This is a genomic window from Thermosynechococcus sp. GLH187, assembly GCF_031583395.1.
Taxonomy (GTDB): Bacteria; Cyanobacteriota; Cyanobacteriia; order Thermosynechococcales; family Thermosynechococcaceae; genus Thermosynechococcus.
On sequence record NZ_CP134175.1, the window covers coordinates 2,459,447 to 2,516,731 of the forward strand.

Below are 57,285 nucleotides of genomic sequence, written 5' to 3' on the forward strand. Positions count from 1 at the left end.
GGGGGGAAGGGATTCGCCAACTCCAACAGGCGGTGGTGCGGGCAGGGGCTGCCATGAATCAACGCCGTCAACAGCGGGGCATGCAAGTAAGAGCCGTACGGGCTGTGGTTCTGGGGTTTCCCAATGTGGGCAAGTCAGCACTGATTAATCGCCTTTTGCAGCAGCGGGTGGTCGAGAGTGCCGCTCGGCCGGGGGTAACCCGGCAACTGCGCTGGGTACGTTTGTCTCCCACCTTGGAACTTTTGGATGCGCCGGGGGTGTTGCCTATGAACTTCAAGAATCAAGAGGCGGCGGTGAAACTGGCCATTTGCGATGACATTGGCCAAGCTGCCTATGATCCTTGTCGGGTGGCGCCGATTCTTGTTGAGCTACTGCACCAGTTGGGACAGGCCGATCGCCTCAGCGATCGCTATGGTCTAGCCGTCACCGACACGGGTGAAACCTATCTTCATGATCTCGCCAGTCGCCGCTACCATGGGGACTTAGAACGGGCGGCTCGTCAACTTTTGCAAGACTATCGCCGAGGGTACTTGGGGGCGATCGCCCTTGAGCGTCCCCCTTTGCAAGATAATATGTAAGTATTTCTGCAATTTTAATTGCTGTGCCATGAAAACACTGATGATTACTGTGGGCAACCGACAGGTGGGCTGGCGGTGCAAAGACGGTATTGTGCGCAATTTTGGAGCTGATGGTGATCCTGCCCGTAAGGGGAATGCGCCACCTCACCTGAGTGAGTTGTACGAGGAATTTGGCATCCAACGGGGTTTTCATGATCCTGAGGCAAAGCACCGCCACAACGTGCGCTATTTAAGTGAAATCGTTTATCGGCATTGTCAAGCTAAGAATGACTTTTCACCCGTGGTTTTGCTGCTGGATGAGCAAATCTTGGCAGCACACTATGCCACGCCAACGGAACCTGCGGAGGTGATTCTCTGGGGAACAGATCAGCCAGAGTCGGTCGGCTGGCAATTTTACGCCATGGATACTTGCTGGTTGGCGCAGTTGATGGCAGGGGCGATTCGGCAGCGCTATCCCCACCTCAACGTCACGGTTTGGAACTGTCCGGTTGATGTGAATCAGAGGCAAGCCCTGTGGGACTTCACGGAAAAGCAGTTAGAGCAATATATTAAGCGTCTGCCAGAGAACGCGGCTGGCAATTGGCAGTTGCAAATTCAAACAAAGGGGTCTGTCCCTCAAATGGCAGATGCTTTGAACATGATTGCGGCAGTTCTCATGCGTCAGTATCCCGTTAGGAAAATTATCCCGACAGAGCCAAAACCGTTCTTTGATCCAAGCAATCAGTCTGCTCGCAGTGCTGAATCTCTTGAAGAGGTGTCTTTAGGTGAGGTCTTTTGGCCACTGGAACGCCAGCGGATTGCCACAGCATGGAAACGGGGCGACTTTGCTGCCGCAAAGGTACTCCTTGAAGCCCATCGCGATCGCCATAAAGCGCTCTATCAGTTGGCCGATCGCCTTGCCTTAGCAACAAACTGGAGTATTCAAGATTTTCTCAAGGGAATTCAGGGGGAACGCTGGCTGGATCAAAAGCCTACGAAAGCAGTGACTCACAAAGCTCAACGGCAGCAGTGGCGCGAGGCGACGGTCAATCGTTGTCCCAATAGTGAAACGGCCACCAGCAAGTTCTTGAAAATTTGGGAATTTGAGCTATTGATTGATCTGAGCTTGCAGCAGGCGAACTATACCCTCGCCTTTATGCAATTTGCCCAGATGCTTGAACGGCTCCTGTTTTGGCGATGCGAACAGGAAGATTGGCGCACTCAGGGGCACTTAGGTGAGGAATTTTTGCAGGAGGGCAACTATCGTGATCCGACATTGGGGGTGCTGTGGCGAGCCTGGGCAAAAGCGGAGCAGCGATCGCCCGCTGATGACCTTGTTAAAAAGCTGGGGACGGTCAATGAATATCGCAATGGCGTTGTTCACCGCAATCGAGCGATCGGCCGTAAAGAGTTGACTCAGTTGGCCGGTGTTTCCCCAGAGACATCCCCAGCAGAAATTCATCAAGGGCTGTTAAATGTCCTTTGCCAAGTTCTCAATCAAGAACAAATGCCAGAAAAAGGGGTGGCGCGATCGCTCTACGAGTGGGGACTAGAGCAACTGAAGTAATCCCAATCCCAGCCTAAGCAGCAATCTCCACGCCAAAGACCTCTTGGAAGACTTTGCCCACCTTGTAGCCGGAGTCAATTGACTCAAGGGGATCCTTGCGCAGACGGTGCCGCAGACACAGGACAATCACTCGTGAAATATCCTCGACGGTAACATCCGTGCGTCCCTCAAAGGCGGCCAAGGCCTTGGCAGCGCGGTTGGTGACAATGTCTCCCCGCAGGCCATCCACATCTAGCTCGGCACAGACTTGGGAAATTTTCACCCGCAGTTCGTAGTCAATTGTGACACTCGGCAAGAGGGCTTGGGCAGCAACCAGCTTGGCTTGCAGCGCTTCCTGTTGAGCTTGGTATTTGGCCAAAAAGGCTTCGGGGTTTTGATCAAATTGCGATCGCTGCTCAACAATTTCTACCCGCAGGGTGGCATCCTTAACGGTGCGAATCTCGGCGTGCATGCCAAAGCGATCCAGCAGTTGCGGTCGCAGTTCCCCTTCTTCGGGGTTACCAGAGCCAACTAAGACAAACCGTGCTGGGTGACGAATTGAAATACCTTCGCGCTCAACGGTATTCCAGCCGGAGGCAGCGGCATCCAGCAGCACATCCACCAAATGGTCGTCGAGCAGGTTCACCTCATCCACATAGAGAATGCCGCGGTTAGCCCTCGCCAAAAGACCCGGTTCAAACGCTTTCACCCCCTCCGCAAGGGCTTTTTCAATATCAATGGTGCCGCAAACCCGATCCTCAGTTGCCCCCAAGGGCAGATCCACCATCGGCACTTTTTTCTTAATGGTGTGAAGGGGTTCACCCGCCGCCACCGCCACCTTCACTGCGTCGCTCATGAGATCGGGATCGTTAGGATGACTGTTGAAGGGGTCATCGGCCACCACCTCAATTTCCGGCAGCAGATCCGCTAGGGCGCGAATGGTGGTTGATTTGCCCGTGCCGCGATCGCCCATAATCATCACCCCACCAATTTTGGGGTCAATGACATTGAGCAACAATGACAGTTTCATTTCGTCCTGACCGACAATTGCCGTAAAGGGAAAAACAGGCCGACGAGGGACAGCAGTCGCAGTCACAGGCATCACATCGCAAAAACAGCATTGATTATTGTGCCACATTGCGCTTGCGCTGCCACAGCAAAATTTTTCCGCAAAATCCTAGCCCTAGGTGGAGGAACTGTGATACCCTAAGTAGGAACAATTAAGGAGCTAGGCGCTCTCATTGCTTTTGCTCCATTACGTCCATGCAGGTTCTCAATTAGCAACAATCGCTGTGAACCCATCCAGTTATTTTACACCACTAATCAAGGCAGGGGCTTTGCGTACCCTTGGGGGACGTAGACCTCAGTTGCGAGCGGTTTCTCACGCCCGACTGTCCATTTTTGAATCGTGTTGTTTTTAAGCTGCCGAAGGGAGGTTTCTTTATGTCCGTGCGTTTATATGTGGGCAATCTGCCGCGTGAACTGAGCCGCGAAGAGCTAGAAGCCCTATTTAACCAAGAAGTGGGCGAAGTGGGCACCACCAAACTAATTACCGATCGCAAGACTGGTAAGTGCCGCGGTTTCGGCTTTGTCACCGTTGAATCCGAGGAAGTGGCGGATCAGGTGATTGAGAAACTCAACGGCTACACCTTTAAGGACAATCCCCTCAAGATTGAGAAAGCCAACGAGAAGCCCAAATCTGAAGCTAAGGAAAATAAGGAAAAAGAAGAAACAGTGGCCGAAAAACCCACTCCCAGCAACCGCAATAATCGCAAAAATAATAAAAACAATGGGCGGCGTACCCCAGCCAATTCGGCGCCGGCTGAATATAGCTCCATGGATACCGAGGCGGCTCAACCGGATCCCCGCTGGGCAGATGCCTTAGCACAGCTTAAGGAACGGCTCCTCGCCCAAAGCAGCAACGCTTAAAGGTTTTAGGCAGTTTCTATGACGGTGGATCCCTGGCCATTTGTGACCCCGGGTATCCCCGATGATCTCTTTGAGCGCTTACCAGGTATTCCCCTCACCCAACGGGAAACGCGATTATTGATGCTTTCCTATTTGCGGCTTGAGCCGGACTCTTGTCTTTGGGATGTGGGCGCGGGCACGGGTACGATCGCTGTTGAGGCAGCACGCTTGGCGAAGCGGGGACAGGTGATTGCCATTGAACGGGATGAGGAAGTCGTTGATCTGATCCAACGCAATTGCGATCGCTTTGGCGTCAAAAATGTGCAAATTGTTGCTGGTTCGGCTCCAGATTGCTTTCCCCAGTTACGTCGCACCCCGCAGCGCATTTGTCTCGAGGGGGGGCGCCCGATTAAGGAAGTTTTGCTGCAAGCGTGGGAGTATCTTGCGCCCGGTGGTCGCTTGGTGGCGATCGCCAGCAGTTTAGAAAATCTCTATGCCCTCTCTGAAGGGTTCGCGACAGTCCAAGCCCGCAGCCTAGAGGTGGTGCAATCGGTCATCAATCGCCTAGAAACGCGGGGCGGCCACCAAATTTTTGCAGCAGTGGAACCGATCTTTATTCTCAGTGGCGAGAAAATTTCCTAATGGGCAGCGGGCAACTGTGGGTGGTGGGTACCCCCATTGGCAATCTTGAGGATATAAGCGCTCGTGCCCTGCGCATTCTCAAGGCAGTGGATCTCATTGCTGCGGAGGATACACGCCACACCGGCCGCCTGTTACAGCATTTTGGCATTACCACACCCCAAATCAGTCTCCATGAGCACAATACCCAACAGCGCGTGCCCCAACTGCTTCAGCGCCTAGAGGCGGGTCAACAGATTGCCTTGGTTAGCGATGCAGGGTTACCGGGGGTGTCGGATCCCGGTTATGAACTGATCACGGCCTGTATTGCCGCAGCCATTCCGGTCACACCGATTCCCGGCGCGAATGCTGCCTTAACAGCCTTAATGGCCGCAGGATTACCGATGAATCGCTTTTGTTTTGAAGGGTTTTTGCCGACTAAGGGGCGCGATCGCCAGCAGCGATTAGCAGCACTGAAACAGGAAACGCGCACAATTCTTCTCTACGAAGCCCCCCATCGCTTGCTGCAAACGGTAACAGAGTTACGTCAAATCTTGGGGAGCGATCGCCCCCTCGTCCTCGCCCGCGAACTCACGAAGCGCCACGAAGAATTTTGGCGGGGAACCCTCGGCACTGCCTGCACTTATCTACAGGAGCATCCCCCCCGTGGCGAATACACACTGGTTTTAGGCGGTGCCCCTGAACACTCTGTGGCCGTGAATCCCCATCATCTCGCGGACGAATTAGCGACACTTCTTAGCCAAGGCCTTTCCCTTACCCAAGCCAGCCGTCAACTGGCAGATCTCACAGGGCTTTCGCGGCGCGACATCTATCAACTGGGACTCCAGCTCAAACAGGCATCCCCTTGACTTTCCCCCTCAATGGCGGCGGCAACCCATCCACAAACTGGGGATAGACGGGGAGTCGTGGCACTAATTCCCATCCCCACGCCTGTAATTGTTCCCTTAGGGCTGTCACATCGGTATGGGGATAGTCGGGATTGACATGATCCAAGGGAACGATGCCCCCCAAATCGCGAGCGCCCGCGTTTAGGCACGCCCGAAAGACCTCTGGATCTGTGACGAGATTCGCAGGAATTTGAATCGTGATGTCTTCAGGCAAGAGCGATCGCGCCCAGTGTACCACGTTCGGTAATTGCCTCAGATCAAAGGGGGGCAACGCTGCTTCCTGTTGCTGGCCGGGACTGTGGGGCTGCAAAATCACCTCCTGAATATGTCCCCACCGCCGATGACACTCAGCAATGGCCGTGAGCGTTTCTGCCCAATCCTGCGGCTCTTCACCAATGCCCAAGAGCAAGCCCGTAGTGAAGGGAATACCCAGTTCCCCGCCCTGTTCCAGTTGGTGTAAACGCAGTTGCGGATCCTTGCTAGGGGCATGGCGATGGACGCTTTGCAACAACTTCGGTGTTAATTGCTCTAGCATCAGTCCCATCGAGACATTCACCGCCTTGAGAGCGGCCATTTCTGCTCGATTGAGGGGACCCGCATTGGTATGGGGCAGAAATCCCTGATCCAAGGCTAAGGCGGCTAGATCATAGAGACGCTCTAACCATTGGGAACGCTGGGGACTGTTGGGGGCAACTTCGCCACTGAGAATCAAAATTTCTCGCACCTGTTGGGGGTCAAGCCCTGCCAACTGTTGAGCCGCCGCCTCTAAACTCAACCAACCACTCGTGCCAATATCCTGACGGAAGTTGCAGTAGGTACAGCGATTAAAACACTCGTACGTCGGTACAAGAGTAAAAGCTGGACTATAGGTGATGGTGCGATCGCTCATGGAGACTCACGAAAAAGTGCTCTTATCTCAGCACCACTGCGTTCAAGGAGATAATTTCTCAATAACGGGCGATCGCGAACACGTAGAGGGCATGGCCTGCCAATAACGTTAACCACACCAGCGTTACCGTTGGCATAAAGGGTACTGCCGTGGGTTGCACCTGATGCCAAAACCAGCCACCAGAGTTAAAAGCAGCAAAAAGGGCAACATGAACCGCAAAATTCATGCGATCGTCCAAACGGCGATAGCTCGGATCACGGCGATCGGGCTTACGGGGCCAACGGGGAGGCATATAGAGCGTACCTAAATCACTTCCAGCTCGTCGGGGTGCAAATGAGCAATGAACTTGGGACTAAACCGCACCTGAATCGGGTAGTTGGGACTAATGGGACGGCCCTGCCAGTCGCTGAGAATGGCGAAAATCTCCCCTTCCATGCCCTGAATGTCAAAGGGTTCGTTACGGTGATCGGGATGGTGATAGACGATGGTAGGGGTCTTAACGCGTACCCGCAGGCCTACACTTAGGGTTGGTTGCTCTACAACGCTCATTTGCTTGTTGTTCTCCTGGACCGGCAAGGGTTTTATTTTTATCGTCGCATACGGATCGGCAAGGGCGATCGCCCTAGGACAATTGAACATCAATTGTTACCATTGCCGCCCGACCTCTGTCAGTTGGCAGAGGAGATCATCGGATGACCGAGGGAGTTGCCATTGGCGCTTATTGTCATTGGTGGCATGAGGAGTAGAGAGCGCACTTGATGGCGTTTTTCGGGGCTGAGGTATTCCTGCTGGACGGAGCGCCAAGTTTGCCACTGGCGTGTTTGCTCAAGGGCAATCATTTCTGCGAGGCAAGGAGAGGCTTGGCGAAGATTGAGTCCAAGTTGGGTACGGAAAAAGTCATGGAGGACAACGCCATCGTGAAGTGTGCCTAGGAGTTCTTGCAACTGAGCAAAGGCATCTACCTGTTCAGTGAAGGTGTCTCCATAGACACTGCTAAAGAGTTCCATTTGGTAGCGTACCCGCTTGGTTTGCTTGCGTAGATCGTGGAGATCTTCACCCGCTGTTTGCAGCCACTGGGGCGGGTTACTCACCGCAAGGAAAAGGGGGCGATCGCCCTGCCATTCAATGGCCACTTGCCACCCCGGATGCAGTAGCAGTTGACACACCAAGGGCAACAAAATATCTGGGGCAATCAGTTCTGTGGGTAAGTTAGCAATCTCACGATATTGAGGGGCAGCTAGCCATTCTTCTAGCCCCTGTTGCAATTTGCGATAGCGATCGCTGCGCAGCAATTGAAGGGCTTTTTGTAGCAGTTCTGTCCGTTGCTTTTCGAGTTTTTTGATCAGTTTTGCCAGTTGTTGTTGCTCAGGGCGAGGTAGGTGAGGGTAATACTGCTCCTTGAGCGCCAGCATCATCACATCCAAATCCCGTACGGGACTGAGACTGCCGGCGATCGCCCGCACCCGTTGAATGGAGACTCCCTTGGGCAAACGTACGGTATTACAAAACACTTCCAGAGCCGTTCGCAGGCGGCGCAAACCTACCCGCATCTGGTGAATTGCCTCAACATCGCGATCGCGAATCACCCCCGGCTCGTGTTTGCTAATTTTGCGGTAGTACTTTTCAAAAGCGGCGTACGCGATATGCCCTAGGGTTTCCATAAGACCCCCTCCCTGCTCAACGCCTAAAGGAATACCACTATTAAATTAACGTTTATTAACCAAGGTTACTTTTATCTTAATTTTAACTTAACCATAGTTGTGGCCGAATCATGGCTCAGCAAAAAAAGCCCCGCTCGATCAGAACGGGGATCAGTGAAATCAGTGAAGTAGTTCAGTAAGAGCGGAACAAAAAATTGGGAAACTTAGGCAGCCGCTAGATTTTTAGCAACAAAGTCCCAGTTCACCAGTTGGTTGAGGAAGTTATCAATGAAGTCTGGACGGCGGTTTTGGTAGTCGAGATAGTAGGCGTGCTCCCAAACATCAATCGTCAGGAGGGGCACTTGACCGTGAACCAAGGGGTTTTCGGCATTGGGGGTTTTGGTCACTTTCAGCGTACCCGCTTCGAGCACCAACCATGCCCAGCCGCTACCAAATTGGGTCGCCGCTGCATTTTTGAACTGGGACTTGAACTCATCGTAGCTACCAAAGGCACTGTTGATCCGGGCGGCCACATCACCCGTAGGAGCGCCACCGCCACCGGGCTTGAGGCTATTCCAGAAGAAGGTGTGATTCCACACTTGAGCCGCATTGTTGAAGATGCCCACCTTGGCAGCATCGCCATAGGTCATGCGAATGACATCTTCAAGGGATTTGTCAGCGAGTTCCGTATCTTGAGTCAGTTTATTGAGGTTGTCCACGTAGGCTTTATGGTGCTTGCCATAGTGAAATTCAAAGGTTTTCGCAGACATCCCATAGGGTTCAAGGGCACCCGGATCAAAGGGAAGGGGTTCTTGTACAAATGCCATAGTGCTCAATACCTCTCTAAAGGTGATGCAGGTTTAGGCTACTAGAGATCAGTCATCGCCAAAAGGCACCTAGCAGCAGTGCCCATCGCCTAATTAACAATTCGCAATAATTATATCATCCTCCTTTCCGCTTCAGAAAAGAGCTGTCTCGCAGCATGATATGTTCAGAGGGGTTCTTGGGTCTTGGGTTCTATGGTTGCTTCTGTCCTTCGCCTCGATCAGGTTTTGATTCCTGAGGATGCCCCGATTCGCTTTGGTACCGATGGCTGGCGCGGCATCATTGGCGCTGAGTTTACTTTTAACCGTTTGCTGCGGGCAGCCAAGGCAGCAGCGGCAGTGCTCCATCAAACCTATGGCAAGGGCACAACGCCTCGGATCATTGTGGGCTACGATCGCCGGTTTTTAGCGGAACAGTTTGCCGCAGCCGTTGCCCAATTACTGGCGAGCCAAGGCTATGAGGTGTGGCTTTCAAATTGTGCGGCGCCAACCCCCGCCTTTAGTTGGGCTGTCAAAGCCGAGGGAGCCATTGGCGGCTTGGTAATGACGGCAAGTCACAATCCCGCCATCTATGCAGGACTCAAGGTGAAGGGCGCCTTTGGTGGCTCCGTACCCACGACCGTCACCCAAGCCATTGAAGCGCAGTTAGCTCAGGGAGAGCCGCCACCCGTGGGTGAGGCCAAAACAGACTATCAAGCCTTTGATCCGTGGCCCAGCTATTGTGCGGCCTTGCGCACTCATGTTGATCCAAGACCCATTCGTGAGGCGATCGCCAGCGGTAAGCTGCGGATCTGTGCCGATGTTATGCATGGGGTGGCCGCAGGAGGGCTAGAGCGCTTGTTGGATTTAGCGATACCAGAGTTTCGGCGCGATCGCGATCCCCTCTTTGGGGGAGGTGCTCCTGAACCCATTGGCCGTTATTTAACCGCAACCCAAGAGTACCTGCGGCAACAACACAGTGCCACCCCAACAGTGTGTTTCGTCTTTGATGGTGATGCCGATCGCCTAGCAGTCATTGATGGCGAGGGGGTGCTGTACACTGCCCAAGAAATTATTCCCATCTTGATTGATCATCTGGCACAACACAGTAGCTACCGAGGGGCTGTGATCAAATCCATTAGCAGTTCTGATCTGGTGGCGCGAGTGGCCGCCCACCATGGTTTAGCGGTGATTGAAACGCCCATTGGCTTTAAGTACATTGGCGATCGCATGCTGGCAGGGGAAGCTGTCCTCTTAGGTGGTGAAGAATCGGGGGGAATCGGCTATGGCCATCATCTTCCTGAGCGAGATGCCTTACTCTCAGCACTGTACCTACTACAAGCCCTAGTGACATCTGGCTTGAGCGTAGGGGAATACTATCAACAGTTGCAGGCAACCACGAACTTTTACAGTGCCTACGATCGCGTTGATCTCACCCTCGCGTCCTTAGCGCAGCGACAACAACTAGAAGCAATCCTAGCAGCGCATCCCTTCACCCAGATTTTGGATAGCCCCGTGAGCCACTGGGAGAGCATTGACGGCTACAAGTTTCATCTAGCTGATGGCGGTTGGTTACTGATTCGCTTTAGCGGCACCGAACCCCTGCTGCGCCTCTACTGCCAAGGGAAAACGCCTGAAGAAGTGCAGCGCATTTTAGAATGGGCAAGTCAATGGGCAGTTGCAGTGGCTAGCTAATCGTTAAAAAAAACAATCGTAATGGACAACGCATCATGCCACTAGACCCATCCAGCCCAAATTCCGCTGCCACCAGTGCCCGTTCGCCCCTTTCCCTATGGACAAAACTTGCCTTTGGCGCCGGTGATCTCGGAACCGCCATCACGGCCAATTTACAGGTGTTTTTCCTGATGGTGTTCTTGACCAATGTGGCTGGCCTCAATGCGGGCTTGGCAGGCAGTGTGTTGATGATTGGCAAAATCTGGGATGCCATCAATGATCCGATCATCGGCTACCTCAGCGATCGCACCCCTGTGGGCAAGTGGGGACGCCGCCACATCTGGATGATCCTAGCAGCCCTTCCCTTTGGCATTTGCTTTTTCTTGAACTGGTGGGTACCAACGACGGATCAAGGGTTGCTCTTTGGCTACTACGTTCTCATGGGTCTCCTCTTTAACACGTTTTACACCGCAGTCAACCTACCCTACAGCGCCCTAACACCAGAACTGACAGAAGACTACAACGAACGTACTAGTCTGAATAGTTTTCGCTTTGCCTTTTCCATTGGCGGCAGTATTGGCTCGCTGCTGTTGGCGCAAATTCTCTTCCAAGTCATTCAGGAACCCAAAACTCAGTACATTGTCCTGGGGGGCATTGCCGCTGTATTATCTGTGCTGCCCATCTATTGGTGTGTCTGGGGGACACGGGGACGGGTACGGGAGTTTGAACAGCATACCCCCAGCAGTGGCCAAAGCCCTTTACCCTTGAAGACGCAACTGCGGTTGGTCTTTAGCAATCGGCCCTTCCTATTCGTGATGGGCATTTACCTCTGTTCTTGGCTGGCGGTGCAAATTACTGCCTCACTGATTCCCTTTTTTATTGGCGATTGGTTGCAAATGTCCCCCGCTGAATATACGCAAGTGGCGCTGGCGGTGCAATCGACGGCGATGATCATGCTTTTTGTTTGGAGTGCCGTGAGTCGGCGTATTGGCAAGAAGGCGGTCTATTACATGGGCATGGCACTGTGGATGATTGCCCAAGCTGGCTTGTTTTTATTGCAGCCGGGACAAACAACGCTGGTCTATATCTGCGCGATTCTGGCGGGGTTTGGGGTTTCAACGGCCTACCTTGTCCCTTGGTCAATGATTCCCGATGTGATTGATCTCGATGAACTCAACAGTGGCCAGCGGCGGGAGGGGATCTTCTATGCCTTTATGGTGCTACTGCAAAAAATTGGTCTTGCCTTGGGGCTATTTCTCGTCGGTCAGGCCTTGCAGTGGGCAGGCTACCTCTCCAGCGTTGCCGGTGAACCGCGCCCCGTTCAGCCCCCCTCGGCACTGTTGGCAATCCGCATTGCCATTGGACCGCTACCGACTTTTTTTCTCATTATTGGCATTGTTTTGGCCTACCTCTATCCGATTACGCAAGCGGTACACCAAGAGATTCTCTTAAAGCTGCACGCTAAACGGCAAGGAGAGGCTAGTGCATGAAGGGCTGGTACGTGGGCGATCGCGCTTTTGTTTGGGGGGAGCGCACCTACATCATGGGGATCTTAAATATCACCCCTGACAGTTTTAGCGATGGCGGTGACTTTTTTAATCCCGCCAGTGCCGTTGCCCATGCCTTTGAGATGGTGGCGGCAGGGGTTGATGTCATTGATATCGGCGGTGAGTCCACCCGTCCGGGCGCCAGTGAAGTGCCCATTAGTGCTGAGTTAGCGCGGGTGTTGCCCGTGATTGAGGGCATCCGTCAGCAGTCGCAGATTCCCATTTCCATTGATACCACCCATGCGGTGGTGGCGCGCGCAGCGGTTGAGGCAGGGGCGAATATTGTCAACGATGTCTCCGGCGGGCAGGCGGATCCGGAAATGTTTGCCACGGTAGCGGCATTGGGGGTGCCCTATATCCTCATGCATCGGCGGGGAACGCCAGCCACCATGCAGCAATTAACAGACTACGGGGATTTGATTGGTGATTTGCTTCGCTATTTTCAGGAACAAACGCAGCGGGCAGTTGCCAGCGGCATTCCCCCCGAGCATCTGATGATTGATCCCGGTATTGGCTTTGCCAAAACCACGCCCCAGAATCTCACCCTTTTACGAGAACTGCGACAATTTCACAGCCTTGGCTATCCTCTCCTGCTGGGGCCATCGCGCAAACGCTTTATTGGTGACGTGCTGAACCTGCCCAATCCTAAAGACCGGGTTTGGGGTACTGCAGCGGTCTGCTGTCATGCCATTGCCCAAGGGGTCGAGATGGTGCGTGTCCATGATGTGGCGGCCATGGTGCAGGTGTGTCGGATGGCCGATGTGCTCTGGCGATCGCCCTAGGGAGACTCAAGCCACTTGAGGACACCCACCGCTATGAGAAAAAGACTCGCCAAGCCCTCTAAATAAGGGCCAAAGCGCAAGGGGGTTTGTTCGCGGAGTTGCTGCCCCAACCAAAAGCCACTGCCAATGCAGACCCAACTGGTTACTGTACTCGCTATCACAGCACTAGCGATCGGTAACTGTGCCAAACCCGCAGCTACCCCTGTAGCAAAGTTCGTCAGGGTCAATGCTAAACCCAACAGCAGCGACTGGTAGAGCGTGAAGTCATAGGCATAGTCAAGAATTGGTAATAAGTTCGGCTTTGTGGTTTTAGAGGGATGATTCAAGTTGAGCCAGACTCCTCCCAGTGCCGATGCCCCCATGACTATTAGTAAGCCACTGCCAAGCCGCTGTGTCCAAATCAACGGCACATACTGCTGCACCCACCCACCCAACCCCATGGCCAAAAAGGTACTGCTACCCGAAAGAGCCGCAATCAGAGCATTCCCCAGCCAACTCATACGATAGCGGCGCAGACCATAGCTAACGGCCACGCTAAAGTTATCCATATTGGTGGCAAAACCAAAGAGTAGGGAGGCGATCGCGACTGGGAGCATTGGAACCTCTCAAGAATTCACCCTGAGCATAAGCGATTTCTAAGGACAAAGGCACCTGTTAATTAGGATGGTCTGGCGGGGCGATCGCAAATTTTCTGGGTGGATGCATATCCCTAACAACAGCAATGGATAACCAGATGTATACCCTTGCGAGGTGATCCCATGAATCTTCTCCAAGAACTCCTACAAACCGTTGAAATTGGCACCCCCCAAACCTTTGGTGGCATGATGCTGTTTCCCCTGCTGCGCCCGATTGTGGCAGAACCCGACTATTGGACGCTAACGGAAGCAATGAACCAAAACCTGCTGAAGATTACCGAGGTGTCTGAAGGGGGGCATGTGCCTGAACTCCTGTGCCATAACTGGAGCGATCGCTCGGTACTGCTTGTGGATGGGGAAGAACTCGTCGGTGCCAAGCAAAACCGTATTCTTAACCTCACAGTACTGGTGCCCGCCCACACTGATCTGAAAATTCCCGTTTCCTGTGTTGAACGGGGTCGCTGGCACTACCGCTGCCGTGAGTTTGCCGCTGCTGATCGCGCCTACCATGCCACAGGGCGCGCCAAGAAACTCCGCTATGTTACAGAGTCGTTGAAACGCAGGGGAAGCCGCCTTGCTGATCAGGGGGAAATCTGGGCGGATGTCGATGACCATCTGCTTTTCTTTGCTTGCAAGTCCGCCACCGATGCCCTCGCTGATGTTTATGAAAAAGAAGCCCACTCCCTCGATGAGTACGTCCAAGCATTTCGGGCGATCGCCCAGCAGATTGGTGCGCTTTTCGTCGTGCACGGTCAAATTTTGGGCTTGGAACTCTTTGACTTCCCTGCTACCTTTGGCAAACTGCTCCCCAAATTCAGCCGCAGCTACGGCCTTGAAGCCCTGAAACCCTCTCTTTCTCACGGTTCAGAAGTCACCACTGCCGATGCCAAGGCTTTTTTGAACACAGTGGCTGCCGCAACAACTGAAACCTTTGAGGCCTTGGCCGAAGGCACGGATGTGCGGCTTACCCATCCCGAAGTCATTGGTAGTGCCCTTGTGGCCAAGGAGCGGGTGGTGCACTTGAGCGCCTTTCCCACCGAGATCACCCAGTCCAAACGCCGGCGGTCAGGTTGGGAAATTTAAGTCCTAGGGACAATTGCTGCGCCCCGGTGCCGGCACACACAACTCCCATTCCGCATTGAAGGGTTCGTAGCCGAGAGCCACCCCCGCCCGTTCTGCTTGGTAGCGCACCTCCTCAAAGCAGTCAAAGCCATCGGGGCGCACGGCAATAATAATGTACTCGCGATCGCGCTGACGGCGGAGATTGGCCAACAAAATGGCCAGTGGCGAGGTCGGTTTGGCCAGATCTGCTGCCCGCACAAGCACCTTTCGCGGATGAATGATCACCCCCTCGCGACGGCACTCTAGATAGCGGGGGGTACGCCCGTCATTTTGGGCATTTTCCCGTGCCAAAATTTGCACATTGGTACGTTCTCGCCCAAGGCTGCTGGCACTGATGACCACCACTAACAGGATCAGCGTGCCAATGGTGCAGGCCAAGATCGACAGGAAGGGAAATAAGTCCAGTTGTAAATGGTGGGATTGACGCCGTCGCACAGCCTGATGCCTTACATAATTTTGGGCACACGGAAAAAGTCATCCTCGCGATCCGGGGCGATCGCCAGCAAGTCCTCCCGATTTGGCCAAGGCTCCAACACGTCGGGACGGGTTACATTACTGACTTCAATCGCACGGGTCGTCGGTGGAATATCCGTGACATCCAGTTCCCTGAGTTGATTCACATAGTCGAGAATGCGATCCAATTGCTGGGTGAGGGCTTCAATTTCGCTTTCCTCAAGGGCGAGGCGAGCCAAGTGAGCCACCTTGCGCACATCCTCTGTGGTAATAACTTTTGTTGCCATGGGTAATCCCTTAGAAATAAACATCCATGCTGGAGCGACCCGTGGTCTTCAGCCAGTTTTGCGCCTCGATATAGTTATTGGGCGCCAGTTGAATCGCCCGTTTCCAGTAGTCTGCGGCGCGATCGAAGAGTTGTTCAGCCTCCTCGGAGCGCTGTTGCTCCTCTGCCTGTGTGCCCAAGTAGTGGTAGATCACCGCAATATTATTGAGGGCTTGGGGCATGCGGGGATTGAGTTCAAGGGCTTGGTGATAATACTCTAGGGCTTTTTCATGATCGCCGTTACTGGCGTGGATCAGGCCAATGTTGTAGAGAATGTAGCTGCGATCGTTGGGGTCTTCCTCTAGTTCTAGGGCTGCTTGGTAGTTCTCCAGTGCCTCAGCATATTCCCCGTCCGCTTGGGCAGACATGCCATCGCGATAATAGGCAAAGGCGGTTTTTGACTGCGAACTGGTGGGCAAGACCTTGAGAATGAGGTCAGCCATGACCGTAAAGGTTTTGTCAATAAAATTGTCGTTCCGTTGCGATCGCGGCATAGGGCTTCCTTGAACGGCCTCTTGCCTAGTGTATCAAAAGCACCCCCAGCGATCGCACCCCTAGCCAATGCCTAAGATTTGTAGCGTTCCACCAAGAAGCCCCTAACCCAGACCTAAGATCGTCATACAGCCCTTTTCTTGAGATGTGGCGTGTACGAATGAGGAGAGCATCCTATCCTCCAGCAGTTTTGACTGTTTTCAGCGTGTGCCATCCTTGGGAAAAGGGCTGTAGTGGCCATCCGTGCCTTGATGCTCACCAGATGTTGGGAGTTTAAGATTTATGATTGAAAATATTCTATTGGCAGACTCAGGAACTGGACAATCCGAACAAATGCTCAAGTCGCTGATGGAGTTGCCAGCGATTCAACGGGCTGCCGTCACTGTTTTGCACGTGATTCCACCGAAAATTACTGCCGAGGAGATGGCCGAACAACGTCAAGCGGGTGCCAAACTCCTAGCGGAAGCCGTTGCCCGACTGCATCTTGACCCCGTCATTAGTGTCAATACCATGCTGCGGGAGGGGGATCCCAAAGATACCGTGTTGCACGTGGCCGATGAAATCAATGCCGACTTAATCATCATGGGATCGCGGGGACTCAAGCGCCTGCAATCCATTCTCGAAAACTCCGTCAGCCAGTATGTGTTTCAACTCTCTTCCCGACCGATGTTGCTGGTGCGCGATGACCTCTTTGTGAAGAAAATCAACCGCATCATGGTAGCGCTCAATAATTCTGCCGCAGCCAAGGCCTCCTTGGACTTAGCCGTACGCCTGATGGAGGGGGTCAAGGGCGGTAAATTGATTCTTGCCCACGTCAATCCCGACCTCAAGGGTCATGCTGATACCCCTAGCACGGCTGCTGAAAGAGATCCGATTCTCTCGGAAGCCGCAACGGTGGCCAAACAGCGGGGTGTCGAGTACCAGTGTGTGCTAACCACTGGCAAGCCCGGTGAAGAAATCTGCCGCATTGCTGCTGACACCAATGCCGATCTCCTCGTTCTGGGTTCCCCGGATCGGCGTCCGTCCATCGCTCGCAGTTTACCCGACTTGGATCGCCTTTTGGGCACCTCCCTTTCTGACTATGTGCGGGTCTATGCCGAGTGCCCCGTGCTCTTTGTGCGACAATCGGAGGCGTAGTCTGGTCTGGCGACGGTGACCTTTTTCGATGATCTGCGCTGGCAGGGCGATCGCCAGTGGCGACAATTGGGTGAAGCCCTTGAGTACAGCTTTCTCCAACTCTTTCGCCAGCAAACGGAGCCATTTTGGCAGGACTCCCCCTCCTTAGAGGCATGGCTACGCTGGTTCTTTCAAGGGGTCTTGCTCGTTGGCCTTGGACTCGCCCTCTATTTCCTAGGGCGCAGCCTGTGGCGATGGTGGCAGCGGCGATCGCGATCCTCCTCAGCAACACTGGCTTCTACCCTTGAGGAGCGCCCCAGACCCGTACGGGAATGGTTAGAACTCGCCCAAAGCCTACAATTGGCGAGAGACTACCGAGGGGCCTGCCGTGCCCTCTACATGGCCTTGCTCTATCGGTTGCAGGAAGCGGGCTGGCTACGGCTACAGCCCCACTGCACCAATGGCGACTATCTACGGGAATTGGAGCGACTCTTTCAACTGGGGGAGCGATCGCCAGCCGTGCGGCGGAGTATTCAGCACCTCTTTCAGGTTCACAGTCGCAGTTACTATGGCGCCGAAGCGGTGGATGCCCAAACCCTAGCCACCTGTCAAGCCGCCTATTTTGAGGTGGAACCCTTCCTGCGGGAGCGCCAGCAATGATCGCGATCAACCGTCGCCAGTGGTTTTTCCTCGGCTTCGCTGTCCTTGTGCTGTTGGTGGTTGGTCTCCTGATTTTGGCGGTGGCGCCCAGTAGCCGCGCTGGCTCCTCCTTTGATCCCTCCCCTTGGGGCACGCAGAAATTTTATGCCTATCTGGAGCAGCAGGGGTTCCAAGTGGCGCGTTGGCAGCGGGACTATGCCAACCTCAAGGGTGAGGGGCACGTTTTCATTCAAATAAGTAGTCGTCCCATTGGCTGGTCACCGCCTCTTTTGGAGTGGCTGGCTCAGGGCAATACGCTGGTGCGCTTTTACTGGCATGGGGAACCCACCGCAGCCCCCTTTGTACAGCGCCTCTCCACTCCTCAGGGCAAGGTGTTGATTGAAACGCGCCGCCGCGTCCCCCGTCAGCGGGGCGATCGCCCCCTGCTCAAGGATGATCATGGTTCAATTGTCTATCTCAGGCAAGCCACTAGTCCCCAGAACCATGGACAACGAATCCTTGGGGTCTATCCTTGGCTGGTGGCCAATGTCTATGGCGGTGACCCCCCCCTTGCGAACTTTGCCGTTGTGGCCGAGATTTTGCAGAACGTGGTTACGCCGGGGGCAACGATTTACTTTGATGAATGGCTCCACGGCTATCGCCAACGCTCCCCAGAGGATGTGGTCAGGGAGACAGTGCCTCAAACCCTCTTCGACTACTTCAGTCGTACCCCTTGGTTGGCGGTGGGGTTGCAACTTGCCCTCTTGGTTCTCTTTTTGCTATGGCAGCAAAGTCAACGTTTTGGCCCACCCTTATTGGAGAAAGAACCCGTCTCCAGTAATAGTGCCGCCTACATTGAAGCACTAGCGGGCGTTTTGCAACGGGCACAGCAGCGGACGTTTGTTCTAAAACAGCTTCAGGATCGTCTCCGCTATGATCTGGCAAACCAATTAGGCCTTGCAACCACTGCTGCCGATCTGCCCAAGGATGCTGAACTCCTACAAGCTTGGCAACGCACCACCGGGCGATCGCCCGAACTCCTGCAAGATCTCTTCAGTGTGACCAACAGCCTCGACGATTCTCAGTTACTCAGGTGGCTAGAGCAGGCCACCAGTGTTGTGCAGGCTCTGCAAACGGTTGACTAGTCTAATTGACCCCATCAGCAAGCCTCACCTAGCTTTTGGGCTTCGTCTTCACACCCACCGGCCCATAGACAAGGGTTTGGCAAGCCAAGCGATAATTCTCTGGCTTACGGCGGAGCTTGCGTTCTTCCACTGGTGTGCGGGGGGAGAGGTTTTCCATACCCTCGACGATCTCAACAATACAGGTGCCACACTGGCCATAGCCCCCACAATTAAAGAGCTTGCCCTTGAGGGTATAGAGGTCAACCCCCGCTTCCATTGCTTTTAAGCGCAGATTCGCGCCGTCGGCAGCAATCACTTCTTTGTTTTCGTTAACAAACTTAATATTTGTGCCCACAAATTCAGCTTTGCTTGCCATAGGAACCGACGCTAGTTACCATTCTTAATACATTCTCATTTTGGCAGAAAAACTGCCCAACCGTAGCTGAAGTTACGGGTAAATTGGCCGTTAAACTCTTAGTAGGGAAGCGGTTGTTACCGTGATCCGGCTGCTTAATAAAATTTGTTCATGCAAACGCTAAATTTTTGTATAGGAGGAGCGTAGTCAATGGGACTACCCTGGTACCGAGTCCACACTGTCCTGATCAACGATCCAGGACGGTTGATTGCCGCCCACCTGATGCACACGGCATTGGTCGCCGGTTGGGCAGGGTCGATGGCTCTTTATGAGCTAGCTATTTTTGATCCCAGTGATCCCGTTCTCAACCCAATGTGGCGGCAGGGAATGTTTGTCTTGCCCTTCATGGCACGGTTGGGGGTCACGGGGTCTTGGAGCGGTTGGAGTATTACTGGCGAAACAGGGATTGACCCTGGTTTTTGGAGCTTTGAGGGGGTTGCCCTCGCTCACATCGTCCTGTCAGGTCTGTTGTTCTTGGCGGCCTGCTGGCACTGGGTCTATTGGGATTTGGAACTCTTCCGCGATCCTCGCACCGGTGAGCCTGCCCTCGACTTGCCGAAAATGTTTGGCATTCACCTGTTCCTTGCCGGTTTACTCTGCTTTAGCTTTGGTGCTTTTCACCTGACCGGTCTCTTTGGTCCTGGGATGTGGGTCTCTGACCCCTATGGCTTGACGGGCAGTGTCCAGCCTGTGGCACCCGAATGGGGACCCGATGGCTTTAATCCCTACAACCCCGGTGGTGTGGTTGCTCACCATATCGCCGCAGGCATTGTCGGTATTATTGCTGGTTTATTCCACCTGCTGGTACGTCCACCCCAACGGCTGTACAAAGCTCTGCGCATGGGGAATATTGAAACGGTACTCTCCAGCAGTATTGCTGCCGTCTTCTTTGCTGCCTTTGTTGTTGCCGGCACGATGTGGTATGGCAGTGCCACCACGCCCATTGAACTCTTTGGGCCGACGCGCTATCAGTGGGACAGTGGCTACTTCCAACAGGAAATTAACCGCCGTGTGCAGGCCTCCCTCGCCAGTGGCGCCACCCTTGAAGAGGCTTGGTCAGCCATTCCAGAGAAACTGGCCTTCTACGATTACATTGGCAACAACCCCGCCAAAGGTGGTCTCTTCCGTACTGGCCCGATGAACAAAGGGGATGGCATTGCCCAAGCTTGGAAAGGCCATGCCGTCTTCCGCAACAAAGAGGGTGAAGAACTCTTTGTCCGTCGCATGCCTGCCTTCTTTGAAAGCTTCCCCGTCATCCTCACCGATAAGAATGGCGTTGTCAAAGCCGACATTCCCTTCCGGCGTGCCGAGTCGAAGTATAGCTTTGAGCAACAAGGCGTGACCGTCAGCTTCTACGGTGGTGAATTGAACGGCCAAACCTTCACCGATCCACCCACCGTCAAGAGCTATGCCCGTAAAGCTATCTTCGGTGAGATCTTTGAATTCGATAAGGAAACCCTCAACTCCGACGGGATTTTCCGCACCAGTCCCCGTGGCTGGTTTACCTTCGGCCATGCGGTGTTTGCCTTGCTCTTCTTCTTTGGTCACATTTGGCATGGTGCCCGCACGCTGTTCCGCGATGTCTTCTCTGGGATTGATCCAGACCTGTCGCCGGAGCAAGTGGAATGGGGCTTCTACCAAAAGGTGGGCGATGTCACCACTCGTCGCAAAGAAGCTGTCTAGTCATTCCTAGGGGACTACTATGGAAACCATCACCTACGTTTTCATCTTTGCCTGCATTATCGCGCTGTTCTTCTTTGCTATCTTCTTCCGTGAGCCTCCTCGGATCACTAAGAAGTAGTCTCTGATTCATGAGCGAATAGGTCTTCAATACTTGCCGATCGCCCCTGCGGTCGGTTTTTTGATTTTTATGTGATGCTCAAGAGATGATGCCCGCCAATTCTCGAATCTATCGCTCCTGAAGCCACAGTTTCTGCTAAAGTCTGTATGGCAAGGTGGGATGGCCAAGTTTGTTGTCTGTGAATTGTTAAGGAGAAACCTCTGAGTACCCGAGTCATCATTGTCCGCCACGGTGAAAGCACGTTTAATGTCCAAGAGCGGGTGCAAGGTCACAGTGATGCCTCTTCACTGACGGAGCGCGGTCACTGGATGGCAGCCCAAGTGGGTCTGGCCCTGCGGGGCATTCCCATCCGCAAGATTTACACCAGTCCCCTGAAACGGGCAAAGGAAACCGCAGAGGGCATCCATGCTCAGCTCCAAGACCCGCAACTCAAGCCACCCCATTCCCTTGATTTACTCAAAGAGATTGCGCTGCCCGCTTGGGAAGATCTGCCCTTTGCCGAAGTGAAGGCACGGTTTCCCGAGGACTATCGCCGCTGGCAGGAAGCCCCAGAAACCTTGATGATGAAAATCACCACGGAGAGTGGCCAAACCCAGGAGTTTTTTCCGCTATTGGATCTCTACGATCGCGCGGGCATGGTTTTGGAAGCGCTGCTGACGGCTCACGAAAATGAAACGATTGTCATTGTCGGCCACAGCGGTATGAATCGTGCCCTGATTTGCACGGGTCTCGGCTTGGGGGTCAAGGGCTATTTACGGCTCCAGCAGGCCAATGGCGGCATTAGTGTCCTCAATTTCAGCAATGGCTTGCGGCAACCCGCACAACTAGAAGCCCTCAATCTCACGAGCCATCTCAATGATCCTTTTCCGCAACCCCGTTTCAAGGAGCAAACGCTGCGCATCTTTCTGGTACGCCATGGTGAAACGGACTGGAATCGCGAGGGACGCTTCCAAGGGCAAATTGATGTGCCCCTGAATGAAAATGGCCGTGCCCAAGCGGCGGCGGTGGCCGAGTTCCTCAAGGAGGTGCCCTTTCACCATGCCTTGAGTAGTCCCCTACGGCGGCCCAAGGATACGGCCTTGGCGATTTTGCAGTACCACCCTGATGTCGAGCTAGAGCTAGAACCAGCCCTTGCGGAGATTAGCCACGGGGATTGGGAGGGCAAGTTTGAACCGGAGGTGGCGGCGGCCTATCCGGGGGAACTGGAACGCTGGCGTACCACCCCGGCTCTGGTGCAAATGCCCAATGGGGAAAACCTCGAACAGGTGCGCGATCGCGTGGTTAAGGCATGGGAAGAGTGGCTGAAGCGCTGGAAAACCAATGCTCCCACCCCCCACAATGTTTTGGTTGTGGCTCATGATGCCACTAATAAGGTCTTGCTCTGCCACATTGTTGGCCTAGGCATTGAAAACTTCTGGCTCTTTAAGCAGGGCAATGGCAGCGTCACGGTAATTGACTATCCCCTCAAGGGCGGTCTGCCGCGATTGCAGGCAGTGAATATCACCACCCATTTGGGGGGCGTGCTGGATCGGACGGCGGCGGGAGCCTTGTAGGCGATGGTGTGGCGACTGTTGCAACAGGTGCGGCTGCTGGATCCGGTCAACCGCCAAGATTATCGCGCCGATGTGCTGCTGGCAGCGGATCAATTGGTGGCGATCGCCCCCCAAGAGGTACCTGCTGACGCCGAAATCATTGATGCCTCAGAATGGGTGTTGGCTCCCCCCTTGGTAGATCTCTATAGCCACAGTGGTCAGCCGGGTTATGAGGCGCGAGAAACCCTTGAGACACTCTTGGCCGCTGCTGCTGCCGGTGGGGTGCAGCATTTAACCCTCTTACCAACCACAAACCCCGTGATTGATGATCCTGCCCTTTGGCAAGGATTACAACGGCAGATACCAACCACCGCTTGGTCACAGGTCCGGGCTTGGGGCGCACTCACCCAAGGATGTAGGGGAATGGCGCTAACGGATTTAGCGGAACTGGCCGCCAGTGGGGTAGTTGGCTTTTGTGATGATCGGGGGTTGACCCATTGGCCTTTGGTGCAGCGGGCACTCACCTATGTCCAGCCCCTAGGCAAACCCGTTGCCCTTTGGCCTTTTGATCCGGCCTTGGCCGCCAATGGGGTGGCGCGGCAAAGTGGGGTAGCCACTCGTCTCGGATTGGTGGAGCAACTGGTCTGCTGTGAAACCATTCCCCTATTGGCGATTTTGGAATTGGCACGCACCGTCTCAACCCCAATTCATCTCATGCGCCTGTCAACCGCTCGCAGTGTCGAGATTCTTGCTAAGGACAAACCTGAACAGGTCAGTGCCAGTGTGTCGTGGTTACATTTGCTCTTTACGGTTGAGGATTTAGCCAGTTACGATCCGCATCTGCGCCTTGACCCGCCCCTAGGAACGGCCAGCGATCGCCAAGCCCTGATCGAAGGACTCAAAACGGGGGTTATTGAGGCGATCGCCATTGACCACACCCCCTTGCTCTATGAAGAAAAAATGGTTTCCTTTGCCGAGGCACTCCCCGGTGCCATTGGTCTCGAATTAGCCCTACCCGCCCTCTGGCAGGAACTGGTTGCCAAGGAATACTTGAGTGCCCTTGACCTGTGGCATGCCCTCAGTACGGCACCGGCGCGGATTTTGAGCATTGAGCCACCCCGTCTCGAACTGCACAGTCGCAATTTTGTGCTCTTTGATCCGACGGTGACTTGGACAGTGACGCACCAAAGCCTGCGATCGCGCGCTCGCAATACGCCCTTTTGGCAGCACTCCCTGCGGGGTCAATTAGTGTCCTTTTCACCCAGCATCAACTCTGGCCGCACCCACTGATCAAATTCCTCAGCCGTAAGATACCCCAATTCCACCGCCGCTTCCTTCAGGGTTTTACCTTCGCTGTAGGCCTTTTTCGCGACGGCTGCTGCCTTGTCATAGCCGATGTGGGGGTTCAAAGCCGTCACCAACATGAGCGATCGCTGCAAATGGCGCTGAATTTGCTCCCGATTGGGTTCAAGGCCGATTAGACAAAACTCAGTAAAGGCTTGACCGGCATCACTCAGCAGTTCAATGGAACGCAGCACATTGTGAATGATCAGGGGCTTATAAACATTGAGTTCAAAATTTCCTTGACTGCCCGCGATGCCCACTGCGGCGTCGTTGCCCATCACTTGCACACAGACCATCGTTAGGGCTTCACATTGGGTGGGGTTGACCTTACCCGGCATAATCGACGACCCCGGCTCATTAGCAGGTAAGATCAGTTCTCCTAGACCACAACGGGGGCCTGAAGCCAGCCAGCGAATGTCGTTGGCCATTTTCATCATTGCTGCGGCCAAGGTTTTCAGGGCACCACTGAGCATCACCAAGGGATCATGGGCGGCCAAGGCAGCAAAGGGGTTCTCGGCTTTGCAGAAGGGATACCCCGTCATTTGGGCTAATTCTGCCGCCACGCGATCGCCAAAACCGGCGGGGGCATTCAAACCCGTCCCCACGGCCGTACCGCCAATGGCGAGGGGATACAGATGCTGGAGTGCGTACTCAATATGGGCTTGACAGGCTGCAATTTGACTGGCGTAACCCGAGAATTCTTGGCCAAGGGTGAGAGGCACGGCATCCATCAAGTGGGTGCGGCCAATTTTAATAATGTCGGCAAAAGCGGTGACCTTTTCCTGCAATACGGCCAGTAAGTGCCGCACCATCGGCAGCAGTCGCTCCTGCAGCTCAATCACTGTGGCAATATGCATCGCCGCCGGAAAGGTGTCATTAGAAGACTGGCTACAGTTCACATGGTCATTGGGATGAATTGGCGTTTTGCTCCCCTTCACCCCCCCCGCCAGTTCAATGGCACGGTTAGCAATCACCTCATTTACATTCATATTGGTTTGGGTACCACTGCCCGTCTGCCAGATGGAGAGGGGAAACTGATCATCCCAGCGCCCTTCAATGACCTCATCGGCCGCTTGCATAATCCATGCCGCTTTATCGGCAGCTAAAACCCCGAAATCGCGGTTGGCGATCGCGGCTGCCTTTTTCAGCCGTGCCATGGCATGAATAACCTCGAGGGGCATGCGCTCGTGACTGATGGGAAAATACTTTAGGGAGCGCGCCGTCTGGGCACCCCAGTAGCAGTCCGCTGGTACCTCAATGGCGCCGAGGGAGTCGTATTCTAGGCGAGTTGCAATTGTCATGATTCGTCATACCGAGGGGGAAAACCCATCTCTCATCATTGCAGAAGAAGAGCCAATGCTTACCTTAGACCTATCAGAGATAGAGTGGCAACAACTGAAATAGTCTAAGTCAATATTCCGAGTCAGAGAACTTAGCGTCGGGAAATTTGGCTGGGAATGATTTAAGTTATATTGTAAAGCCGATTTTATTGCCTGATCTCTCATCAAATCAAATGAATTTACCAGTGCTCATCTAAACATAATCTCCGGGTCGTCGGAGGGCAATCAAAGGATTAGCATGTTCAATCTGATAGTTAGGGTATCGTGTTCTAGCATCTGCCACAGCTTCTATCCATTCAGGATGCTGATCGTTCCACAAGGGATGGCGGATAATTCGAATCACACTGTTGTTTCTCTGATTTTTCACAAAACCAGTTAGATTAGCAAACTGAGTAGGACTGCCATAACCAAGGTGTTGAAAAGTTGTAGAAATTGCACCAGTGACTAAACTTTGCCAAGGATTAGGGACATTCCCCCAATTAGAGGCTAAGTCTATAGTAACGGATGAGTCTCTGACCAATCGAGCCATATCCAAAGCCAATCGCCAGTCTAGGAGACCATGATAGGCAAGATTTCGATAATCCCGCAAACAGTCATTACAAGAAGTATCACAGTTTCTGCCGTGACCTTGAGAATTCAGCCAACGGTAGGCTATTGACAGAGAATTATTAGGGTCTGATTGAGCCATGACTTTCTCAAATTGATGAGGATTGGCTAAAAAATTGCAGTAGCCTGCACCATTCTCCAAACTGTCACAGAGAAACGCTTGGCCTACAACTTTGCCATCTTGAGCTAATGTACGAAATCCTGCTTGCAATTCCAGCGGATCGACATCTAAATAAGCAGAGGCGGCAATCCTGAGCCAAAAAGCGAAGGAATACCATGCCGCTCTCCCTTCTACCGTCATTGGATCAGCAAATACCCCCTCACTCCACCGGGCAATGCTTACCAAGAGAATATCACTTTTGCGGCGTGCAAGGAGTGCAATTCTATATTTCTGTCCTGAACCAGTAACAGGACTGCTCTCTTCAATGGCATCGGCAACTACATAAGCTCCTGATTTGCGTTCATTGAATACTAAAGCATCTTGAAAATTGAACCCTCCCCTCCCGCCATTATCATTGATTGAAATAATATGATCGCTTACAGAAGAAACATTAGCGTTCAAAACTAAGATTGGATTACCAGCAGGAGAATTGATACTAACAGTGGGACGTGTAGAACGAGGTTGCCACTCAAACTGCCCATCATAATTCTCTGGTTTCAAATTCGTAAAAAAACCTTTTGGTTCTCTAGCATCCAAAGAACGTAAACTTTGTTGATGGCACACAGGGCATTCAAAAAGTTGATCTATTTTACTGCCAGTAATAGATTGATCAGGTTGATAGGGATAAACTACGGCTTGACAATTACTGCATAACCCCAGTGCTTGGTTAGGCTCAGGTAAAGGGGGCGAAAAACCAGGCTTAACATCAACGTAGTTACCATTGTTTTGAGGTACTAATTCCACAACTCCACAGGCGGTATGCACTGCTCTATCTCTTACAGTCTGAGAACCAGGCGCAAACTGACCGATCGCTATATCCAAATCACGATCGATGGTTTCTTTATTTGACCATTTGGTGTAGAGAAGCCTTACCCTAGTGGGAAAGCCAAACATAGGCAAGTATCCTGCATTTGCTAATCGCTCGCTCAAATTATTTTGAGTGTAGGTAGCATCTGCCACAATACGATCAATTTCAGGAATAAGGTCATTACGAAGATAAGTCAGAAATTGAGAGTCTTCTGTGCTTAAATCAACTTGGATTTTTAATGCCTTTAAAATAGATAGAATTTTTGACTCATTAGAATTATCCTGCAACCAAGCAATAATTTGAGGTTTGTATTTATGCCAATCGTCAACTTTGCCAAACTCACCATGCACGCTATCAGTTAGCTCCAAAGAGCTACTAATCCCTTTTTCTTTAAATGACTGTCGTAAAACTTCCTTGATCAACACTCGCTTAAAAATCTCCTCACTACGCATATCCACATAGGGTGGGGGAGGGGAATCACCCGTGATGCTTTCTGGGCGCTGAAAATAAAAATCGTCATGACTTCTACCCCTACAGAAAGTAACCGCTAGAGAAACTCCTGCACTACGCCGTCCCGCCCGTCCTACCCGTTGCTGATAGTTGAATCTGCGGGGGGGCATATTAGACATCATCACCGCCAATAATGCTCCAATATCTACGCCAGCCTCCATTGTGGTCGTTACGCTTAAAAGATCAATTCCTTGAACTCTGGGAATTTCTTGATTAATGAATACGTCTTGAAACCAGCGCTGGCGCTTTAGTCGCTCATCCTTATCCGTTTGTCCTGTGAGTTCTGCCGCATTCATCCGAAAAGGATTCCCCGACTGCTCCGAAAGATAAGTGTAGTAATCAAAATCCGATCTGCTTTGGCTAGGTTCAAGCCTTACTATTGGCGCATTTTTATTTTTGGAAGTATTGCATTCAGGACAAATTTCACCCGCAGGATGAAGATAAAAAGCATTGCATTGGGGACAGCGATAACCGGGGCGAGTGCCATCACTATTCAATTGTGTAGGAGGAGGTACAAGATAAAGTCTGTCTGGATTGAGAGCAAGACAATTACCACTGGCTATACCTGCCTTAGAGTCAGCAAGCTGTCGTAGAACATCAGCGGAAGAAACATTAGCGATACGGTTACAATATCTTTCAGAATAGCCGGGCAATTTTTGATTAGTCCCTTCATGGAAATAACTGGAGTACCTATGAAGTCGGCGGGTGCCTAATTGGCGAACGACAGCATCCACGACTTGAACCAAAACATCAGAGGCATTCCCGACAGGTGAATAGCTAACCCACCCTTGTCCAATATTCTCAAGTACCCTAGCTGAATGAATGAATATAGCGTACATCATCTCATCAGCTAATTTTGCTTCTAGGCGATCACAATGATTAGTCTGTTCAGGAGTAATAGGATATACTTGAACCACTGGTTTGCCCCAGTCATCTGGCCAGTCATAGCACTCAAACCAAGGATGCCATTCTTTTCCAGCGCCCTGACCTACTGAGTAGTTTAGAGCACTGAGATCAGTCCCCCCTGGACAAATTCCATACTGCAATAAAGCGTCTCTTAATTTGCGCCTTAAATCCAAGAGGGGCACACGATTTGGATAGTCTCGGAGCATTCTTAGCCATTCAGTTCTAGCACTTTCATTTTGCGCACGTTGATTTCTCATCCATCGTTCAGCTTCTCTTGCGATTTCTAAATATCTATTGCTAAACTCATCTGCTTTATGGGTATCAAATGTCTCAGGAGCAGTGATAATTTTCTCATACAAAGCTGGATTGGCATTTTGGATTAAACTAGAATTAAGGGAAGGGTTTTCTGCGTAGAAATTTTTTAGATATTCTACGAAGTCTGTCCAATAATCTTTGAAAGATTGAATTAGTAGTAATCGCACCATATCTCGATAGTGATCTCGCTCCATCCCCGCCGCCAGTTTTGCCGCATCTTGACGACTATCAGAAAAAATCACCAATTTACGGGAAGACCGAATACTTTGAGGGGAAGGAGCAGGCATTTCTCTCAACAAGCCGCTTGCAATCACCTGACAAGCCTTCTGAAAACCTGTGCGATGGGTACGCAGTGGAGTTGGAAATATTTTTCCTTTGCCGTAGTCTGCATCACAACGAGGACATTTACTAGGAAAAGCGGAAGCTTCATCTGAGCGACTACCCATCACTTGATAAAGCCAACCTGGTACCTGATTTTTCCTTGGCGGTGTATTCGACTGATCAAGCATTCCAGTTACATGATCTAGTTTTGCTTTAGTCCATTTACAATTAATTCCATTGTGAGTCCATTGCTCATCTTGAGGTTGAGTTTCCCAAGGATTGCGATCATTAGGTAGGGGCCAAAAAATGCGATAGTTGCCATACTTTTGACTTAATATAACTGCATCTGGAATTCCTTCCAAGTCAGGTTGATCAGGAGTGAGAATTTCCACAGTAGTATTTCCTACCTTTCTTGTAGCTTTGTATCCGCCCACTAGGACTTCGCCACAGACTTCACAAACAATTAAATCTAAGACACGAGAACCGCAGGAGCAAGATAAACTATGGTTGGCATGAATTGCTCCTATAGTTGGTCTACTTGGTTTTGGCTGACTATTTCGTAACTCTCGATCAACGGCTGGATCAGTACAATTGGGATTAGTACAAGCCCAAAGATTTTGCAAATTACGGAAAAATAAATGACCTCTCACTGGTTGGGGCGATCGACCGTTAGCTAAGGTACTCATTCCCAATGCCATTAAAAATCCTCGCATAGCATCAGAAGTAAGCTGTCCTGGTTCTCTAGCATTCGGAAAAAGCTGATCATCTAAATCTCTTACATCAGTAGCACGAACACTACCATTGACGGCTCTACAAGCATCTCTGATAGCATCTGCCGCTTCTATTTTTTCTAGAGCTTCACCCAGTTGTCTGCGTGGGTCAGAGTCACCATTGGAAGTTCCTAAATTTTCTGCCAAAGTGGTTATGTATGGCAGTGATGATTCAAGATCAGGTGGCTGCATGGGACGAAACGGATCGGGCTGAACTGAGCGAGCAAACTGAGCAAAAACATCGCTATATTGATTGATATTTAACCGTGCTCCTTCTCTAGGCGGAGTTTGCTCCCCAGTAATAAACCTAAAGTCCCCCCGACCAAAAAACTGCCGCAGAAAGTCATTTCCCTCTTGTCCTGCTTCTAAACTAGCTGTGGTCGTTAAGATTCTCAGTTGAGGTGAATCAGCAGTTAAACCGAGGCGATGGTATAACAGGCGAAGGATGTAGGCAACTTCTGTACCCGGTGTACCCCGATAGGCATGCAGCTCATCAATAATTAAGTAGAATTTATTTTCTGAATTGCTTTCTAACCATCTCTTTGTAGCATCAAATATATTGTTTTCGATACTTCGCATCATCATGATATTCAGCATTGAATAGTTGGTGATCAAAATATCAGGGGGATGGTCTTGCATATCCCAGCGCGATCGCATTTCACCACCATCTAATCTTGGAAAGTAGAAGCGTAAATCTGGCATGTCATTAAGCACTGATGGATCACTTTCAATACCACTTTGAAGATTTTTATATTCTTCTTCCATGCGTTGCATGATCGTTCTCAATTCCCCGAGCTTTTCCGAATTTTGTACTCGCCCATGACTATGATTTAGCCTAGTTTTTGTTCCAGGTACAGGGGTAAGCCCTGTGTAGCGTCCAAAGGTAATGCGGTTTCCTGCTCTAGTACGATCGAGCCATTCATGCACAGTAGGACTATCTAAAACTTTGCGTAATCGGCGTAATTGGTCTTCTACCAAAGCATTCAAGGGATAGAGAATCAAGGCGCGTACAGCCGCAGGACGAGTTTCATGGCTCCTTTGAGCAACCCAATCACCACGAGGATTATCAGTTTCATCCCACCAGCGTTGATTTGCAGGTTTAGCATTAGGTGCTGTCCAGCTTTGAGATTCTTTGGCTAACTCAGCTAAAAGTGGCAAGAGAAAGCACTCTGTTTTACCCGATCCTGTTCCCGTTGTAACCACAATATCTCTTTGATAAACGATCACCTCTTGTAAACTTTGCCATTGATGCTGATAAAGCTGAATTCCATCATCAAAGAGAGTTTGTCCAAGTTGGTCTAAGTCTTGATACTCTCTTGGTAAATTTCTTGCAGCCTCAGACAAGCTCATGCCTGATGGGGGATAAATTGGTAATGGCTCAACTAGGGGTGGAATACTCAGGACAGGATTATGGGGATCACGAAGAAATTGCAAGCGGCGATCGCGTTCTTTGGCTAGGGCAGGATACCGCAAGGGAAATGCACTCTTGATGTAAAGTTGATAAATGCGATCAAGTCTTTGGTATGTGCCAAGTAAGTCATGCATAACTACTGCTCAGTCAGTGTAATCTTGAGAGCTTCTGAAATTTCTCTAGCCAGCCGTGAACTAATTCTAGTGTAAATCAAGAAGCCATCTCGGTAGGTAGGTAACATGCCAGATGCCATAACTAAATGAGATTCATAAATCTCTGGCAACCTTTGAGCCCTAGGAATTGCCAAAGTTTTTTCTTGACGATTGTAGTAAAACTCAACATTCTGCCCAAGCGATAGAATTGCCAAAAATCTTAATCCATACCAATCACCCTGTAACCATGATTGTGTATTTTGATTGTAGAAAAAATTATATCTAAGCCGTCTAGAGTCTTTTGTCCAAAACTGATAAAATCCCGTTTCATTTTGGAAAATACAATCAATAAAGTTTGCTCCATCAAATCTCTTCAGATCAAAATTAAAAGGGAGAACACCATCAATTCTATTCAAACTATTCTGCCAATCATTAAGACTGAGAATACTTGAGGATTCAGCTAAATTAATAGAATATCCAATCTTTTGAGCTAGAATTTCAATCGTAATTTGACTGGGCAATATTAGCTTAATTCTGGGAGGTGCTTCCCCTCTTGGCTGATGTCTTTCCTTTAGTGATCCAAATTCTCTAAGCCTCTGTAAAAAGCAATGGCTACGCTGACCATGAAGTAAAAAAGTCTGATCGCTAGGTTCAGAATCAGTACCCACATGTACTAAAGAGGGCGGATTAACTTGCCATTTAGAGCCATTATCAGAGGTAGTTAAATGATTCAGTAGTTTTAGCCGCCTTAAAATGCGCTTTGGCTCATGGAGATCAAGAATTTCACAGGTTTTCTTAAAGGATTCCCATGTGCCGCTTCCTGAAGCAGATAGCCAATAAAGCAGATGTTCATGCTTAGTTGAGAATTGCCTAATTTGCTCATCACTGAGATTTTGAGTTTTAGTACTATCAACTAAGGCGAAAGGACTCTCACGAATAATTTTTTGGGATCGGTATGGAATAGGATTTGTGTAATCTTGGACATCATGTGCTGCCCCAACCATTGGTTTAATATCGTCAATAGTAAATTGGTTGCGTTCCTTGCCAACAGGAAAATTAAAACATTGTTCCTTTAAGCCTTTAATAAAACTATCTACTTCAGGTGGGATATACCCCATTTCTATGCTCTCAATCGCGATAAAAAAGTAATATTCCCCTTTTGGTTCTTTTTCGATTCTTAATAATGGTATGTACGGTACAAGATTTCTAGACTGAACTGACCTAGATATAACTTCGATTAGCCGTTTAGGTTTTAATTTCTTTGTACTTTGCTTAAATCCCATATACCATCTCACTGATCTTTGTCTACTTGTTCTCTCTTGTCTGGATTGGGTCATGATTAACTCCCTGCTGATTAAGCACTAAAACTTGTAAAATCAATTTCATCCCATGTTACAACTTTTATTAGTCCCTGAGCAGATTGCCCTGAACAGGTGGCACTAACTATAAAACTACCTTGAGTCAAATTGGGAATTGAATGCCGTTGATTAGTTGAAAAAGACTGATCAGAGTAAACCGTTTCGTTGGTAGTAATGTTAGTAATCTCTACCGCAACGGTTGGATGAAATGCAAATACTGTTACCTGTGGGAGATGATCACTGATCCATGTATTATTCTTCTTGGGTACTCTTAACCCTCCTGAAAAACTAATAGATAGCGATGTTTTCGGTTGTAGTTCATTTTTCAATTCTGCTGATTGAATAAATACTGCATCCCATGCTTTAGAAAGGACTTGACACTGATAAACTTCATACCAATCTGAGTTATCACCAAAAACTAGATATTTTGTATCACGATCGCCTTCCCATTGAATTAGGTTTTCATCTCTCAATCTTTGTAAATCTGTAAATAGTGATTCCCTGAAAAGGATAATAAACTGCTCTCCCAATTTTGGACTACTCCAGCTAGCATATACCCCTGATTCAGGGTTATCTGGATCGGGCACTAAAATCCAAAAGTCTCGCTTGGGTAAAATTAACTTCTCAGCTTGGGTATTGGGATTTATCTGATATGTTCCGCCGTTAGATATTTCTTGTCTCGACAAAGGTTGTCCGATCGGTAAATACCAGCCCGCTCTGTCTTCTCGTAAATCCCATCGTTCTCCATTGGCTTCTACTGTTAATGAACCAAGCGATCGCCCTTTTTGTTGCTTTGGATACAGGTAGTACTCAATATTTCCCAAAAAATCCTCAGTGCGATATATCCCTGCGTACAACTGGCGACTCCACTCTCTACGCTTTGTTCTACCGGTTAAGGTGTTTGGTGATCCTTCCGCCAGCCAGTCTTCGTAGGTTTCATGAATTACCTGAGCTACTGATTCATAGCGACTACGATCATCTATTAACTTTTTGAGATGCTGGGTAAATGTTGAGTATTCATTAGCCACTTTCGTAAATAATGTTTGCTCATCCCATCTTGTTTGCCATTGTTTTTCATGAAAGAGTCTTCTCAATCGATCCTTATCTGCATTACGAAGCAATGACTGGGATATTGGATAGTTAATGTATTTTCTTTGTTTACTAGAACCCTCTTCAGCTGTTGGGATAAAGCCTTTTTGAAACAACCAGCTATTCCATTCTTTCCACAAATATATTTCAGGAGCATCTTCATTAGGCCTTATTTGTAGCCCCTTTGGTCTAGATTGTCTATCCTCAGGAAGGCACAGGATTTTGCGAAACCTAGAAAAATAATTTTTCTCATCTAACTTATTATCTTCATCATCCGCCATTTCATTGGCTGCTAAAACCATAATCCCTAAAAATGCAACTCCAAGAGGGTAACCCGATTTGTCCGAATAAGACACAGTGCTTAGGTCTATTTTTTCACCTTTGACTACTCGACTTCTTACAACATTGCAGAAGCTTACAGCCCAAGATTCATGTTCACACTTTTGGGAAAAGGAACTGCCAATTTTTTCTAAGCTATCACTATCCAAGCTCAGGTAAATTTTTGTGCCGTAAGGTACATTTTGGGTAAAGTAGTTGATGAGAGCAGTATTCCAGTCAGAGTAGGTAACCATGAGACCAATATTTCTTTCATTCCTATTGGTATATTTTTCTTGCTTTACTCTTTACTTAAGAAATGTAGGCATTGATGATGAGCAACCTTAGAAGATGGATTTGAATAATCCCTAAACGGCTGACCTGATCGACTACCTTTTGGTAAATCTTGACCAGAATAAATTAAGCTGTAACCACGGATTGATTTAGGTCGAGAAACCCCTACAACATTTGTTCAACACGTTCAACATTATAGTCTACCTCTGCATAGCCCCAAAAGTTGACCAGTATAGAGCTTGGTGTTGCTGAGTCATACAGTCTTAACGCTTGAAAAAGATGTTCTAGAAAAATTCTATGGTCAAACGATCTGATTTGAGGCAGAAATATTGAATCTTGCAATAAAAATTAACATATCAAGTGACAATCAGACCTGCTTGTCAATCAAAGTGCCAATGTTATTGTTGTATTATCGAATACCAGTTAGTACCCTAAGTAGCTGTAGCTGCTAGTTAAAGCCACTTTGCGTCAAAAATTGTGACAGTTTAATTTAAAAGAATAACTCTGACCGTTGTACGGCAAGTCACATCTTCATTGACTAGCTAAACAATTGTGCTATTCGAGGTCTAGCAACCCTATAGCTACTTCAGTCATGATATTTAGATACGTTTGGGAATAGCCCATGTCCGATTGTAGTTGCCACATCGAAGCAAGAAATGCGGCGGAGCGCAAAACCCTGCGAATTGTGCTGCTGATCAACGTGCTCATGTTTTTTGTGGAGGTGATTACTGGCGTCCTTGCCCAGTCCACTGCCTTGATTGCTGATTCTCTTGATATGCTGGCCGATGCTCTCGTCTATGGCCTCTCCCTCTATGCCGTGGGGCGATCGCTCAAGCAGAAAACCCGTGCAGCAAGTCTAAGTGGCCTGTTTCAAATAACCCTAGCCGCCCTAATTTTGCTGGATGTGATCCGTCGCTTTGTCAGCGGTAGTGCCCCAGAGGCAGATTGGATGATGGCGATCGCCCTCCTTGGGCTAGTAGCCAATACTTGCTGTCTGTATCTAATTGCCCAACATCGGCGGGGGGAGGTGCATATGCGGGCGAGCTGGATTTTTACCCAAAACGATGTCATTGCCAATGTCAGCGTGATTGGAGCAGGGGCGCTAGTGGCCGTTTTTCAGTCTCCTTATCCTGATTTGATTGTGGGGTTTGGCATCGCCAGCCTTGTGCTTTGGGGCGGGATTCGCATTATTCGGGATGCAAGGCAAGCAGGGATGAGTACCCCTGTAGAATAGGTAGGGTTACCCTTTGGGAGAGGCTTTCTGTGAGCACACCCGCGATCGCCATCATTGACTACGATATGGGCAACCTGCATTCCGTGAGTAAAGCCCTTGATGTAGTGGGGGCAACACCCTTAGTGAGCGATCGCGCCAGTGACATTTGTGCTGCGGATGCCGTGGTTCTCCCCGGTGTCGGTGCCTTTGACCCCGCCATGACCCATCTCCACGAGCGGGAACTGGTGCCTGTCATTCAGCGGGTGATTCAGCAGGGGATGCCCTTTTTGGGGATTTGTCTGGGTCTGCAAGTCTTGTTTGAGTGCAGTGAAGAAGGCAGAGAACCCGGCCTTGGTATTTTTTCTGGAAAAGTCAAACGCTTTCAATCTGAACCCGGTCTCCCAATCCCCCACATGGGCTGGAACCAACTGACCTTGACGCAACCCGCCTGTCCCCTCTGGCAGAATTTACCGCCAACCCCTTGGGTGTATTTTGTTCACTCCTACTTTGTCGCCCCTGAGGATCCAGAGTTAGTGGCCGCCACCGTCCGTCATGGTCAGCAAACTGTCACAGCCGCGATCGCCCGCACCAATGTCTTTGCTTGTCAATTTCACCCCGAAAAGTCGGGCAAGATCGGCCTGCAACTACTGCGCAACTTTGTCACTCTCGTCAAACACCAGTATAGCCATTTTAATCAAGAATGAGATATTATCCAGTCCAATAATTCCGAATCACCTCATCACACCGTTCTTGCTAGCGCATCTGTTTTTTTCGGGTGGTGCCCATCTGGTCGAGGGTGTAACTAATGGTGGAAACTTGTACCCCAAATCGCTGGGCACGGTCGATTAAACGGTCATCGGGATGCTTTGAGTCGCTTCACTGATTTTGCCGCCTTGCTTGATATTAGGAGACAACCCGCTCTCGTAAGTCCGAGCTATAGCTCATAAGGGAGTCAGGGGGCATGGGCTAAGCATAGAAATCAAGCCAATCAGACACTTCCCCTAGGTCAGTCCTGATAAAACCGCGTCCGCTTCAGCTCTTCAGTCGTAAACCCCAGCATCCGCAGCACCTCCTCGCGACTTAGTGTGGTGAACTTGTACAGGACAGTTGTTATGATTAACTCTATTATGTTAACTCTATTATGGCTTGCTGCTTCAGGTCTGTTTCTGTCTGACTCCGCTGCGCAAGTAATCGATTGGGACAAATGACCACGGCTTGCCCATCAGAGAAGGTCTGGCGATACAGACGCAAATAGAGAAAGATTTCAGCAAAGAAGCGTTCGTAGAAGGTATTATCTCTTTGAAACTGGACTTCACAAAAATAGACCACTCCTGAGGGATCAGGGGGGACAAAGACACCGTCAATGCGGAAGGCGGTTTGCTTGAGTTCAACGGAGTCAAAGCGGTAGCCCCTAGGATAGTCAATTCCAAGCAGCTCAAAGAGCGTCTGAGGCAGTTGAGCAAACAGTTGGTAAAAGAGGGAGTCGCGGCGCATGGGCTAGGGAATATATCACGGGAGCATGGATTAAAGCAGGCCGCGATAGCGAATAAATGTCAGCACTGCCGCCCACGACCCCAAAGCCACTTTCAGGGCAATGAGGATATTCAGCCAAGGAATCCAGCCACCACTGAGGAGCGTGCCAAACTGACCCGCCGGCAAGGCCACCCCCATCAACAGGCTGGCACCGCAGAGAATGAAAACAATCACGGAGATTTTTTCCCATGTGGCGGCATGGAAGCGACGATAGATGCTCTCTAGCCATTCTGGAGCTGAGGTAATGGCCACAAGTCCGATCGCCGTCCCGCCAGCAACGCCAGCCGCAAATCCACCCCCCGGACTCAGGTGCCCCCGCAAGGCCAACTCAATACACACAAGGGAGCAAATGGTGGCGCCAAATCTTGCCAAAACAATCGAGGGCTGATCATTAAAGCGGCTAACGTGGCCAAGGGGTTTTTCATTGCTGAGTAGATACTGTGCCCCCATGATGGCAAGAGTGAATACCACCACTTCAAAAATGGTGTCGTACAGGCGATTGCGCAAAATCACAGCCGTAACGGCATTGGGAATGCCACTCTGGTTAACAAGGGTTTCGACAATGGGAAGCGTTGGTACCGCAGGTAGGGTGGGGATCATCAGCATTTTCACCAGCAGCAGCACTGCCGCAATGCCATAGAGCCAAATCATGTCGCTGACTCCTTTTCACTGGGCAAGGGGTAATACACGAGTTCTGTGAGATTGGTGAGCTGGGGCTTGAGGATGGTGTAAAGGCGTGCTACACGGGTCATCGTTAATAATTGAGTGGTTTCTTCAGCACATAGGGCATGAATCTCGCGATCGCGGAGCGCTATTTTAAGTTGCTCAAAGGTGGGATAAATGATTAATTCAACACGCAAATGATAGGGAGCAACGGCTTCACGAATGGCTGCCAGTAAGTGATCCAAGCTATCGCTGGAGAGTGCCGAAGCTAAGATGCCCAATCGCAGCACCAAGGAAGAGCGTACTGCAACGGCGTAGAGCATAATTGAGAGCATTGTTCCCACAAGGGCTTCGGTCAGCGCCACATCGGCAGCGCCGAGAATGGCATAGAGCAGGGCCGCCACCGCACCAATAATGCCACGAATGACAAGGGCGTGGTAGGGATTCTCCTGAAACACCAGCATCAGAGCTGTTAGAGGCAAGAGTGCAGTGACAGCAATGAGCCAGCTATCCATCAGTGTCCTCCCCTTGGGAGCAGTAGGCCAAAACGTAGCCCAGAATGGTGTTCCAGAGGGCGAGGGAGATCAACGCCAAGACCAGAAGCGGCCATTCGCGGGGAATGCGCAGTAACACCCCGATCATGATCGCCATCGAACCTAAGGTATCGGAGACTGACAAAAAATGCAGTTTATAGAGGGGCGATCGCCGACCCACCAGCGGCCATGTTCCCCACAGCCAAAGAAAGAGACCAAAACTAATACAGGCATAACTGATCCACTGTAAAATCACTGACCCCCTCCCTAAAGATTGGCGACATCCCGTAGTCGCCGCAGAATCTGCGCCAAGAGCATCAGGGCACCATTGCCCACACTAAGGATGATCACCCCCACAATGCCAATCATCCAATCATCCCGCTGCACCGACACCAGCAAGATCATAATGGCTGCCTTTGTGGCAATACTGGCAAAGGCCAACATCTTCGACCAGATGTGCTCCCCCTTCCAAGCAGCATAGAGGGGAATGCCCAGAATCAACAGCATGATGACTAAAAAGGCGGTCATTTTTCGGGTCTGTGCTCCACTAGTTGATGCACTTCAAACCAGCCCTCCTCGTCGTAGTGCAGCACGATCGTCTTGGGGGTGAAGGTAATCGTAAAAATATCCAGAAAAATCAGACCGGGGGCACGGGTAGGATCAACGGGTTCACGGACGATCGCTTCATGACGATGGGGACGCACCATCATTTCAATTGTCTCAAAGTAGGCACGGGGAACAGCCATCGCCACTTTTCCTAGGGTACTCAGCCACTGCCGCAGTGTTGCCACACCCCCTCGCCCTTGGGGCAGCAGGAGCGAAACCAAAATCCCAATCGCCAGATTGACCAAGCCAAAGTCCGCCGTCAGCAGTAGCCAAATCGTCAGGCGCAGGGCAAAGTTCAAATAATTCATAGCGCTAACCCCACCAAGCCAAGTAAGAGTAACAGCATCACCCCTAGAAGATGCTCTAGGCGCTCCCAAGCCCCTCGCCAAGCGGATTCCCAGCGGGAGACCCCCAAGGCCACTAGGCCACACCCCACCAAGGGCGGCAAAAAGGCGCGTAACAAACTCATGCCACTACTGTAGGCTTCCATGTAGCCGGCATTGGCCAGAAATAGCCCACCCAAGAGCACCATTGTGGCGGCACTATAGCCCATAGGGGTCTTGCTGGGATAGCGGGGCAAAAAGAGGAATTTGCTGTAAATTGTGGCGGTCAAAAAGCCAGCACCATAGAGCAGTCCCTGCTGCCACGGGTCAAGGTAACTCAGGGTCAAGGCCTTAGCGGGGAATCCAGCAAGGAAGGGCACACCGATAATGCCATAACCGGCAATAATCAGGGCGATCGCCACTGGGCGCGGCAGACCCTCTTGGCGCAATTCACTAAGACGATAGTGGCACAGTTCCCCCACACTCAAAAAAAGACTTGCCTTGGCTAAGCCGTGCATCAGAGCATACAAACCCGCTGCCGGTGGGGCAATGATCACCCATCCTAGGTGGCCAAGGGTACTAAAGCTGAGCATCCGTCGTACATCATCGGCCACCAAGGCAAATATTGAGCCAAAAAAGATCGAGGCGAGGGCAAACAGCTGCACAATATCGGCAATGTTGCTATGGAGCAGACTGACGCGAGCAAGGCTAAACACCCCAGCATTTTCGACAATGCCGGCCAGGAGAGCAGCAACAATGGGAGCAGCAACGACGTTAGTTTGGGGCAACCAAAGCCCACTAATGAAAATGGCGCCCTTGGCCAACAATGCCATCAAAATCAGCGCCACAGCCTCTGGCGGTGCCTGCATCAGGGCACTAAAGGCAAAGGTATGGTTTGTCTGATAGACGAGCGCCACCCCCATTAGATAAAAGAGCATGGCCACGTTGCTCACCATCAGGTAGCGTAGGCCAATCCAGAGGGGGCGATCGCTACGGGGATAGGCAATCAACAAAAAGACAACAATCCCCAGCACCTCAATATTGACGTAGAGACTGAGGAAATCCGCTGAAATAAAGACGGTGTTGGCACAGCCGTGGAGCAGACACAGCAGCACATAGAAGAACGCTTTATAACCCTCCTGCCACGTATGTAACAGTGCTGCCAAAATGACGAGGGCATTGGTGACAATAAAGTAGCCACTGAGGGGGTCAATGCTCAGGGAAATGCCAAAGCTATCGAGAAGGACAAACGCAGTGTTGACTTGGTTAATGGTGATGCCTAAGCCGACACAGAGGGAAACAAGGGCGATCGCCAGCGGCAGACCCCGCGCTAAGGAGGGCAATAAGTAAAGCGTTAAACCCGCCACAAAGGGCAACAAAATCCAAGCGATCGCCAGCGCCGTCATTGCCGCTCCCTACAGGTACTTTTGATCAATTTCTGGGGTTTCCAACGTCGGGTTATCCCGCGCTAGCTTCATTGCTGCCACCAGCATCAGCGTTTGAATCGAAAGGCCAATCACGATCGCGGTTAAAATCACGGCTTGGGGTACGGGGTCGGCATAGGCAGCATCAAAGGCTCCGCCACGGGCAATGGGCGTGACCAGACCACTGTGGGTGGCAATGACCACAAACAAAGCCACTACGCCGGTGCTCATGACATCCATCGTCACAATCTTCATTAGCAGGTTTTTCTTGACGATCGTTGCTAGAAACCCGACGAGGATAGTGACAAAAACACTGGCTTCCAAGAAAATCATGAGACCCCACCCCAGACACTCTGGTATTTAGAACAAACTGTAACATTCTGCTTTGCCGTTACACCTTGCCTGTTGCTATAAAACTGCACCGCCGCAACCAACGGTGAGGAACCTTAAGCCCGTCAACCCCCATCTTAACTTTATTCAGATCAATATTAATTCTTTATAGAATAGATTTTTGTCAATAGAAGTGCCACAAACTTTATAATTTAGAAAAATGCTTAACAATTTGCAACATTTGGTAAATAGGTATATATTCTTATTCAGATACTTGAACAGAGTACTGGACTCGTCCCTTGGGGGGTTGTCTGATGAATGTCCAATTTCCTTGGCTGACTGTACTAACACTGCTGCCTTTAGTGGCAGCCTTTTTCATTCCCGTATTGCCCGACCGTGAGGGGAAGACAGTCCGCTGGTATGCCCTAGCGATCGCCCTCCTCGAATTTGGCCTCTCGGCAATGGTTTTCTGGCAGCACTACGATGTCCAATCCGCCCAGATCCAAATGGTGGAAACCGTGCCTTGGCTGCCGCAAATCGGCCTGAACTGGTCCCTAGCGGTTGATGGCCTTGCCGTCCCCCTGATGTTGCTGACGGGTCTGGTCAACACAGTGGCAATCTTTGCGGCTTGGCAAGTAAAGCAGAAGCCGCGTTTATTTTATTTCCTGATGCTGGCGCTCTACAGTGCCCAAATTGGCGTCTTTGCCGCCCAAGACCTCATCCTCTTCTTCCTGATTTGGGAATTGGAACTGGTGCCCGTCTATCTACTCATTTCCATCTGGGGGGGAGCCAAACGCCAATACGCCGCTACAAAATTCATCCTCTACACTGCCGTTGGTTCCCTCTTTATCCTCATTGCTGGCCTCGGGATGGCCTTCTATGGGGGGGACTTTACGCTCAGCATGGCGGCCTTGGGTCTCAAGGACTATCCCTTGGCGCTGGAACTGCTGGCCTATGGTGGTTTCCTGATTGCCTTTGGTGTCAAGCTGCCGATTTTCCCGCTACACACTTGGTTACCCGATGCCCATGGTGAAGCCTCGGCGCCCGTGTCAATGGTGCTGGCAGGCGTGCTCTTGAAAATGGGGGGCTATGGCCTGATTCGCTTCAACCTGCAAATGTTGCCGGATGCCCACATCTACTTTGCCCCTGTTCTGATTGCCCTTGGGGTCGTGAATATTGTCTATGGTGCCCTGACTGCTTTTGGCCAAGAAAACCTGAAGCGGCGGCTGGCCTACTCCTCGATTTCCCACATGGGCTTTGTGCTGCTGGGCATTGGTGCCCTCAATGGCATTGGTCTCAATGGGGCGATGCTGCAAATGCTTTCCCACGGTTTGATTGCGGCTGTTCTCTTCTTCTTGGCCGGGGTGACCTACGATCGCACCCACACATTGGCCATGGCAAAAATGAGCGGGATTGCCCAATCCATGCCGAAAACCTTTGCCCTCTTTACTGCCGGCTCTATGGCTTCGCTGGCGCTGCCCGGTATGAGTGGTTTTGTCAGTGAACTGACGGTCTTTTTGGGCTTGACCAACAGTGATGCCTACTCCACGACCTTCAAAGTGGGGGTGATTTTCCTTGCCGCTGTTGGGGTGATTATTACGCCCGTCTATCTGCTCTCGATGGTGCGCCGTGTCTTTACGGGCAAACAAGCGGGCGATATGTTTGACAAACTGCTGTTGGACATCAATCCCCGTGAAACCTTCATTGCCCTGTCCCTGTTGGTGCCGATTATTGCCGTGGGGATGTATCCCAAGCTAGCCACCCAAACCTACGATGTGACCACGGCAGCGATCGCTAGCCATGTCCATGCGGCTCTGCCGGCGGTAGCGCAGCACCATCTGCCCCTCTATGCCCAACTGACCCAATCCGCCCCCAGCCTAGTCAGTGAAGCAACCGTTGCCGACAGTACCCTCTAGGGGTGAGAAGTGGGGATGCACCGTCTCCAACTGGCAGTTCAGGGCATTCATTGCTAGAGTGGAGTAACGGCATTCCTGCCCTTGGGCAGATTGCATAAACTGAATACGGTGATTCAATAAAGGCTCTATGAGTAATCTCGAGAAACAAATTGAACAAGCCCGCGAGGAAGCCCACAAAATCTGTGATACCGAAGGGGCAACCTCTGGACAGTGTGCCGCCGCTTGGGATGCCCTTGAGGAACTGCAAGCGGAAGCTGCCCACCAACGCGCTGAGCAGCAAGATCACAAAACCTCCTTCCAGCAGTACTGTGATGACAACCCTGATGCTGCTGAGTGCCGCATTTACGACGACTAAGGGTTGAGGGTGTGGGTCGCTGGCAACAGTTGTGGGATCAATTTGCCGCAGCGACGGGTCAGCGGCTCCATGAGGGTAAAGCCCTTGCGGTAGGGGGCGGCAGTATCAACACCACCTATGTGTGGCAACATCCTGAGCAACCCCTCTTTGTTAAATTCAATCGCCCTGAACGGCAGGCCATGTTTGCTGCCGAAGCCAATGCCCTGCGGGCGATCGCCAAGGTTCAAGCGATTCGCGTTCCCCTTCCCCTGCTATGGGGAGTGGTTGAGGACGCGAGTTTTTTAGTGTTGGAATACTTGCCCCTCACCAGTGCCGGAGATTGGTGGCAAATGGGGGTAGAGCTGGCACAGTTGCACCTCAAGGGCACTGGCGATCGCTATGGCTGGTCGGAGAATAACACCATTGGTGCCACTCCTCAAATCAACCCTTGGTCAGACAACTGGGGGGAGTTTTTCCGCGATGCTCGCCTGCGTTATCAGTTTGATCTGGCTCGCCGTCGGGGTGGACACTTTCCCAAGGCGGAGCAGCTCCTAGCAGCCATTCCAGAACTCCTGAACCATGAGCCAACCCCTACCCTAGTGCACGGCGATCTCTGGTCGGGAAATGCTGCCTTTTGTCGTACGGGGGAACCCGTCATTTTCGACCCCGCCAGTTACTATGGCGATCGCGAGGTGGACTTGGCCATGAGTGAACTCTTTGGTGGCTTTCCTGCGGCCTTTTATGAGGGCTACAACGCCACCTATCCCTTAGCGGCTGGCTATAGGCAACGGAAAACCATCTACAACCTGTACCACATCCTCAATCACTTCAATCTCTTTGGCGGCAGTTATGGGACTCAAGCCCAGTACATGATTGAGCAGATCCTTTAACTACAAGCTGCCCTGTGGAACAGAACATTTGCCAAAGCACTCTAAAATCAAACAGTGCTCCCTCGCCTCACATCCCTGTAGTATCGTGGAGTGCATGGCTTCAATTTTTGAGTGTTTGCGAGATTCCTTCCTATGTCCGATGGCAAACTGCCACCCACAAATGCTTCTACCCCTGAATCAGTGACAGCCAAGGCCGAAAAGACGACAGAACCTTGGTGGCTGGAGATGGCCAAAACCTTGGGGCTGGCTGCTCTCTTGGCTTTTGGTATTCGTACCTTTGTAGCAGAAGCGCGCTATATCCCCACCGGCTCGATGGAAGAAACCCTGCTGATTAACGATCGCCTGATTATTGAAAAGATCAGCTACTATTTCCATGCCCCTCATCGCGGCGACATTATTGTTTTCAATCCAACTCCGGCCTTGCAACAGGCAGGCTTTCGTGATGCCTTTATCAAGCGGGTGGTGGGCTTGCCTGGGGATCGCGTGGAACTCCGCCAAGGGCGCGTCTATATCAACAATCAACCCCTACCCGAACCCTATCTAGCTCCCTCGACATTGACCTCCGTCGATACCTGTGCCGGTATTCAGCCCTATCTGGCTCAACCGCAGGTGATTCCTGCCAACAGCTACTTGGTCTTGGGGGATAACCGCAATAACAGCTTTGATGGCCGCTGCTGGGGCGTGGTACCGCGCAATTACATTATTGGTCGTGCGGCGATTCGCTTTTGGCCCCCCGATCGTTGGGGGTTGATTACCGATCCCAAGGAACCGCAACAGTGAGGCAAACCCTGCGCACCGAGGTACTCGTTGTGGGTGGTGGCACAGGGGGGGTAGCTGCTGCTTTAACGGCGGCTCGTATGGGAGCGCAAACGGTGCTGGTCAGTGAAACGCCGTGGCTAGGGGGCATGCTCACCAGTGCTGGGGTGGCGGCGCCCGATGGCAATGAACTCATGGCGTGGCAAACCGGGCTGTGGGGTGAGTTTCTGCGGGCGATCGCCCAACGCCAAGTGGGGGGGCTAGATCATGCTTGGGTGAGTTTTTTTACCTTTGAGCCAAAGGTCGCCGCTGATCTTTTTGCCGAGTGGGTCAAGGCAACCCCCAACCTGACGTGGCTTGTCGGTGAACTTCCCCAAGCGGTTTTGCGCCAAGGCGATCGCGTCCTCGGGGTGGAATTGACCACCCTCACCCTCCATGCCCAAATCACGATTGACGCCACAGAACTCGGGGATCTCCTTGCCTTGGGGGAAATTCCCCATCGCTGGGGGTGGGAGTGGCAGGCAGACACCCAAGAACCCTCAGCCCCCCCAGCACCCACAGCCTTGACTCAAACCTATCCCGTTCAAGCCCCCACATGGATTGTCGTTTTACAGGACTACGGTGAGGGTGCCACTGCCCCAGAGATTCCCCCTTCTCCCCTTTGGGATGAGCACAAGTTTAACGGTGCTTGGGCAGGCTATGACCCGCTGCACTTTCTCAACTATGGCCGCCTGCCGGGAAACCGCTTTATGCTCAACTGGCCGCAGCAGGGGAATGACTATGGGGTGGGTCTGGAACGGCTGATTGGCTCTGCCCAAGAGCGACAGGCCTTTTGTCAAGAGGCACGCTGGCACGCCCAGGATTTTGCCCGTTATGTGCAGCAACAGTTGGGTCGCCGCTATGGTTTAGCGGAGGATACCTTTCCCCAATTCCCCAGACAGCTAGGGGGGGGAGCCTATGCCCTCCATCCCTATTACCGCGAAAGTCGGCGCCTGATGGGTGTCACCACAATTCACGAGCAGGATATTCTCCCCACTGCGCCACCGCCCGTTGATGCCCAAGGTCACTACACGGGCATTGCCATCGGCAACTATCCGAACGATCACCACTATCCGGGGATGGAACTCCCCCTTGTCCCTAAGTCCATTCGTTGGGGCGGTCGTTGGACGGGGACGCCCTTCGTGATTCCCTATACGTCGTTGATTCCCCAGACGGTAGAGGGCTTTCTAGTGGCAGAGAAAAATATCTCGGTAACCCATATTGCCAATGGTGCCACTCGCTTGCAACCGCTGGTAATGGGCATTGGACAGGGGGCAGGGTGGCTAGCCGCCACAGCCATTCGCCAAGGGAAATCGCTGCACCAACTGGTGGGCACCCTTGATCTGAAGCCCCTGATTCAGGAGTGCCGACAGGCAATCTTTCCCTTCTTTAACCTGCCGCCGCAACATCCCGAATGGGAAGCTTGGCAACTCCAGACACTCAATACATTTGATCCCACAGTTCCCCTACCGCCGACGGTGGCGATCGCCCAACCGACACCCATGATCGTGAGCGCCGGCATGCAAACGGTTAGCGGCGAATTTGTGAAACTAGGGGAACAGGCGTATCAACTCCGCACGGATCAGTGGTCTTGGCCTTTGGTAACACTCCACCCCACCGTCAACGAGCAACTGCAAACCTATCAAAGTGGGCAGCGAATCACAGTAACGGGGTTTATGAACCCCTACGCCCCTTGGATTCGGGTGGCGTGCGTGGCCTAAGTTTCGCAGCTTAGCTCCCCAAGGCGTTGATTAAAACGCAGATTCTCACTGTAGTCCACGGGGACATCAATAATGCTGGGCACAGACTGCGCAAGGGCAGTTTTCAACGTTGGGATAAAATCAGCGGTGGCTTCAATGCGATACCCCTTGAGTCCCATGCTCTCGGCCAACTTGACAAAGTCCGGGTTACCAAAGTGGACATAGGCAGATTCACCAAAGTAGCGCTGCTGCTTCCACTCGATGAGGCCATAGCCGCCGTCATTAAAGACGATGGTTGTAAAGTTGGTTCCTATGCGCAGCGCGGTTTCCAGTTCTTGGCAATTCATCATGAAGCCGCCATCGCCGGTGACTGCCACCACATGCCGCTGCGGATAGACTAATTTCGCCGCTATTGCCCCTGGTACGGCAATCCCCATTGCGGCAAAGCCATTGGAAATCAGGCAGGTATTGGGGCGATCGCAATGGTAGTGACGGGCAATCCACATCTTGTGGGCACCCACATCAGAAATGACGATATCCTCTGGCCCCATGACTTGACGCAGGTCGTAGATGAGCTTTTGCGGCTTGACGGGAAAACTCTCATCTTGGGCATATTGGCAGTAGTCAGCCACAATGTCTTGGCGCAGTTGCACGGCATAGGGGGTGGGCTTATCTTGGCGATCGGCCCGCTTGAGAATTTCATAGAGGGAATCAGAAATATCTCCCACCACCTCAATCACAGGAATATAGCTGCTGTCAATTTCGGCATGGGTGGCCGCAATATGGATAATGGGCAAGCGGCCATCGGGGTTCCAGCTTTTCGGGGAATACTCAATCAAGTCATAGCCAACGGCAATCACTAAGTCAGCATGATCAAAGCCGCAGCTAATGTAATCCCGCTGCTGGAGTCCCACCGTCCACAGGGCAAGGGAGTGCTGATAGGGAATGACCCCTTTACCCATGAAGGTATTGGCCACGGGGATATTCAGCTTTTCGGCAAAATGGGTGAGGGCAGCGGCAGCGTGGGCACGAATAGCGCCATTCCCCACTAAGATCAGGGGGTTCTCAGCAGCATTGATCAGTTCAGCGGCCTTGAGAATGCTCTGGAACGAGGCATAGGTTTTTTCGGGCGGGCTAGGCTTGAGGGGATAGCCCTCAGCTTCCATGGCGGCAATGTTTTCGGGCACATCAATGTGAACCGCCCCTGGCTTTTCATTCTGGGCAATCTTAAAGGCCTTGCGGACAATTTCTGGCGTAATGCTGGGGCGGACAATCTGGGCATTCCATTTGGTTACCGGGCTAAACATGGCCACCAAGTCCAGATATTGGTGGGACTCGATGTGCATGCGATCGGTGCCTACCTGCCCTGTAATGGCCACAAGAGGAGCACCATCGAGGTTAGCATCGGCAACACCGGTCATTAAATTCGTAGCACCGGGACCGAGAGTAGAAAGACATACCCCCGCTTTGCCGGTGAGACGACCATAGACATCGGCCATAAAGGCCGCCCCTTGTTCATGGCGGGTGGTGATAAATTGAATGGGGGAGCGCCGCAGCGCTTGCAGGACATCAAGATTTTCTTCCCCCGGCAGACCAAAAATGTATTCTACGCCTTCATTTTCAAGGCATTTCACGAGTAATTCGGCGGTGTTCATAAGGATGGGCGATCGCGGGCACTACTCCCTATCGTAGTTCTGTCTTTTTCGCCCAATCCTTAAATATTGGCAAATGCTGACGAAAGTTATGCCGCGGCCAGATCGGAGATCACCTTGGCCAGATCAATGTCCTTTTGGGTAATGCCGCCGGCATCATGCGTCGTAAGGCAGACCGTCACCCGATTCCAAGAAATGGATAAATCAGGGTGATGTCCGGCCTGCTCAGCGGGATCTACCAGACGATTGACAAAGGCAATGGAGCCAAGAAAATCCTTGAAAACAAATGTTTGCTCAAGGCGATCGCCCGCCAATTTCCAGCCCGCTAGGTTTGCTAGTTGTGCCTCAATATCGGCTGGAGAGAGTCGCTCTGCCATGGTTGTGCCTCAACCCTATTAGCTCTAGGGTAGCAGAGGCAATTTACCAACTGGACTTGACCACCCCCGGCAGCAACCCTTGGTGAGCCATTTCCCGCAGGGCATTGCGGCAGAGGCCAAAATCACGATAATAACCACGAGGACGACCTGTCAACCAGCAGCGATTCCGTAGCCGCGAAGGGGCACTATTGCGGGGCAACCGTTGCAGTTGACGATGGATGCTCATGATCTCTTCTTGGGTTTCGGCGCTGGCCAGTTGAGCCTTGAGTTCTTGGCGTTTGCTGGCGTATTTAGCAACAAGCCGTTGCCGCTTTTTTTCCCGTTCGATCATGCTTTTTTTGGCCATGGGGGTGTGTTTGTCCTCGATAATGATGAATTTGGTATCCTATATCCTATCAAAGAGCGATTTGCTGCTGCAACTGTTGATCCTTGCGGGGTGTTTCTGTGCCCTTACATCTGTACAACACACTGTCTCGCCGCCTTGAACCCTTCTCGCCCCTGCACCCAGAGCGGGTGACGATCTATGCCTGTGGTGTCACGGTGTATGACTACTGCCATTTGGGGCACGCCCGTTCCTATGTGGCTTGGGATGTGCTGCGCCGCTATCTCACGTTCTTGGGCTACGTGGTGCACTATGTGCAAAATTTTACCGATATTGATGACAAGATTTTGCGCCGCGCCCATGAAAACGGCGAGACGATGGCCACAGTGAGCGATCGCTACATTGCCGCCTACCACGAGGACATGGCGGCCTTGAATATCCTACCTGCCACTGCTTATCCCCGCGCGACAGAGGTGATTCCAGAAATTATTCACCTCATTCAAGGGCTACTGGATCGCGGCTATGCCTACGTGGCCGGCGGGGATGTTTACTATGCCGTGGCACAATTTCCCAGCTATGGCAAGCTCTCCGGGCGCCAGCTTGAGCAACTCATGGCCGGTGCCAGTGGCCGCATTGAGGAAGAGGAGGAGCAGCGCAAACGCCATCCCCTTGATTTTGCCCTCTGGAAAGCCGCAAAGCCGGAGGAAATGGCTGTTTATGACCCGTGGGAAGCCCCTTGGGGTAAAGGGCGCCCCGGCTGGCACATTGAATGCTCGGCAATGGTGCGACAGGCCTTTGGGGCAACGGTGGATATTCATTGCGGTGGCATGGATTTAATTTTCCCCCACCACGAGAATGAAATTGCCCAATCGGAGGCGGTGACGCAACAGCCCCTAGCCCGATTTTGGCTCCACAACGGCTTTGTTACCGTCAACACTGAGAAAATGTCCAAGTCCTTGGGGAATTTCACAACCATTCGTGATCTGCTGGCTCAGGGGGTGGATGCCATGGCCTTGCGCCTGTTGGTTTTGCAGGCTCAGTACCGCAAACCCTTGGACTTTACGCCAGAGGCACTGACCGCCGCTGCCAAGGGCTGGCAAACCCTGAAGGAGGCGCTACAGCTCAATCGGCAGCTCTCCCTGCCCGTCATTGATCCAGAGGGGGTCAAAGCTCACCCCAGTACCCAAGCCTTTTGTCAAGCTATGGATGAGGACTTGAACACCGCAGCAGCTCTAGCGGTCATCTTTGAACTGGCCAAAGTCCTGAATCGTGAGCAGCATCGCTATCTCCACGGGGGAGACTGGGGGCGATCGCCCGCTGAAATCAGCCGCGACTGGCACACCCTAGTCACTCTTGCTCAGGTTTTGGGTCTAGAGGCAAAAGCAGAGGCACAAGCTGCGTCAACGGTTGGCCTAACCGATGAGGAGATTCGAGAGTTAATTGCTGCTCGCACCGCTGCCCGCCAAGCCAAGAACTATGCGGAGAGCGATCGCCTGCGGGATCTCCTTTTGGCTCAAGGGGTCAAACTCGTGGATCAAAAGGACGGCACCACCCATTGGTTTCGCGTGCCCGCTGGCTCAACCCCCTAACTGTGGAGAACACTATGCACGATTCCCTTGCTGACCTGCGTCAGGAACTCTTGGCGCTGCTGTGCCGCGATGCCTACCGTGCCGGCGAGTTTATCCTTTCCTCTGGCCAAAAAAGCCACTACTACATCAACTGCAAACCCGTGACCCTATCAGCGCGGGGCGCTTACCTTGTGGGGCGGCTCTTCTTGGCGCAGTTAGCCCCTGAAGCGGTGGCGGTGGCGGGTCTCACCCTTGGGGCGGATCCCTTGGTGGTGGCAGTGAGCGTGCTCTCCAATGTGCACGGGCAGGATCGGGCAGCGCTGATTGTGCGCAAGGAAGCCAAAGGCCACGGCACGATGAGCTTTATTGAAGGTCCCCCCTTGCCCCAAGGGGCGGTGGTCACGGTGCTTGAGGATGTGATCACGACGGGGGGGTCTGCCCTCAAGGCGGTGCTGCGGCTCCAAGAGGCAGGCTATGTGGTCAATGAGGTTCTGGCCATTGTCGATCGCCAAGCGGGCGGGGAAGCTGCCTTTGCCGCTCAAGGAATACCCCTGCGATCGCTCTTTCGGATTAGCGACCTCGAAGCCTACCTCAATGCGGTCTAAATTCCCAACCGCTGGTAAATTTCCTCGAGGTGCTTGAGGTGATGTTCAGGGTTAAAGCAGGCCTCGAGTTCCTCTGGTGTCAGGTAGCGCTGAATCTCTGGATCCCCTTTGAGGTTGGCAGCAAAGTCACCGTTGGGTTGATTCCACGCGGCATGGGCATGTTTTTGCACCAAGGCATAGGCAGCTTCGCGACTCAGCCCCTTCTCCACCAGCGCCAAGAGCACCCGCTGACTAAAGATGACACCGCCGTAGCAGTTCATATTGCGGCGCATATTTTCGGGATAGACCTGCAGCGTTTGCACCAAGTCAGTCATTTCCACCAGCATAAAGTGGGCAAGGATGGAGCTATCGGGCAAAATCACCCGTTCCACCGCACTGTGAGAAATATCCCGCTCATGCCAGAGGGCAACATTTTCAAGGGCAGCCAAAGCATTCCCCCGCAGCACCCGCGCTAGACCGGTCAGTCGTTCGGAACGAATGGGATTGCGTTTGTGGGGCATCGCAGAGGAGCCTTTTTGTCCCTTCGAGAAGAATTCCTCGACTTCAAGGACATCGGTGCGCTGAAGATTGCGAATCTCAACAGCAAAGCGCTCGAGGCTGGCTCCCAAGAGGGCAAGGGTTTGGGTATAGTCGGCATGGCGATCGCGGGAAATCACCTGTGTTGAAGCGGTATCGGGTTGGAGACCGAGTTTTTGGCAGGCGATCGCCTCCACCCGCGGATCCACATTGGCATAGGTGCCCACTGCCCCCGAAATTTTGCCTACGGCCACGGTGCGCTGCAATTGGCACAGGCGATCGCGATGGCGCAGCAATTCCGCCAGCCAACCCGCGAGTTTGAACCCAAAGGTAATGGGTTCGGCATGAATCCCATGACTGCGTCCCACCATCACCGTATAGCGATGTTCTTGGGCACGGTGGCGTACTGCCTGAATGAGCTGCTCCAACTGCTCTTGAATCAGCGTCAGACTGGCCACCAATTGCAGGGCTAAACCGGTGTCGAGGACATCGGAACTGGTCAAGCCAAGGTGAATATAGCGGCCGGCATCGCCAACATGTTCGTTGACATTGGTGAGGAAGGCAATGACATCGTGCTTTACCTCTGCCTCAATTTCCAGCACCCGTTGGGGGTCAAACTTGGCCTTGGCTTTGATTTCAGCAACGGCGTCAGCAGGAATATGCCCCAGTTCGGCTTGGGCTTCGCAGACCGCAATCTCAACATCCAGCCAAGTTTTGAATTTGTAGGCATCCGTCCAGAGATTCCCCATTGGGGCAAGGGTATAGCGTTCGATCATGGGCGTATGTATCTCTAAGGGTGATCAAAAACGGTCATCTGGGGGCGATCGCCTATTTGCGTTCGGGATGGTACACAGTTTCCGCCGTGGCAAAGCCATTGAGGCGATAGATGAGTTGGTAAAGACGGCTGTAGTCCCGCTGGTTAAAGTGCAGGATCAATCGCGGCAGGTGGAGCGTGTGGGTCAAGGCAGGACGGTTAATGGGTTGCTCGTCTTCCACTTCCCGAGGCAACGGTTCAGCGCGTTCAATCTGCCCCGACACGAGGATGTCTTGAAAATCGCGATTGAGTTCTGCCAAGGCGGCATCACTAATGTCTTGGTTCAACCGCAGCACCAAGCGATCGCCCACATAGCGGCTAGAGTGATAGACACGATAAAAGCCACTGAGGTAAGCCAACCCCTCCTCAACACTGGTGCAGATGCGGTAGAGTTCCTGATCTTCACGGTTAATTAGTCCCTTGGCTGCCAGTTCTTCACGAATAAATTGATCCCAATGTTGCCAGTAGGTACCACCGGGAATGTCCATCAAGACCAAGGGTTTAGGGGGAGCTTTGCCCGTTTGACAGAGAGTCAAGCATTCAAAGGCTTCATCTTGGGTGCCAAAGCCACCAGGAAATACAGCAATGGCATCGGTTTCCTTGAGCAAAAAGAGCTTGCGCGTAAAGAAGTACTTGAAGTGAATCAGACGCGGATCCCCTTCAATATAGGGGTTAGCCCCCTGCTCAAAGGGGAGTTCAATGTTCAGGCCAAAGGACTTATTGGAGCCTGCCCCTTTGTTGCCAGCCTCCATGATGCCACCCCCGGCACCGGTGATAATCATAAACCCCGTGGCACTCGCCGCTTGGGCAAAGGCCACCGCCATTTCATAGACAGGCGCCGTGGAGGGAGTGCGTGCCGATCCAAAGATCGAAATTTTGCGGGTATGGCGATAGGGGGCAAAGACCCGCAGGGCTTGGTGCATATCCCGCAGGCAGGAACGCAGAATCTTCCAATCTAGTCGTTCCAGTTCCTCATCAGCAATATCCAGAAAAAGTTGCAGGGCTTGGTAAATCACGTCGCCGTGGGGCACCCTATCCAAGCGACGAATTAACTGTTCAAGGTCTTGCTGTAGGCTACTTAAAGCGACTCGCGAAAGGGTCATGGCACCCTAAGAACGTTAGCACCCTATTTTATCAGGCAGCGGGATCACCTGATGCAGTGGGTAGGCTGAGGGTAAAGGTGGTAATGCCCGCTTCACTGTCGGCGCTAATTTCACCCTGCAATTGCTCCACGAGTTTTTGGGTGAGGGCAAGGCCTAAACCCGTTCCCCCCTGTTGCCACGGATCGGCATTGGGAATGCGATAAAACTTTTCAAAGATGCGCGGTAGCTCCTCACTAGGAATCTCTGAGGGATTACTCACTTGAATTTGCAGGCGATCGCCCCCGATTGGATCAAAACGGACAACAATCTGTGCGCCAGCAGGGCTGTACTTACAGGCATTGTTGAGTAACTCTGCCAAGATGCGGGCTAAGGCATGGCGGTTGGAGAGGAGGGGCGGCAACGTGGCGGGGCGCAAAATCTCAAGGGATTGCTGCCGCTGTTGCATGCGGTTGCGGAAGGGTTCGAGCACCGAGGGCAGCCAACTGTCGAGATCAATCACCTCCTGTTGAATCTGGCTGCGCCCTGCCTCTAGGCGTTGCAGATCCAGCAAATCATTGATCAATTCCGTTTCGCGGTTGCACTCATTGGCGAGAATGTCGAGGTAGCGTTTCTGGCGATCGTCGGTGGCAAATTGCTTCAGCATATAGATGGCCATTTTCATATTGGCCATGGGGGTACGCAACTCGTGGGAAACGGTGCTCAAGAAATCATCCTTAATGGCATTGAGCCGCTCTAGCTCCTGCATTTTCTGTTCCAGTTCGGCAGTACGGGCGCGCACTTGGCGCTCCAAATCCGCATTGAGTTCTTGTACCTGTTGGTAAAGCTGCGCTTGGTGAATGGCGAGGGCACACTGATCGGCAATGGTTTTGACGAGGCTTAAATCTTCTGGTGTCCAAGACTTGGGCAGGGTTTGTTGCCAAAGCTGGCGATCGCTCGCCAAAACGGACGTTGCCTCACTGGGTTCCCACTCCCAATCGAGGAGCGTAATTTGCCCGAGGAGTTGGCCAAGGTAAACTAGGGGAGTGATCACCAAGGCATTGACATTTAAGGTTCTGAGATCCGTTTGCAGCGGCTCTGGCAGATCTGGGCGACTGGCAGCTAAGACCACCTGTTCACCGCTGCGAAGGGTAGATTCAAAGAGGACGATCGCCTGCTGGTTGAGAGCAATCAAGTGGTTGGGTAAGCTGACAAATTGAGGACGGCTGGCATAGGTAGGGCTATTGGGCGCATGGGTTTGCGTAATCAGGCAGAGGGTCGATCCCAAGGCTTCTAGGAGTAAATCAGCGGTAATTTGCAGAACTTCCGCTGCCACCATAGTGGTACGCATGGCTTGAATGATGCGGTTAATGATGGCCTCACGGCGGGCTTGGTTGCGCAGTTGTTCCTCGGCTCGCTTGCGATCGGTGACATCCATGACATAGCTGCGGATCAGCTCACTTTCATAGATGTAGTGAATGGATTGCTCGTAGATGCGCCCTTGGTACTCCACCTCCCGCACATGCACTTTTTCTTGGGTTTGCTTCATGTAGCGTGCGAGTTCCGGCAATCCCAGCAATAGAGGATGAGTCAACTTCTGTTGCTGTAGATCTCGAAACTGTATCACTGCCGCTGGATTGAGATACGTCACCCTCCCCTCTAAATCCACTTCCAAAATTGGGTTGGGCGTCAGCTCCGGATAGGAGGCCAAGCGCACTAAGGCCGCTTCACTAAAATTCTCGATATTACCTTCACTGAGGGGGACAAGTGTTGCAAAGGGATTGGTGCTTTTGGAGAGAAATCCTAAGACATCGGTACTGCGGCAAAAATCCTGAAACTCCGTATCCGTCATGTTCGTCAAGGTCAAGTAGCGGGCACGCACATCGCCGCCAAACACAATCATGTCACCGCCACGCAAATCATGGGCAACAATCCGCTGGCCATTGACCAGAGTGCCATTCGTACTGCGCTTGCCCTGCAAATCACCATCAATGAGGCGAAAAAGATGGCTATTGGTTTCAGGACTGGTCACCCGTAGGAGAATAGCGTGCTGCCGTGAGACCATCTTCGAGTGAAGCACAATTGAATTCGTTGGATCGCGACCGATGGAATAAGTGGCTGCCTCTAGCAAAATAGGTCGCCGCCCCTCACTGTCTTCGAGGACTAACAGGTGGCGGACTGCCTGCCGCTCGTGGCTCACCGTTGCCTCCTTGCCTAGGACGGCTGGGCACCCTGACGAAAGGATACTGGTGTCGCTGTCACCTTCCAAGTGGGTTCTTTGACAGGTAGGGTAGTATATTGGCGCACCAAGGCACGGAACTCATCACCGTCAATGGTTTCTTTCTCAAGGAGCAGCTCCACCAGCTTATCAATGGCCACCCGATGCTCGCGGATCAGTTTGCGGGCAATCTCGTAGCAGTGCATAACAATCTCGCGCACTTGGTGGTCAATTTGCACGGCCACAGCTTCAGAATATTCAGCGCGCGGCATGAGATCTCGACCCAGAAAGACCTCGTTGCCCGGCGTTTCAAGGGCTAAGTGTCCCAAATCCGACATGCCGTAACGGGTCACCATTTCCCGCGCCAGATTGGCCACTGCTCGCAAGTCGCTACTGGCACCCACGGTGACTTCAGCATCGCCAAAGATTTCCACTTCGGCAGCGCGTCCCCCCAATAGAATGGTGATCTCATCGAGGAGCCATGCGCGGGTATAGAGGCCACTATCCACCCGCTCTTCATCAAAGATCTGCTGGGCAAAGCCGCCAACGCCCCCAGACCGGGGAATAATGGTCACTTTATTGAGGGGATCCGCATGTTTCAAGAGCGTCATCAGTAGAGCATGACCCACTTCGTGGTAGGCAATCAGCCACTTTTTCTTGCTGTCGAGGAGGGGAGTGAGCGTCATGCCAATCGTCACGCGATCAATGGCATCGTCAATTTCGGCATTGGTAATGGCCGGTTTGCGACGCCGAGCAGTGAGAATTGCGGCTTCATTGAGGAGGTTGGCCAGTTCGGCACCCGAAAAGCCGGGGGTACGGCGGGCGATCGCCTCTAGGGACACTTCGGGAGCAATTTTCTTGTGCCGCGCATGGACTTGGAGAATTTGCAGGCGTCCCTTGTAGCTGGGCAAATCAACGGTAATTTGGCGGTCAAAGCGACCCGGACGCAGGAGGGCAGCATCCAAAACATCGGGGCGGTTCGTTGCCGCAATCACAATAATGCCCGTATTCCCCTCAAAGCCATCCATTTCCGTCAGGAGTTGATTGAGGGTTTGCTCGCGCTCATCATTGCCACCGCCAATGCCGGCACCCCGTTGGCGACCGACGGCATCAATTTCATCAATAAACACCAGACAAGGGGCGTTTTCTTTAGCCTTTCTGAAGAGATCCCGCACACGGGAGGCACCGACGCCCACAAACATTTCCACAAATTCAGAACCAGAAATGGAAAAGAAGGGAACCCCGGCTTCACCGGCGATCGCCTTGGCAAGGAGCGTTTTTCCGGTTCCTGGTGGCCCAACTAGCAGCACCCCCTTGGGAATACGGGCACCAATGGAGGTAAATTTCTCTGAATTCTTGAGAAAGGTCACAACTTCCTGCAGCTCTTCTTTGGCCTCTTCAATCCCAGCCACATCGCCAAAGGTCACCCCCGTTTGTGCCTCCATTTGAAAGCGGGCGCGGGATTTACCAAAGTTGAGAATCTGCCCAGGGCCGCCGGGGGCATTACTCGCCCGCCGCAAAATCATCAGGAATAAAATCAGCAGAAAGAAGCCCAGCATCAAGTTAGAAATGACGCCAACCACTGCCCCATCACTGCTAGAGGGCACCACCCGCACCGTCGTGTCATAGCGGGTACTCACTTGGCGCAG

General features: G+C 52.0%; 56 protein-coding genes (2 of these 56 only partly in view). 25 read left to right on the forward strand and 31 right to left on the reverse strand.

Annotation, left to right across the window (positions count from 1 at the left end):
* Together ylqF and RHI63_RS12040 are read left to right on the forward strand one after the other, a co-directional pair.
* On the forward strand, window positions 1-578 hold the 3' portion of the coding sequence (gene ylqF / locus RHI63_RS12035; RefSeq protein ID WP_206200363.1) for a ribosome biogenesis GTPase YlqF. Its footprint begins 271 nt before the window's first position; only the last 578 of its 849 coding nucleotides appear in the window; the start codon falls outside the window, past its left edge; it ends in the stop codon at window positions 576-578.
* Window positions 579-606: 28 nt separating this feature from the next.
* Window positions 607-2,124 carry a hypothetical protein gene (locus RHI63_RS12040; RefSeq protein WP_310744607.1) on the forward strand — a complete coding sequence of 506 codons (1,518 nt, stop codon included), beginning with the start codon at window positions 607-609 and terminating at the stop codon, window positions 2,122-2,124.
* A 13-nt stretch (window positions 2,125-2,137) separates the two neighbouring features.
* On the opposite strand, the gene bchI is transcribed toward RHI63_RS12040, so the two are convergent.
* The gene (bchI, locus tag RHI63_RS12045; RefSeq protein ID WP_302678408.1) at window positions 2,138-3,205 is read right to left on the reverse strand and encodes a magnesium chelatase ATPase subunit I; all 1,068 of its coding nucleotides are present in this window, start codon (window positions 3,203-3,205) and stop codon (window positions 2,138-2,140) included.
* Window positions 3,206-3,546: 341 nt separating this feature from the next.
* On the opposite strand from bchI, the gene RHI63_RS12050 reads away from it, so the two are divergent.
* Genes RHI63_RS12050 through rsmI form a run of 3 tightly spaced genes read left to right on the forward strand, consistent with a single transcriptional unit; the run spans window position 3,547 to window position 5,498 of the window.
* Window positions 3,547-4,032 (forward strand): RNA-binding protein, encoded by a 486-nt coding sequence (locus RHI63_RS12050; RefSeq protein ID WP_206200366.1) that lies wholly within the window; start codon window positions 3,547-3,549, stop codon window positions 4,030-4,032.
* Between the two features lie 18 nt (window positions 4,033-4,050).
* Window positions 4,051-4,653 (forward strand): precorrin-6Y C5,15-methyltransferase subunit CbiT, encoded by a 603-nt coding sequence (gene cbiT / locus RHI63_RS12055; RefSeq protein WP_206200367.1) that lies wholly within the window; start codon window positions 4,051-4,053, stop codon window positions 4,651-4,653.
* Window positions 4,653-5,498 (forward strand): 16S rRNA (cytidine(1402)-2'-O)-methyltransferase, encoded by an 846-nt coding sequence (rsmI, locus tag RHI63_RS12060; protein ID WP_206200368.1) that lies wholly within the window; start codon window positions 4,653-4,655, stop codon window positions 5,496-5,498. Before cbiT ends, rsmI begins: the two co-directional genes overlap by 1 nt.
* Here rsmI and cofG read toward each other — a convergent pair.
* The 5 genes from cofG to RHI63_RS12085 form a co-directional block, all read right to left on the reverse strand.
* Window positions 5,479-6,426, reverse strand: coding sequence for a 7,8-didemethyl-8-hydroxy-5-deazariboflavin synthase subunit CofG (gene cofG, locus RHI63_RS12065; protein WP_206200369.1), 948 nt, complete (start codon window positions 6,424-6,426; stop codon window positions 5,479-5,481). The genes rsmI and cofG overlap by 20 nt on opposite strands.
* A 58-nt stretch (window positions 6,427-6,484) precedes the next feature.
* Window positions 6,485-6,718 carry a hypothetical protein gene (locus RHI63_RS12070; RefSeq protein WP_149819801.1) on the reverse strand — a complete coding sequence of 78 codons (234 nt, stop codon included), beginning with the start codon at window positions 6,716-6,718 and terminating at the stop codon, window positions 6,485-6,487.
* Window positions 6,719-6,729: 11 nt separating this feature from the next.
* A complete protein-coding gene (locus tag RHI63_RS12075; RefSeq protein ID WP_206200370.1) occupies window positions 6,730-6,975 on the reverse strand; it encodes a ferredoxin-thioredoxin reductase variable chain in 246 nt (81 codons plus the stop codon).
* 119 nt (window positions 6,976-7,094) lie between these two features.
* Entirely contained in the window at window positions 7,095-8,087 is a 993-nt protein-coding gene (locus RHI63_RS12080) for a CHAD domain-containing protein (protein ID WP_206200371.1), read from the reverse strand.
* 203 nt (window positions 8,088-8,290) lie between these two features.
* A complete protein-coding gene (locus RHI63_RS12085; RefSeq protein ID WP_149819807.1) occupies window positions 8,291-8,893 on the reverse strand; it encodes a superoxide dismutase in 603 nt (200 codons plus the stop codon).
* A 192-nt stretch (window positions 8,894-9,085) separates the two neighbouring features.
* Between RHI63_RS12085 and RHI63_RS12090 the strand changes: the two genes are divergently transcribed.
* The 3 genes from RHI63_RS12090 to folP are packed head-to-tail and all read left to right on the forward strand — an operon-like array spanning window position 9,086 to window position 12,872.
* A complete protein-coding gene (locus RHI63_RS12090; RefSeq protein ID WP_310821636.1) occupies window positions 9,086-10,564 on the forward strand; it encodes a phosphoglucomutase/phosphomannomutase family protein in 1,479 nt (492 codons plus the stop codon).
* Window positions 10,565-10,599: 35 nt separating this feature from the next.
* Window positions 10,600-12,033 (forward strand): MFS transporter, encoded by a 1,434-nt coding sequence (locus RHI63_RS12095; protein ID WP_310821637.1) that lies wholly within the window; start codon window positions 10,600-10,602, stop codon window positions 12,031-12,033.
* Window positions 12,030-12,872 carry a dihydropteroate synthase gene (gene folP, locus RHI63_RS12100; protein WP_206200373.1) on the forward strand — a complete coding sequence of 281 codons (843 nt, stop codon included), beginning with the start codon at window positions 12,030-12,032 and terminating at the stop codon, window positions 12,870-12,872. The genes RHI63_RS12095 and folP overlap by 4 nt, the downstream gene beginning before the upstream one ends.
* Here folP and RHI63_RS12105 read toward each other — a convergent pair.
* A complete protein-coding gene (locus tag RHI63_RS12105; RefSeq protein ID WP_206200374.1) occupies window positions 12,869-13,468 on the reverse strand; it encodes a hypothetical protein in 600 nt (199 codons plus the stop codon). The genes folP and RHI63_RS12105 overlap by 4 nt on opposite strands.
* 162 nt (window positions 13,469-13,630) lie before the next feature.
* On the opposite strand from RHI63_RS12105, the gene RHI63_RS12110 reads away from it, so the two are divergent.
* A complete protein-coding gene (locus RHI63_RS12110; protein ID WP_310821638.1) occupies window positions 13,631-14,590 on the forward strand; it encodes an ARPP-1 family domain-containing protein in 960 nt (319 codons plus the stop codon).
* A 3-nt stretch (window positions 14,591-14,593) separates the two neighbouring features.
* Here the strand turns inward: RHI63_RS12110 and RHI63_RS12115 are convergent, their stop codons facing one another.
* Genes RHI63_RS12115 through RHI63_RS12125 form a run of 3 tightly spaced genes read right to left on the reverse strand, consistent with a single transcriptional unit; the run spans window position 14,594 to window position 15,901 of the window.
* Window positions 14,594-15,064 (reverse strand): hypothetical protein, encoded by a 471-nt coding sequence (locus RHI63_RS12115; RefSeq protein WP_206200376.1) that lies wholly within the window; start codon window positions 15,062-15,064, stop codon window positions 14,594-14,596.
* 11 nt (window positions 15,065-15,075) lie between these two features.
* A complete protein-coding gene (gatC, locus tag RHI63_RS12120; protein ID WP_206200377.1) occupies window positions 15,076-15,369 on the reverse strand; it encodes an Asp-tRNA(Asn)/Glu-tRNA(Gln) amidotransferase subunit GatC in 294 nt (97 codons plus the stop codon).
* Between the two features lie 10 nt (window positions 15,370-15,379).
* The gene (locus tag RHI63_RS12125; protein WP_149819824.1) at window positions 15,380-15,901 is read right to left on the reverse strand and encodes a photosystem I assembly protein Ycf3; all 522 of its coding nucleotides are present in this window, start codon (window positions 15,899-15,901) and stop codon (window positions 15,380-15,382) included.
* 280 nt (window positions 15,902-16,181) lie between these two features.
* Between RHI63_RS12125 and RHI63_RS12130 the strand changes: the two genes are divergently transcribed.
* From RHI63_RS12130 to RHI63_RS12140, 3 genes are read left to right on the forward strand one after another with little or no spacing between them, the layout of a single operon-like run.
* Window positions 16,182-17,036 (forward strand): universal stress protein, encoded by an 855-nt coding sequence (locus RHI63_RS12130; protein ID WP_310821639.1) that lies wholly within the window; start codon window positions 16,182-16,184, stop codon window positions 17,034-17,036.
* Window positions 17,037-17,051: 15 nt separating this feature from the next.
* Window positions 17,052-17,675 carry a DUF4129 domain-containing protein gene (locus RHI63_RS12135; protein WP_206200379.1) on the forward strand — a complete coding sequence of 208 codons (624 nt, stop codon included), beginning with the start codon at window positions 17,052-17,054 and terminating at the stop codon, window positions 17,673-17,675.
* Window positions 17,672-18,799: a DUF4350 domain-containing protein gene (locus tag RHI63_RS12140; RefSeq protein WP_310821640.1), complete on the forward strand. Its 1,128-nt coding sequence runs from the start codon at window positions 17,672-17,674 to the stop codon at window positions 18,797-18,799. The genes RHI63_RS12135 and RHI63_RS12140 overlap by 4 nt, the downstream gene beginning before the upstream one ends.
* Window positions 18,800-18,827: 28 nt before the next feature.
* Here the strand turns inward: RHI63_RS12140 and RHI63_RS12145 are convergent, their stop codons facing one another.
* Window positions 18,828-19,154 carry a 2Fe-2S iron-sulfur cluster-binding protein gene (locus RHI63_RS12145; protein WP_302677405.1) on the reverse strand — a complete coding sequence of 109 codons (327 nt, stop codon included), beginning with the start codon at window positions 19,152-19,154 and terminating at the stop codon, window positions 18,828-18,830.
* A gap of 189 nt (window positions 19,155-19,343) precedes the next feature.
* Here RHI63_RS12145 and psbB point away from each other — a divergent pair, with 189 nt between their 5' ends.
* From psbB to RHI63_RS12165, 4 genes are all read left to right on the forward strand, one after another.
* Window positions 19,344-20,876, forward strand: coding sequence for a photosystem II chlorophyll-binding protein CP47 (gene psbB / locus RHI63_RS12150; RefSeq protein ID WP_206200382.1), 1,533 nt, complete (start codon window positions 19,344-19,346; stop codon window positions 20,874-20,876).
* A gap of 19 nt (window positions 20,877-20,895) precedes the next feature.
* Entirely contained in the window at window positions 20,896-20,994 is a 99-nt protein-coding gene (locus RHI63_RS12155) for a photosystem II reaction center protein T (protein ID WP_011057371.1), read from the forward strand.
* A gap of 260 nt (window positions 20,995-21,254) precedes the next feature.
* The gene (locus tag RHI63_RS12160; RefSeq protein WP_302677404.1) at window positions 21,255-22,547 is read left to right on the forward strand and encodes a histidine phosphatase family protein; all 1,293 of its coding nucleotides are present in this window, start codon (window positions 21,255-21,257) and stop codon (window positions 22,545-22,547) included.
* 3 nt (window positions 22,548-22,550) lie between these two features.
* On the forward strand, window positions 22,551-23,816 hold the full coding sequence (locus tag RHI63_RS12165) for a dihydroorotase (RefSeq protein WP_310821641.1): 1,266 nt from the start codon (window positions 22,551-22,553) through the stop codon (window positions 23,814-23,816).
* On the opposite strand, the gene fumC is transcribed toward RHI63_RS12165, so the two are convergent.
* The 4 genes from fumC to RHI63_RS12185 form a co-directional block, all read right to left on the reverse strand.
* Complete coding sequence (gene fumC / locus RHI63_RS12170) at window positions 23,768-25,171, reverse strand: class II fumarate hydratase (protein ID WP_310821642.1); 1,404 nt, start codon at window positions 25,169-25,171, stop codon at window positions 23,768-23,770. The genes RHI63_RS12165 and fumC overlap by 49 nt on opposite strands.
* Window positions 25,172-25,403: 232 nt before the next feature.
* A complete protein-coding gene (locus tag RHI63_RS12175) occupies window positions 25,404-31,151 on the reverse strand; it encodes a DEAD/DEAH box helicase (RefSeq protein WP_206200385.1) in 5,748 nt (1,915 codons plus the stop codon).
* A 2-nt stretch (window positions 31,152-31,153) separates the two neighbouring features.
* Window positions 31,154-32,506, reverse strand: coding sequence for a hypothetical protein (locus tag RHI63_RS12180; protein WP_206200386.1), 1,353 nt, complete (start codon window positions 32,504-32,506; stop codon window positions 31,154-31,156).
* A 17-nt stretch (window positions 32,507-32,523) separates the two neighbouring features.
* The gene (locus RHI63_RS12185; RefSeq protein ID WP_206200387.1) at window positions 32,524-34,188 is read right to left on the reverse strand and encodes a hypothetical protein; all 1,665 of its coding nucleotides are present in this window, start codon (window positions 34,186-34,188) and stop codon (window positions 32,524-32,526) included.
* Between the two features lie 659 nt (window positions 34,189-34,847).
* Here RHI63_RS12185 and RHI63_RS12190 point away from each other — a divergent pair.
* Both RHI63_RS12190 and hisH read left to right on the forward strand, forming a co-directional pair.
* A complete protein-coding gene (locus tag RHI63_RS12190; protein WP_206200388.1) occupies window positions 34,848-35,459 on the forward strand; it encodes a cation diffusion facilitator family transporter in 612 nt (203 codons plus the stop codon).
* A 65-nt stretch (window positions 35,460-35,524) separates the two neighbouring features.
* A complete protein-coding gene (gene hisH, locus RHI63_RS12195) occupies window positions 35,525-36,142 on the forward strand; it encodes an imidazole glycerol phosphate synthase subunit HisH (protein WP_399365010.1) in 618 nt (205 codons plus the stop codon).
* A 49-nt stretch (window positions 36,143-36,191) separates the two neighbouring features.
* Here hisH and RHI63_RS13195 read toward each other — a convergent pair whose 3' ends face one another.
* The 9 genes from RHI63_RS13195 to RHI63_RS12235 form a co-directional block, all read right to left on the reverse strand.
* A complete protein-coding gene (locus RHI63_RS13195; protein WP_206201705.1) occupies window positions 36,192-36,284 on the reverse strand; it encodes an IS630 transposase-related protein in 93 nt (30 codons plus the stop codon).
* Window positions 36,285-36,563: 279 nt separating this feature from the next.
* Window positions 36,564-36,932, reverse strand: a complete 369-nt coding sequence (locus tag RHI63_RS12200; RefSeq protein ID WP_225901583.1) for an Rpn family recombination-promoting nuclease/putative transposase — start codon at window positions 36,930-36,932, stop codon at window positions 36,564-36,566.
* A 30-nt stretch (window positions 36,933-36,962) separates the two neighbouring features.
* Window positions 36,963-37,622: a Na(+)/H(+) antiporter subunit B gene (locus RHI63_RS12205; RefSeq protein ID WP_149819856.1), complete on the reverse strand. Its 660-nt coding sequence runs from the start codon at window positions 37,620-37,622 to the stop codon at window positions 36,963-36,965.
* Complete coding sequence (locus RHI63_RS12210) at window positions 37,619-38,149, reverse strand: DUF4040 domain-containing protein (protein WP_206200390.1); 531 nt, start codon at window positions 38,147-38,149, stop codon at window positions 37,619-37,621. The genes RHI63_RS12205 and RHI63_RS12210 overlap by 4 nt, the downstream gene beginning before the upstream one ends.
* Window positions 38,142-38,420: a monovalent cation/H(+) antiporter subunit G gene (locus RHI63_RS12215; protein WP_181496944.1), complete on the reverse strand. Its 279-nt coding sequence runs from the start codon at window positions 38,418-38,420 to the stop codon at window positions 38,142-38,144. The genes RHI63_RS12210 and RHI63_RS12215 overlap by 8 nt, the downstream gene beginning before the upstream one ends.
* A 14-nt stretch (window positions 38,421-38,434) precedes the next feature.
* The gene (locus RHI63_RS12220; protein ID WP_181495024.1) at window positions 38,435-38,695 is read right to left on the reverse strand and encodes a hypothetical protein; all 261 of its coding nucleotides are present in this window, start codon (window positions 38,693-38,695) and stop codon (window positions 38,435-38,437) included.
* Complete coding sequence (locus RHI63_RS12225; protein WP_206200391.1) at window positions 38,692-39,081, reverse strand: Na+/H+ antiporter subunit E; 390 nt, start codon at window positions 39,079-39,081, stop codon at window positions 38,692-38,694. Before RHI63_RS12225 ends, RHI63_RS12220 begins: the two co-directional genes overlap by 4 nt.
* On the reverse strand, window positions 39,078-40,502 hold the full coding sequence (locus tag RHI63_RS12230; protein ID WP_310800274.1) for a cation:proton antiporter: 1,425 nt from the start codon (window positions 40,500-40,502) through the stop codon (window positions 39,078-39,080). Before RHI63_RS12230 ends, RHI63_RS12225 begins: the two co-directional genes overlap by 4 nt.
* A gap of 9 nt (window positions 40,503-40,511) precedes the next feature.
* Window positions 40,512-40,853 (reverse strand): cation:proton antiporter subunit C, encoded by a 342-nt coding sequence (locus tag RHI63_RS12235; protein WP_149819866.1) that lies wholly within the window; start codon window positions 40,851-40,853, stop codon window positions 40,512-40,514.
* A gap of 311 nt (window positions 40,854-41,164) precedes the next feature.
* On the opposite strand from RHI63_RS12235, the gene RHI63_RS12240 reads away from it, so the two are divergent.
* The 5 genes from RHI63_RS12240 to RHI63_RS12260 all read left to right on the forward strand — a co-directional run bounded on the left by RHI63_RS12240 (window position 41,165) and on the right by RHI63_RS12260 (window position 46,506).
* Window positions 41,165-42,766, forward strand: a complete 1,602-nt coding sequence (locus RHI63_RS12240; protein ID WP_206200393.1) for an NAD(P)H-quinone oxidoreductase subunit 4 — start codon at window positions 41,165-41,167, stop codon at window positions 42,764-42,766.
* A 127-nt stretch (window positions 42,767-42,893) separates the two neighbouring features.
* The gene (locus tag RHI63_RS12245; protein WP_011057657.1) at window positions 42,894-43,121 is read left to right on the forward strand and encodes a Calvin cycle protein CP12; all 228 of its coding nucleotides are present in this window, start codon (window positions 42,894-42,896) and stop codon (window positions 43,119-43,121) included.
* A gap of 11 nt (window positions 43,122-43,132) precedes the next feature.
* A complete protein-coding gene (locus tag RHI63_RS12250; protein WP_310821643.1) occupies window positions 43,133-43,990 on the forward strand; it encodes a fructosamine kinase family protein in 858 nt (285 codons plus the stop codon).
* A 132-nt stretch (window positions 43,991-44,122) separates the two neighbouring features.
* Window positions 44,123-44,770 carry a signal peptidase I gene (gene lepB, locus RHI63_RS12255; protein ID WP_225901585.1) on the forward strand — a complete coding sequence of 216 codons (648 nt, stop codon included), beginning with the start codon at window positions 44,123-44,125 and terminating at the stop codon, window positions 44,768-44,770.
* The gene (locus tag RHI63_RS12260) at window positions 44,767-46,506 is read left to right on the forward strand and encodes an FAD-dependent oxidoreductase (RefSeq protein ID WP_310743117.1); all 1,740 of its coding nucleotides are present in this window, start codon (window positions 44,767-44,769) and stop codon (window positions 46,504-46,506) included. The genes lepB and RHI63_RS12260 overlap by 4 nt, the downstream gene beginning before the upstream one ends.
* Here the strand turns inward: RHI63_RS12260 and RHI63_RS12265 are convergent.
* The 3 genes from RHI63_RS12265 to rpsN form a co-directional block, all read right to left on the reverse strand.
* Window positions 46,503-48,140, reverse strand: coding sequence for an acetolactate synthase large subunit (locus RHI63_RS12265; RefSeq protein WP_206200397.1), 1,638 nt, complete (start codon window positions 48,138-48,140; stop codon window positions 46,503-46,505). The two genes, RHI63_RS12260 and RHI63_RS12265, sit on opposite strands and share 4 nt — an antisense overlap.
* Window positions 48,141-48,226: 86 nt before the next feature.
* Window positions 48,227-48,514, reverse strand: a complete 288-nt coding sequence (locus RHI63_RS12270; RefSeq protein WP_206200398.1) for a 4a-hydroxytetrahydrobiopterin dehydratase — start codon at window positions 48,512-48,514, stop codon at window positions 48,227-48,229.
* 43 nt (window positions 48,515-48,557) lie between these two features.
* Window positions 48,558-48,860: a 30S ribosomal protein S14 gene (gene rpsN, locus RHI63_RS12275; RefSeq protein WP_011057663.1), complete on the reverse strand. Its 303-nt coding sequence runs from the start codon at window positions 48,858-48,860 to the stop codon at window positions 48,558-48,560.
* A gap of 98 nt (window positions 48,861-48,958) precedes the next feature.
* On the opposite strand from rpsN, the gene cysS reads away from it, so the two are divergent.
* Together cysS and pyrE are read left to right on the forward strand one after the other, a co-directional pair.
* Window positions 48,959-50,425, forward strand: a complete 1,467-nt coding sequence (gene cysS / locus RHI63_RS12280) for a cysteine--tRNA ligase (protein WP_302678434.1) — start codon at window positions 48,959-48,961, stop codon at window positions 50,423-50,425.
* 14 nt (window positions 50,426-50,439) lie between these two features.
* On the forward strand, window positions 50,440-51,009 hold the full coding sequence (gene pyrE, locus RHI63_RS12285) for an orotate phosphoribosyltransferase (protein ID WP_302677386.1): 570 nt from the start codon (window positions 50,440-50,442) through the stop codon (window positions 51,007-51,009).
* Here the strand turns inward: pyrE and purB are convergent.
* The 4 genes in view from purB to ftsH are tightly spaced (at most 52 nt apart) and all read right to left on the reverse strand, a layout consistent with a single transcriptional unit that may run on beyond the window.
* Entirely contained in the window at window positions 51,006-52,301 is a 1,296-nt protein-coding gene (gene purB / locus RHI63_RS12290; protein WP_310821644.1) for an adenylosuccinate lyase, read from the reverse strand. The genes pyrE and purB overlap by 4 nt on opposite strands.
* Window positions 52,302-52,353: 52 nt before the next feature.
* Window positions 52,354-53,442 carry an LOG family protein gene (locus tag RHI63_RS12295; protein ID WP_310821645.1) on the reverse strand — a complete coding sequence of 363 codons (1,089 nt, stop codon included), beginning with the start codon at window positions 53,440-53,442 and terminating at the stop codon, window positions 52,354-52,356.
* 31 nt (window positions 53,443-53,473) lie between these two features.
* A complete protein-coding gene (locus RHI63_RS12300) occupies window positions 53,474-55,618 on the reverse strand; it encodes an ATP-binding protein (RefSeq protein WP_302678436.1) in 2,145 nt (714 codons plus the stop codon).
* 14 nt (window positions 55,619-55,632) lie between these two features.
* Window positions 55,633-57,285: the 3' portion of an ATP-dependent zinc metalloprotease FtsH gene (ftsH, locus tag RHI63_RS12305; RefSeq protein ID WP_310743119.1), read on the reverse strand. It continues 276 nt past the right edge of the window; the window shows 1,653 of its 1,929 coding nt (coding positions 277-1,929); its start codon lies beyond the right edge, outside the window — the gene reads right to left on this strand; the stop codon is at window positions 55,633-55,635.

Coding starts and splice junctions, on each gene's coding strand:
- RHI63_RS12040 (WP_310744607.1), top strand. CDS start 607: ATGAAAACACTGATGATTACTGTGGGCAACCGACAGGTGGGCTGGCGG.
- bchI (WP_302678408.1), bottom strand. CDS start 3,205: ATGCCTGTGACTGCGACTGCTGTCCCTCGTCGGCCTGTTTTTCCCTTT.
- RHI63_RS12050 (WP_206200366.1), top strand. CDS start 3,547: ATGTCCGTGCGTTTATATGTGGGCAATCTGCCGCGTGAACTGAGCCGC.
- cbiT (WP_206200367.1), top strand. CDS start 4,051: ATGACGGTGGATCCCTGGCCATTTGTGACCCCGGGTATCCCCGATGAT.
- rsmI (WP_206200368.1), top strand. CDS start 4,653: ATGGGCAGCGGGCAACTGTGGGTGGTGGGTACCCCCATTGGCAATCTT.
- cofG (WP_206200369.1), bottom strand. CDS start 6,426: ATGAGCGATCGCACCATCACCTATAGTCCAGCTTTTACTCTTGTACCG.
- RHI63_RS12070 (WP_149819801.1), bottom strand. CDS start 6,718: ATGCCTCCCCGTTGGCCCCGTAAGCCCGATCGCCGTGATCCGAGCTAT.
- RHI63_RS12075 (WP_206200370.1), bottom strand. CDS start 6,975: ATGAGCGTTGTAGAGCAACCAACCCTAAGTGTAGGCCTGCGGGTACGC.
- RHI63_RS12080 (WP_206200371.1), bottom strand. CDS start 8,087: ATGGAAACCCTAGGGCATATCGCGTACGCCGCTTTTGAAAAGTACTAC.
- RHI63_RS12085 (WP_149819807.1), bottom strand. CDS start 8,893: ATGGCATTTGTACAAGAACCCCTTCCCTTTGATCCGGGTGCCCTTGAA.
- RHI63_RS12090 (WP_310821636.1), top strand. CDS start 9,086: ATGGTTGCTTCTGTCCTTCGCCTCGATCAGGTTTTGATTCCTGAGGAT.
- RHI63_RS12095 (WP_310821637.1), top strand. CDS start 10,600: ATGCCACTAGACCCATCCAGCCCAAATTCCGCTGCCACCAGTGCCCGT.
- folP (WP_206200373.1), top strand. CDS start 12,030: ATGAAGGGCTGGTACGTGGGCGATCGCGCTTTTGTTTGGGGGGAGCGC.
- RHI63_RS12105 (WP_206200374.1), bottom strand. CDS start 13,468: ATGCTCCCAGTCGCGATCGCCTCCCTACTCTTTGGTTTTGCCACCAAT.
- RHI63_RS12110 (WP_310821638.1), top strand. CDS start 13,631: ATGAATCTTCTCCAAGAACTCCTACAAACCGTTGAAATTGGCACCCCC.
- gatC (WP_206200377.1), bottom strand. CDS start 15,369: ATGGCAACAAAAGTTATTACCACAGAGGATGTGCGCAAGGTGGCTCAC.
- RHI63_RS12125 (WP_149819824.1), bottom strand. CDS start 15,901: ATGCCGCGATCGCAACGGAACGACAATTTTATTGACAAAACCTTTACG.
- RHI63_RS12130 (WP_310821639.1), top strand. CDS start 16,182: ATGATTGAAAATATTCTATTGGCAGACTCAGGAACTGGACAATCCGAA.
- RHI63_RS12140 (WP_310821640.1), top strand. CDS start 17,672: ATGATCGCGATCAACCGTCGCCAGTGGTTTTTCCTCGGCTTCGCTGTC.
- RHI63_RS12145 (WP_302677405.1), bottom strand. CDS start 19,154: ATGGCAAGCAAAGCTGAATTTGTGGGCACAAATATTAAGTTTGTTAAC.
- psbB (WP_206200382.1), top strand. CDS start 19,344: ATGGGACTACCCTGGTACCGAGTCCACACTGTCCTGATCAACGATCCA.
- RHI63_RS12155 (WP_011057371.1), top strand. CDS start 20,896: ATGGAAACCATCACCTACGTTTTCATCTTTGCCTGCATTATCGCGCTG.
- RHI63_RS12165 (WP_310821641.1), top strand. CDS start 22,551: ATGGTGTGGCGACTGTTGCAACAGGTGCGGCTGCTGGATCCGGTCAAC.
- fumC (WP_310821642.1), bottom strand. CDS start 25,171: ATGACAATTGCAACTCGCCTAGAATACGACTCCCTCGGCGCCATTGAG.
- RHI63_RS12175 (WP_206200385.1), bottom strand. CDS start 31,151: ATGCATGACTTACTTGGCACATACCAAAGACTTGATCGCATTTATCAA.
- RHI63_RS12180 (WP_206200386.1), bottom strand. CDS start 32,506: ATGACCCAATCCAGACAAGAGAGAACAAGTAGACAAAGATCAGTGAGA.
- RHI63_RS12185 (WP_206200387.1), bottom strand. CDS start 34,188: ATGGTTACCTACTCTGACTGGAATACTGCTCTCATCAACTACTTTACC.
- RHI63_RS12190 (WP_206200388.1), top strand. CDS start 34,848: ATGTCCGATTGTAGTTGCCACATCGAAGCAAGAAATGCGGCGGAGCGC.
- hisH (WP_399365010.1), top strand. CDS start 35,525: ATGGGCAACCTGCATTCCGTGAGTAAAGCCCTTGATGTAGTGGGGGCA.
- RHI63_RS12200 (WP_225901583.1), bottom strand. CDS start 36,932: ATGCGCCGCGACTCCCTCTTTTACCAACTGTTTGCTCAACTGCCTCAG.
- RHI63_RS12205 (WP_149819856.1), bottom strand. CDS start 37,622: ATGATTTGGCTCTATGGCATTGCGGCAGTGCTGCTGCTGGTGAAAATG.
- RHI63_RS12210 (WP_206200390.1), bottom strand. CDS start 38,149: ATGGATAGCTGGCTCATTGCTGTCACTGCACTCTTGCCTCTAACAGCT.
- RHI63_RS12220 (WP_181495024.1), bottom strand. CDS start 38,695: ATGACCGCCTTTTTAGTCATCATGCTGTTGATTCTGGGCATTCCCCTC.
- RHI63_RS12225 (WP_206200391.1), bottom strand. CDS start 39,081: ATGAATTATTTGAACTTTGCCCTGCGCCTGACGATTTGGCTACTGCTG.
- RHI63_RS12230 (WP_310800274.1), bottom strand. CDS start 40,502: ATGACGGCGCTGGCGATCGCTTGGATTTTGTTGCCCTTTGTGGCGGGT.
- RHI63_RS12235 (WP_149819866.1), bottom strand. CDS start 40,853: ATGATTTTCTTGGAAGCCAGTGTTTTTGTCACTATCCTCGTCGGGTTT.
- RHI63_RS12240 (WP_206200393.1), top strand. CDS start 41,165: ATGAATGTCCAATTTCCTTGGCTGACTGTACTAACACTGCTGCCTTTA.
- RHI63_RS12245 (WP_011057657.1), top strand. CDS start 42,894: ATGAGTAATCTCGAGAAACAAATTGAACAAGCCCGCGAGGAAGCCCAC.
- lepB (WP_225901585.1), top strand. CDS start 44,123: ATGTCCGATGGCAAACTGCCACCCACAAATGCTTCTACCCCTGAATCA.
- RHI63_RS12265 (WP_206200397.1), bottom strand. CDS start 48,140: ATGAACACCGCCGAATTACTCGTGAAATGCCTTGAAAATGAAGGCGTA.
- RHI63_RS12270 (WP_206200398.1), bottom strand. CDS start 48,514: ATGGCAGAGCGACTCTCTCCAGCCGATATTGAGGCACAACTAGCAAAC.
- rpsN (WP_011057663.1), bottom strand. CDS start 48,860: ATGGCCAAAAAAAGCATGATCGAACGGGAAAAAAAGCGGCAACGGCTT.
- pyrE (WP_302677386.1), top strand. CDS start 50,440: ATGCACGATTCCCTTGCTGACCTGCGTCAGGAACTCTTGGCGCTGCTG.
- purB (WP_310821644.1), bottom strand. CDS start 52,301: ATGATCGAACGCTATACCCTTGCCCCAATGGGGAATCTCTGGACGGAT.
- RHI63_RS12295 (WP_310821645.1), bottom strand. CDS start 53,442: ATGACCCTTTCGCGAGTCGCTTTAAGTAGCCTACAGCAAGACCTTGAA.